General features: G+C 70.6%; 51 protein-coding genes (2 of these 51 only partly in view). 18 read left to right on the top strand and 33 right to left on the bottom strand.

All coding sequences use genetic code 11. The features are described from left to right. The 16 genes from SLW56_RS01855 to SLW56_RS01780 all read right to left on the bottom strand — a co-directional run. Window positions 1-760 carry the 5' portion of a DUF1295 domain-containing protein gene (locus SLW56_RS01855; protein ID WP_267085102.1) on the bottom strand. Its footprint begins 23 nt before the window's first position, so 760 of the gene's 783 nt are visible here — the first part of the coding sequence; its start codon is at window positions 758-760; its stop codon lies off the left edge, out of view. After that, on the bottom strand, window positions 757-1,302 hold the full coding sequence (locus SLW56_RS01850) for a DUF2878 domain-containing protein (RefSeq protein ID WP_267093747.1): 546 nt from the start codon (window positions 1,300-1,302) through the stop codon (window positions 757-759). Before SLW56_RS01850 ends, SLW56_RS01855 begins: the two co-directional genes overlap by 4 nt. After that, window positions 1,299-2,612, bottom strand: coding sequence for a cyclopropane-fatty-acyl-phospholipid synthase family protein (locus SLW56_RS01845; protein ID WP_267099112.1), 1,314 nt, complete (start codon window positions 2,610-2,612; stop codon window positions 1,299-1,301). Before SLW56_RS01845 ends, SLW56_RS01850 begins: the two co-directional genes overlap by 4 nt. Beyond that, window positions 2,609-3,478, bottom strand: coding sequence for a DUF1365 domain-containing protein (locus SLW56_RS01840; RefSeq protein ID WP_320694273.1), 870 nt, complete (start codon window positions 3,476-3,478; stop codon window positions 2,609-2,611). Before SLW56_RS01840 ends, SLW56_RS01845 begins: the two co-directional genes overlap by 4 nt. After that, window positions 3,475-4,728 carry an FAD-dependent oxidoreductase gene (locus tag SLW56_RS01835; RefSeq protein WP_148827578.1) on the bottom strand — a complete coding sequence of 418 codons (1,254 nt, stop codon included), beginning with the start codon at window positions 4,726-4,728 and terminating at the stop codon, window positions 3,475-3,477. Before SLW56_RS01835 ends, SLW56_RS01840 begins: the two co-directional genes overlap by 4 nt. Further along, window positions 4,725-5,666, bottom strand: a complete 942-nt coding sequence (locus SLW56_RS01830) for an acyl-CoA desaturase (RefSeq protein WP_320694272.1) — start codon at window positions 5,664-5,666, stop codon at window positions 4,725-4,727. Before SLW56_RS01830 ends, SLW56_RS01835 begins: the two co-directional genes overlap by 4 nt. Window positions 5,667-6,173: 507 nt before the next feature. Next, entirely contained in the window at window positions 6,174-6,965 is a 792-nt protein-coding gene (locus SLW56_RS01825) for an anti-sigma factor (protein ID WP_295943679.1), read from the bottom strand. Beyond that, window positions 6,962-7,519, bottom strand: a complete 558-nt coding sequence (locus SLW56_RS01820; protein WP_320694271.1) for a sigma-70 family RNA polymerase sigma factor — start codon at window positions 7,517-7,519, stop codon at window positions 6,962-6,964. The genes SLW56_RS01825 and SLW56_RS01820 overlap by 4 nt, the downstream gene beginning before the upstream one ends. Window positions 7,520-7,577: 58 nt before the next feature. Beyond that, window positions 7,578-7,949 (bottom strand): DUF4345 domain-containing protein, encoded by a 372-nt coding sequence (locus SLW56_RS01815; protein ID WP_267081743.1) that lies wholly within the window; start codon window positions 7,947-7,949, stop codon window positions 7,578-7,580. Between the two features lie 88 nt (window positions 7,950-8,037). Beyond that, window positions 8,038-8,826 carry a hypothetical protein gene (locus tag SLW56_RS01810; RefSeq protein WP_320694270.1) on the bottom strand — a complete coding sequence of 263 codons (789 nt, stop codon included), beginning with the start codon at window positions 8,824-8,826 and terminating at the stop codon, window positions 8,038-8,040. 91 nt (window positions 8,827-8,917) lie between these two features. Further along, entirely contained in the window at window positions 8,918-9,382 is a 465-nt protein-coding gene (rnfB, locus tag SLW56_RS01805) for an Rnf electron transport complex subunit RnfB (protein WP_081613384.1), read from the bottom strand. Window positions 9,383-9,458: 76 nt separating this feature from the next. Beyond that, complete coding sequence (locus SLW56_RS01800; protein ID WP_320694269.1) at window positions 9,459-10,049, bottom strand: HAD family hydrolase; 591 nt, start codon at window positions 10,047-10,049, stop codon at window positions 9,459-9,461. A gap of 95 nt (window positions 10,050-10,144) precedes the next feature. After that, window positions 10,145-12,205: a methionine--tRNA ligase gene (gene metG, locus SLW56_RS01795; RefSeq protein ID WP_320694268.1), complete on the bottom strand. Its 2,061-nt coding sequence runs from the start codon at window positions 12,203-12,205 to the stop codon at window positions 10,145-10,147. Between the two features lie 206 nt (window positions 12,206-12,411). Continuing rightward, on the bottom strand, window positions 12,412-12,864 hold the full coding sequence (locus SLW56_RS01790; RefSeq protein WP_017910211.1) for a DUF2147 domain-containing protein: 453 nt from the start codon (window positions 12,862-12,864) through the stop codon (window positions 12,412-12,414). 126 nt (window positions 12,865-12,990) lie between these two features. Next, complete coding sequence (locus SLW56_RS01785; protein ID WP_198526537.1) at window positions 12,991-13,380, bottom strand: VOC family protein; 390 nt, start codon at window positions 13,378-13,380, stop codon at window positions 12,991-12,993. A 2-nt stretch (window positions 13,381-13,382) separates the two neighbouring features. Further along, entirely contained in the window at window positions 13,383-13,871 is a 489-nt protein-coding gene (locus SLW56_RS01780; RefSeq protein ID WP_226977723.1) for a VOC family protein, read from the bottom strand. Between SLW56_RS01780 and mmuM the strand changes: the two genes are divergently transcribed. Beyond that, window positions 13,870-14,808, top strand: coding sequence for a homocysteine S-methyltransferase (mmuM, locus tag SLW56_RS01775; RefSeq protein WP_152238284.1), 939 nt, complete (start codon window positions 13,870-13,872; stop codon window positions 14,806-14,808). The two genes, SLW56_RS01780 and mmuM, sit on opposite strands and share 2 nt — an antisense overlap. Before the next feature lie 347 nt (window positions 14,809-15,155). On the opposite strand, the gene SLW56_RS01770 is transcribed toward mmuM, so the two are convergent. The 7 genes from SLW56_RS01770 to trxA form a co-directional block, all read right to left on the bottom strand. After that, complete coding sequence (locus SLW56_RS01770) at window positions 15,156-17,033, bottom strand: DUF885 family protein (RefSeq protein ID WP_150410298.1); 1,878 nt, start codon at window positions 17,031-17,033, stop codon at window positions 15,156-15,158. 199 nt (window positions 17,034-17,232) lie between these two features. Continuing rightward, window positions 17,233-18,015, bottom strand: coding sequence for a queuosine precursor transporter (locus SLW56_RS01765; RefSeq protein ID WP_320694392.1), 783 nt, complete (start codon window positions 18,013-18,015; stop codon window positions 17,233-17,235). After that, window positions 18,012-18,689, bottom strand: a complete 678-nt coding sequence (locus SLW56_RS01760) for a DUF502 domain-containing protein (protein ID WP_017910205.1) — start codon at window positions 18,687-18,689, stop codon at window positions 18,012-18,014. Before SLW56_RS01760 ends, SLW56_RS01765 begins: the two co-directional genes overlap by 4 nt. 214 nt (window positions 18,690-18,903) lie before the next feature. Next, window positions 18,904-19,353, bottom strand: a complete 450-nt coding sequence (locus SLW56_RS01755; RefSeq protein ID WP_152238282.1) for a DUF4442 domain-containing protein — start codon at window positions 19,351-19,353, stop codon at window positions 18,904-18,906. Then, entirely contained in the window at window positions 19,350-21,020 is a 1,671-nt protein-coding gene (locus tag SLW56_RS01750; RefSeq protein WP_320694267.1) for a CHASE2 domain-containing protein, read from the bottom strand. The genes SLW56_RS01755 and SLW56_RS01750 overlap by 4 nt, the downstream gene beginning before the upstream one ends. Further along, window positions 21,017-22,693: a FecR domain-containing protein gene (locus SLW56_RS01745; RefSeq protein WP_320694266.1), complete on the bottom strand. Its 1,677-nt coding sequence runs from the start codon at window positions 22,691-22,693 to the stop codon at window positions 21,017-21,019. The genes SLW56_RS01750 and SLW56_RS01745 overlap by 4 nt, the downstream gene beginning before the upstream one ends. Window positions 22,694-22,849: 156 nt before the next feature. After that, window positions 22,850-23,710, bottom strand: coding sequence for a thioredoxin (gene trxA, locus SLW56_RS01740; protein WP_267096834.1), 861 nt, complete (start codon window positions 23,708-23,710; stop codon window positions 22,850-22,852). Between the two features lie 154 nt (window positions 23,711-23,864). On the opposite strand from trxA, the gene SLW56_RS01735 reads away from it, so the two are divergent. From SLW56_RS01735 to rlmH, 8 genes are all read left to right on the top strand, one after another. Further along, window positions 23,865-24,488 carry a DUF998 domain-containing protein gene (locus SLW56_RS01735; protein WP_320694265.1) on the top strand — a complete coding sequence of 208 codons (624 nt, stop codon included), beginning with the start codon at window positions 23,865-23,867 and terminating at the stop codon, window positions 24,486-24,488. 221 nt (window positions 24,489-24,709) lie between these two features. Continuing rightward, the gene (leuS, locus tag SLW56_RS01730) at window positions 24,710-27,352 is read left to right on the top strand and encodes a leucine--tRNA ligase (protein WP_152238278.1); all 2,643 of its coding nucleotides are present in this window, start codon (window positions 24,710-24,712) and stop codon (window positions 27,350-27,352) included. A gap of 124 nt (window positions 27,353-27,476) precedes the next feature. Then, window positions 27,477-28,091: an LPS assembly lipoprotein LptE gene (lptE, locus tag SLW56_RS01725; protein ID WP_295908629.1), complete on the top strand. Its 615-nt coding sequence runs from the start codon at window positions 27,477-27,479 to the stop codon at window positions 28,089-28,091. A gap of 101 nt (window positions 28,092-28,192) precedes the next feature. Continuing rightward, a complete protein-coding gene (holA, locus tag SLW56_RS01720; protein ID WP_017917515.1) occupies window positions 28,193-29,227 on the top strand; it encodes a DNA polymerase III subunit delta in 1,035 nt (344 codons plus the stop codon). Window positions 29,228-29,250: 23 nt separating this feature from the next. Continuing rightward, window positions 29,251-30,015, top strand: a complete 765-nt coding sequence (nadD, locus tag SLW56_RS01715) for a nicotinate-nucleotide adenylyltransferase (RefSeq protein WP_320694391.1) — start codon at window positions 29,251-29,253, stop codon at window positions 30,013-30,015. A gap of 56 nt (window positions 30,016-30,071) precedes the next feature. Beyond that, on the top strand, window positions 30,072-30,485 hold the full coding sequence (rsfS, locus tag SLW56_RS01710; protein ID WP_017907284.1) for a ribosome silencing factor: 414 nt from the start codon (window positions 30,072-30,074) through the stop codon (window positions 30,483-30,485). Further along, entirely contained in the window at window positions 30,478-31,635 is a 1,158-nt protein-coding gene (locus tag SLW56_RS01705; RefSeq protein ID WP_320694264.1) for a J domain-containing protein, read from the top strand. Before rsfS ends, SLW56_RS01705 begins: the two co-directional genes overlap by 8 nt. 22 nt (window positions 31,636-31,657) lie before the next feature. After that, window positions 31,658-32,128, top strand: a complete 471-nt coding sequence (rlmH, locus tag SLW56_RS01700) for a 23S rRNA (pseudouridine(1915)-N(3))-methyltransferase RlmH (RefSeq protein ID WP_010340439.1) — start codon at window positions 31,658-31,660, stop codon at window positions 32,126-32,128. Window positions 32,129-32,272: 144 nt separating this feature from the next. Here rlmH and SLW56_RS01695 read toward each other — a convergent pair whose 3' ends face one another. The 3 genes from SLW56_RS01695 to SLW56_RS01685 all read right to left on the bottom strand — a co-directional run bounded on the left by SLW56_RS01695 (window position 32,273) and on the right by SLW56_RS01685 (window position 36,843). Continuing rightward, on the bottom strand, window positions 32,273-35,035 hold the full coding sequence (locus SLW56_RS01695) for a TonB-dependent receptor (protein ID WP_320694263.1): 2,763 nt from the start codon (window positions 35,033-35,035) through the stop codon (window positions 32,273-32,275). 163 nt (window positions 35,036-35,198) lie between these two features. Further along, the gene (locus tag SLW56_RS01690) at window positions 35,199-35,870 is read right to left on the bottom strand and encodes an energy transducer TonB (protein WP_267121154.1); all 672 of its coding nucleotides are present in this window, start codon (window positions 35,868-35,870) and stop codon (window positions 35,199-35,201) included. Between the two features lie 232 nt (window positions 35,871-36,102). Next, the gene (locus SLW56_RS01685; RefSeq protein ID WP_017907288.1) at window positions 36,103-36,843 is read right to left on the bottom strand and encodes an SIMPL domain-containing protein; all 741 of its coding nucleotides are present in this window, start codon (window positions 36,841-36,843) and stop codon (window positions 36,103-36,105) included. A 133-nt stretch (window positions 36,844-36,976) separates the two neighbouring features. On the opposite strand from SLW56_RS01685, the gene SLW56_RS01680 reads away from it, so the two are divergent. From SLW56_RS01680 to tldD, 4 genes are all read left to right on the top strand, one after another. Continuing rightward, window positions 36,977-37,543, top strand: coding sequence for a Maf family nucleotide pyrophosphatase (locus SLW56_RS01680; RefSeq protein ID WP_267085084.1), 567 nt, complete (start codon window positions 36,977-36,979; stop codon window positions 37,541-37,543). Continuing rightward, entirely contained in the window at window positions 37,543-39,033 is a 1,491-nt protein-coding gene (gene rng / locus SLW56_RS01675) for a ribonuclease G (RefSeq protein ID WP_010340444.1), read from the top strand. Before SLW56_RS01680 ends, rng begins: the two co-directional genes overlap by 1 nt. Before the next feature lie 157 nt (window positions 39,034-39,190). Further along, window positions 39,191-43,108 (top strand): YhdP family protein, encoded by a 3,918-nt coding sequence (locus tag SLW56_RS01670; RefSeq protein WP_320694262.1) that lies wholly within the window; start codon window positions 39,191-39,193, stop codon window positions 43,106-43,108. A 228-nt stretch (window positions 43,109-43,336) separates the two neighbouring features. After that, window positions 43,337-44,779, top strand: a complete 1,443-nt coding sequence (gene tldD, locus SLW56_RS01665) for a metalloprotease TldD (protein WP_152237656.1) — start codon at window positions 43,337-43,339, stop codon at window positions 44,777-44,779. Window positions 44,780-44,935: 156 nt separating this feature from the next. On the opposite strand, the gene yjgA is transcribed toward tldD, so the two are convergent. Continuing rightward, entirely contained in the window at window positions 44,936-45,532 is a 597-nt protein-coding gene (gene yjgA / locus SLW56_RS01660) for a ribosome biogenesis factor YjgA (RefSeq protein WP_017910610.1), read from the bottom strand. A 95-nt stretch (window positions 45,533-45,627) separates the two neighbouring features. On the opposite strand from yjgA, the gene pmbA reads away from it, so the two are divergent. From pmbA to SLW56_RS01635, 5 genes are all read left to right on the top strand, one after another. Next, entirely contained in the window at window positions 45,628-46,992 is a 1,365-nt protein-coding gene (gene pmbA, locus SLW56_RS01655; protein WP_320694261.1) for a metalloprotease PmbA, read from the top strand. Window positions 46,993-47,029: 37 nt separating this feature from the next. Next, window positions 47,030-47,428 carry a DUF4870 domain-containing protein gene (locus SLW56_RS01650; protein WP_295936177.1) on the top strand — a complete coding sequence of 133 codons (399 nt, stop codon included), beginning with the start codon at window positions 47,030-47,032 and terminating at the stop codon, window positions 47,426-47,428. A gap of 176 nt (window positions 47,429-47,604) precedes the next feature. Beyond that, window positions 47,605-47,982: a DUF4870 domain-containing protein gene (locus tag SLW56_RS01645; RefSeq protein WP_017910613.1), complete on the top strand. Its 378-nt coding sequence runs from the start codon at window positions 47,605-47,607 to the stop codon at window positions 47,980-47,982. 172 nt (window positions 47,983-48,154) lie between these two features. Beyond that, entirely contained in the window at window positions 48,155-49,582 is a 1,428-nt protein-coding gene (locus tag SLW56_RS01640; protein WP_320694260.1) for a DUF1800 domain-containing protein, read from the top strand. Between the two features lie 37 nt (window positions 49,583-49,619). Next, window positions 49,620-50,753: a DUF1501 domain-containing protein gene (locus SLW56_RS01635; protein ID WP_295972546.1), complete on the top strand. Its 1,134-nt coding sequence runs from the start codon at window positions 49,620-49,622 to the stop codon at window positions 50,751-50,753. 95 nt (window positions 50,754-50,848) lie between these two features. On the opposite strand, the gene SLW56_RS01630 is transcribed toward SLW56_RS01635, so the two are convergent. The 6 genes from SLW56_RS01630 to SLW56_RS01605 all read right to left on the bottom strand — a co-directional run. Next, on the bottom strand, window positions 50,849-51,943 hold the full coding sequence (locus SLW56_RS01630; protein WP_320694259.1) for a M35 family metallo-endopeptidase: 1,095 nt from the start codon (window positions 51,941-51,943) through the stop codon (window positions 50,849-50,851). A 750-nt stretch (window positions 51,944-52,693) separates the two neighbouring features. After that, a complete protein-coding gene (locus tag SLW56_RS01625; RefSeq protein WP_043092624.1) occupies window positions 52,694-53,575 on the bottom strand; it encodes a polyprenyl synthetase family protein in 882 nt (293 codons plus the stop codon). Continuing rightward, entirely contained in the window at window positions 53,565-53,828 is a 264-nt protein-coding gene (locus SLW56_RS01620) for an exodeoxyribonuclease VII small subunit (RefSeq protein ID WP_152182836.1), read from the bottom strand. Before SLW56_RS01620 ends, SLW56_RS01625 begins: the two co-directional genes overlap by 11 nt. 31 nt (window positions 53,829-53,859) lie before the next feature. Beyond that, window positions 53,860-55,176 (bottom strand): tRNA lysidine(34) synthetase TilS, encoded by a 1,317-nt coding sequence (gene tilS / locus SLW56_RS01615; protein ID WP_320694258.1) that lies wholly within the window; start codon window positions 55,174-55,176, stop codon window positions 53,860-53,862. A gap of 607 nt (window positions 55,177-55,783) precedes the next feature. Beyond that, complete coding sequence (locus tag SLW56_RS01610; protein ID WP_295841345.1) at window positions 55,784-56,353, bottom strand: WG repeat-containing protein; 570 nt, start codon at window positions 56,351-56,353, stop codon at window positions 55,784-55,786. Next, window positions 56,350-56,788, bottom strand: the final stretch of a protein-coding gene (locus SLW56_RS01605; protein WP_267093773.1) for an alkaline phosphatase. It continues 1,268 nt past the right edge of the window; the window shows 439 of its 1,707 coding nt (coding positions 1,269-1,707); the start codon falls outside the window, past its right edge; it ends in the stop codon at window positions 56,350-56,352. Before SLW56_RS01605 ends, SLW56_RS01610 begins: the two co-directional genes overlap by 4 nt.

The raw sequence follows: 56,788 nt of genomic DNA, 5'->3' as shown, positions 1-56,788 counted from the left end.
AGAAGGCGCTGGTGCTGCGCTGGTAGTCGGCGTAATCGCGGCCGCGCGAGCGCAGCGCTTGCTGTTCGGTATAGGGAATGCCGGTGACGCGATAGAGGAAGGCGAACATCAGCAACGGGCCCAGCGCGGCCACGCCGACCCACAGCGCGCCGCTGCCCACCGCCAGGAACACGTAGGCGAACCAGTGCACGAATTCGAAGAAGTAGTTCGGATGCCGCGAATAGCGCCACAGGCCTTGGCGGCAGGTCTTGCCCTTGTTCGCCGGGTCGGTGCGGAACGCGGCCAGTTGCCGGTCGGCCAGGCTTTCCCCGCCGACCGCGATCAGCCAGGTCGCGACCGCCAACGTGGTCCACACGCTCCACTGCGGCTGCGGATTGCGCGCGGCCACCGACAGCGGCACCGCGAACGCCAGCACCACCAGCGCCTGGCCGAGGAAGAACGCCAGGAACTTGCGCTGGTCGCCGTGCCAGTGCTCGCGCAGGGCACGATAGCGGCCGTCTTCGTGCGCATCGCCGAACACGCGTACGCCCAGATGCCAGGCCAGGCGCGCGCCCCACAGCCCGCCCAGCACCGCGGTCAGCACCCGCGGCAGCAGCGCGCCATCGGCGCGCCAGGCGCAGTACACCGCGGTCAGCGCCATGCAGGCCGACCACAGCACATCGACCACGCCGGCATTGCGGGTATGTCGCTGCCAGGCCCAGCCGGCGAGCATGACCAGCACGGTGAAGATGCCTACATGCAGGAGCGGCCATGCGTTCATCGCGCCGCTCCGGTGGCCGGCAGCGCCGGCGTGGCGACCATCAGGCGGCGCGTCGCCAGGCTCAGCAAGGTCAGCGCCGCGGCCCAGCCCACAGCAAGCGCCAGCAGCGCCTGCGGCGTGGGCGCCACCAGCGTCACCGCCTGCCAGCCGCGCGCGGCCAGCACATAGCCCAGCGGGCCGCCAATGGCGCCGAACAGCGCCGCGCGCCAGGGATGGCGCATCACCCAGGCCAGCGAGTGCTGGAAGGTCAGCGCGAAGCCGGCCCACAGCGCCAGGATCCACAGCGGCGGCCACGGTGCCGGCGGCGCGGCGGCGTAGCGCACCCAATCGCCGGCGCGCATGGCCGCATCGACACCGGCGCCCAACGGCAACGCCAGGGCGATCAGCGCGGCGTCGCCACGCGCGCGGCGGCGCGGCTGCAACTGGTACAGCGCGAACAGCGCCAGCGCCGCCGGGCCGGCCCAGGCCAAGCCGTGCGCGGCGCCGACGACGGCGGCCAGCCACAGCCCCTGCAGGGCGAGGTAGTTGATCAGGTTGCTCATGCGTCGCCCGCCAGCGCCGGCGCGAACTGCGCCGGCCGTGCGCGCGGCTTGCTCAGCCACAGGTGCACGTCGCCGATCGAGCGCTCCAGGAAGCCGCCTTCGCAGTAGGCCAGGTAGAACTCCCACATGCGGATGAAGCGTTCGTCGTAGCCGAGCGCGCGCACCTGCGGCAGCCTGGCCATGAAGCGCTCGCGCCAGGCGCGCAGGGTCAGCGCGTAGCTGGGGCCGATGTCTTCCAGGTTGAACAGGCGCAGGTCGCTGGCGCGGCCGATCGCGCCGGTCATCGCCGCCACCGAGGGAATGAAGCTGCCCGGGAAGATATGGCGCTTGATGAAGTCCACCGACTTCAACGCCTGCGCGTAGCGATGATCCTCGATGGTGATGGCCTGGATCAGCGCCTGGCCGTCGTCCTTGAGCAGGCTGCCGACCTTGCCGAAGTAGGTATCCAGGTATTGATGGCCGATCGCCTCGATCATCTCGATCGAGACCAGGCGATCGTAGCGGCCGTCGAGATCGCGGTAGTCGCGCAGCAGCACCTCGACCCGGTCCGACAGCCCGGCGGCCGCGATGCGCTGCCGGGCCAGTTCGTACTGCTCGCGCGAGATGGTGGTGGTGGTGACGCGGCAGCCGTGGTGCTTGGCCGCATGCAGCGCGAAGCCGCCCCAGCCGGTGCCGATCTCGACCAGGTGGTGGTGCGGCTGCAGATCGAGCTTGGCGCAGATGCGCTGCAGCTTGCGCTCGGCGGCGCGTTCCAGCGCGGCCTCGCCCAAGGCGGCGTCGGCGTCGCGGAAGATTGCCGAGGAGTACATCAGGTTGCGATCCAGGAACAGCTCGAACAACGGATTGCCCAGGTCGTAGTGCGCGGCGATGTTGCGGCGGCTGCCGGCGCGGGTATTGCGCGCGAACGCGTGCAGGCCGCGCATCGCCAGGCCGCCGAGCCGGGCCAGGCCGGTCTCCATCGCGTCCAGGCGGTCGCGATTGCGCACCAGCAGGCGCACCAGTGCGACCAAGTCGTCGCAATCCCACAGCCCGTCCATGTACGCCTCGCCGACGCCGACGCTGCCGTTGAGCGCGGCCTGCCGGTAGAAGCGCGGGTCATGGATGCGCAGATGCGCCTGCAGCGCGTCGGCGCCAGCGGTGGAATCGCCCAGCGTGGTCAGCGTGCCGGCTTCCTCGATGCGCAACTGGCCTTCGCGCAGGCCGTCCAGGGTGGCGAGCAGGCGTTGCCGCAGCAGGCGGTCGAGCCCGCGCAGCGGCGGTGCGGCAGGGGCCAGCGCGGCGGCGGAAGAGGGCGCGTGCGGAGCGTTCATCGGCGTTCTCGCGGAAGGGAGTGGTCGGGGTGGTCGTGCACCGGGTTGCCGCGCAGCCACAGCCGCAGCGCCTGCCAGTGGATCTTGGCCATGACCTGCAGGGTCATCGCCGGATAGCGCAGCAGTGCCTGCGCCAGGCTGGCGCCATCGAGGGCCCGGCGCTCGAGCACCAGGGTGGCGTCGAAGCGTCGCCGCGTCGCCGCCGGCGTGGGATCGAGCACGTCCATGTGCACGCGCAGTTGCGCGCCGGGTTCGCTGAAGCGCCAGGCGTAGGTGTGCGCCATCGCCATGAACGGCGAGACGTGGAAGCGCTTGGCGAAGCGCCAGGCGTGCGTGGTGCCGTGATTGCGCGCCTCGGCCATCGGCAGCACATAGGCGTGGCGCTGCCGCCACGGCGTGTTGGTGATCTCGGCGACGATGCTGTGCAGGCGCTGCTGCGCGTCGTGGCAGTAGTAGAACGTGACCGGATTGAAGCAGTGGCCGAAGTAGCGCAGGTGGGTGAGCATGCGCACCGGGCCCAGCGGACGCTCGCCGGTGTGCTGCTGCACGCGGTCGCGCACCGCCTCGTCCAGCGGCTGCGCGGGGTCGCCCAGGTAGTCGCTGCGGCGGAACTCGGCCAGGTTGCGCCGGTTCACCGACCACAGCCAGCGCCGCGCGAACACCTGCTCCAGTTCGTCCAGGTCCAGGTACAGCAGGAACAGCGGATAGCGGAACGCCAGCGCTTTCGGCGCGTAACGGCGATGCCGCACCCAGCCGGTGTATACCGCGCTGTGCAGGCCATGCAGGGTCGTGCCCGCCGCCGCCGACGTTGTCGAGACGGCGCCAGTCGGCGGGGCGGGCACGGCAGCACGGCGCATCAGCGTCATGACCAGGGTACCCCCAGCGCGGCGGCAACGTCGACCGCGCTGCGCAGGCCGTCCTCATGGAAGCCGAAGCCCCAGCCGGCGCCGGCGAACCAGGTATTGCGCTGGCCCTGGATCTCGCCCTTGCGCGCCTGCGCCGCCACCGATGCCTGGGTCTGCAGCGGATGCCGGTAGCGCATGCGCCGCAGCACCTTGGCCGGATCGATCGCATCCGTGCGGTTGAGGCTGACGATGAACGGCTGCGGCGCCTGCAGCGACTGCAGCGCGTTCATCCAGTAGCTGACCGTGCACGGTGCGTCCGGATCGGCCGGTACATGCGCGTTCCAGGCGGCCCAGGCGCGGCGGTCGCGCGGCAGCACGCGCGCATCGGTGTGCAGCACGGTCTCGTTGTCCTGGTAGCCGATCGCGCCGAGGATCGCGGTTTCCGCGTCGCTGGGGTCGGTCAGCAGGCGCAGCGCGTCGTCGGCGTGGCAGGCCAATACCGCGTGGTCGTATTGCTGGGTGTCGGCATCGCAGGCGATCGCGACGCTGCCGTGGGCCGTGCGCTGCAGCGCGCGCACCGGCGTGCCGAGCCGCTCGCGCACGCGCCAGCGGCTGCGCAGCGCACGCACGTAGCTGTTGGAGCCGCCGCGCACCACCCGCCACTGCGGGCGGCCGCTGACCTGCAGCATGTGGTGATTGGCCATGAAGCCGATCAGCTGGCGCATCGGGAAATCGAGGATCTGCCGCGACGGCGAGGACCACAGCGCCGAGGCCATCGGCACCAGGTGCGCGTCGCGAAACACCTCGGAGTAGCGGTGGCGCTGCAGGAAGTCGCCGAGGGTGAGCTGCGCCAGCGTGGCGTCGTGCAGGACCTGCGGCGCCTCACGGTAGAACCGCCGCAGATCGCGCAGCATGCGCCAGAAGCGCGGCGACAGCAGATTGCGGCGCTGACAGAACAGCCCATCGAGCGTGCCGGCGTTGTACTCCAGCCCGGTGCGCTCCTCGTGTACCGAGAAACTCATCGTGGTCGGCTGCGACTCGACCCCGAGCCGCGCGAACAGCGCGCTCAGCAGCGGGTAGTGCTCCGGATTGAACACGATGAAGCCGCTGTCCACCGCGTATTCCGCACCGTCCAGTTCGATCGCATGGGTATGGGTATGGCCGCCGAGATAGTCTGCCGCCTCGTACAGCGTCACCTCGTGGCGCTGCGACAGCAACCACGCCGCGCCGAGGCCGGCGATCCCCGAGCCCACCACCGCGATCCGGCTCATCGGGCACGCGCCTGTGCGCGCACCAGCCCGGCCGGCACCGGCTTGAGCTCGCGGATCACGCGCGTCCACGACAGCGCCTTCAGGCCGTACCAGGTCAGGTCCAGTTCCCACCAGCGGAAGCCCTGGCGCGCGGCGCCGGGGAAGAAATGGTGGTTGTTGTGCCAGCCTTCGCCGAAGGTCAGCAGCGCCAGCCACAAGTTGTTGCGGCTGTCGTCGCGGGTGTCGAAGCGGCGGCTGCCGAAGCGGTGCGCCAGCGAGTTGATGGTGAAGGTGGCATGGAACAGCGCCACGGTGGAGACGAAGAAGCCCCACACCAGCAACTGCGGGCCGTTGGTGCCGAGCTGCGGCACGTGCTGCTGCAGCCACTCGCCGAGCAGGAACAGCGCCAGCGCAAGCAGCACCGGCAGCAGCAGGTCGAAGCGGTCGAGGAAGCGCAGTTCCGGGAAGCGGCGCAGGTCCGGGATCGCCTCCCAGTCGGTGCGGAAGCCGCGCGGGGTCAGGAACCAGCCGCTATGGCTCCACCAGAAGCCGTGTTGGCGCGGCGAATGCGGATCGGCCGGAGTATCGGTATGGCGATGGTGGTTGCGGTGGTGGGCGGCCCACCACAGCGGTCCGCGCTGCACGCAGGTGGCGCCGATCGCGGCGAACAGGAACTGCACCGGACGCGAGGTCTTGAACGCGCGGTGCGCGAAGTAGCGGTGGTAGAAGCCGGTGAGCGCGAACATGCGCACCGCGTACATCGCCACGGCCATGCCGACGGCGAACCACGACACGCCGACCCAGAACACGCCCAGGCACGCCAGGTGCAGGCCGATGTAGGGCGCGGCACGCAGCCAGTCGATGCGGTCTGCCCGCGCCGGATCCAGCTCGATCTCGGCACTGGTGTCGAACCAGCGCCGCAAGGTGCGCAGGATGCGGCCACGCGGCGCTGGTGGCATTGTGGAATGGCTGGGTTCCGGAACGGGACTCGGCACAAGCGCGTCTCATTGGGGGACTTGGGAGCGATACGGGCGAAACCGGAAGACGGATGCACCGCGTCGCATTTCCCCTGCACGGCTGCGAACGCGGCATGGCGGCCACGACGGCGCAGCGCAGGCGTCGCACGAATCGGAAGATCTGGCTGTCGTGCGGATGCGCGATGGCGGCGGGGATGTTGCCTGCGCACGAGTGGTGGGCGGGTGAATGCGCGACCGGTTCTTGTAGACGAGCGCGGCATAGCCTGACCGCGGCCCGATCTCTCCGCGGCGCGTGCAAGGTACGTGGTGCACTGCCCCTCTCCCATCGGGAGAGGGGTTGGGGTGAGGGTACGGAGCGAAGCCCTCCGCGTATCCAACTTGCGCTAGCGGACGCTGTACGAGGCTTCGCCCGTACCCTCATCCGCCCCTTCGGGGCACCTTCTCCCGACGGGAGAAGGGCATCCATGGTCCCGATGGGAGAAGGGGTGTCTACGGCGCCAGCTGCAGTGTGCTGATGCCGCCCTTGGCCACGACCGGGCCGGTGGCGACGCCGCCGGGCGCGCCGCCGGGCGGTTCCATGGTCACCGCCAGCACCGCGCCGTCGCTGAGCAAGGGCATCAGCGCATCGGGAATGCGCGCCACGCGCGCCTTGGCCTCGTCGAACACACCCATCGAGCGCGCCTTGCCGTCGGCCGGGATCAGCCACAGTTCCGGCACGCGGCCGGCGTCGCGGGCGCCGGCCAGCGGGGTGAGGGTGATGCTGCGCTTGTCGGCGTCCATCAGCGCCACGTAGCCGGGCTTGCCGTCGTCCTGCATCAGCGTGGAGGTCATCGCGATGCCGCTGGGCTTGGGCGTGGTGGTGGTGGCGACCGGCGGCGGCTGCGCGGCCGGCGGCGGCACCGGCGCACGCGCCAGCAGCAGCGCCATCAGACAGGCCGTGGCGGTGGCGAAGCCGCCGGCGCTGAGCCAACGCCAGGTCCGCACGCTGTCCCAGAACCCGGGTGCGGCGGGGCGCGGGCGCGGCGCCGGCGCATCCAGACCCAGCGAGGCGCGGATGCGCACCCACACGCGCTCGGGCACCGCCACCGGGGCGATCTCGTCGGCCAGCGGCATCAGGTGCTGCTGCCATTGCAGCACGGCCGCGGCGAATTCGCGGTCGCTGTCGATGCGTGCTTCGGCGGCGCGGCGCTCCTGCGCGTCGAGCACGCCGAGCACGTACTCGCCGGCCAGCACGTCGCGCGGCGGCGGGGTTTCCTGTGGATCGGGCACGGAGGCGTTCATCGTTCCAGGCACGCTTTCAGTTTGGCCAGGCCGCGGCGGATCCAGCTCTTGACCGTGCCCAACGGCGTGCCGCTGCGCTGGGCCAGTTCTTCGTAGGTGATGCCTTCGAAGAACGCGGTGCGGATCAAGTCGCCGCGCGGCGGCTCCAGTTCGCCCATGCACACGTCCAGGCGCCGACCCGCCACCCGCCACTCGGTGTCGGCGAGCGGATCGCGGCCTTCGTCCTGCAGTTCACCGGCGTCGTCCAGCGCCACCGACTGCCGCGCAGGTGCGCGTGCGCGCAAATGGTCGATGGCCTTGTTGCGGGCGATCATGGTCAGCCAGGTCAGGCCGCGCGCGCGCTGCGGGTCGAACTGCGCCGCCTTGCGCCAGACCGAGGAAAACACTTCCTGCAGCACGTCCTCGGCTTCGCCGCGCTGCGGCACGATGCGCAGGCACACGCCGAACAGGCGCGAGGAGGTGGTGCGGTACAGGCGTTCGAATGCGGCGCTGTCGCCGGTGGCGGTGGCCACCAGCAATTGTCCTGCTTCGTCGTGATCGGGCGAATCGGTCATGCCGGGAGACGGTGGCGAAGGTCGGCGCGATGCTACAGGCTTTCGCCGCGCCCGTCGCTCAGGCGCGCTGGCGCCACCACAGTACGCACGCGGTGAGCAGCAGGACGATCTCGAACGCGGCCAGGCCGGTCGTGGTCGGGCCGACCGGCCACAGCCGCAGCAGGCTGGCGCTGCGGTAGAGCACGATGGGCACGTAGAACGCCAGCGCCAGGAGCAGGCCGGTGCGCAACTGCCCGGTGCGGGCGAAGTAGCCGAACAGGAAGGCCATGCCCAACTGCAGGCCGCCGTAGATGACCAGGTATTCGGACTGGCCGGAGCGGTCCAGGCCGACATAGCCCACCGCCGCGGCGGTCTGCGCCGGCAACAGCGTGCACCAGACGGCCAGGAGCGCGTACAGCGCGGCGTTGAACCACAGGTAGGCCTTGGCCATGAGGTGTCCTCGTCGATGCGCGGGCGATGCGCAGGCATGGTTGTAGCGGGTGCGGCGGGGGCCGACGTGAATGCGCTGGCGGCGCGGCTCAGCGCGCGCTGCATTGCGCGACCAGGGGTTGCTGCAGCGCCTGCTGCCAGGCGCCATCGTCGGCCTGGCCGCGCAGGCGTTCGGGAAAGTCGATGCGCACGCTCGGGTAGCGGCCGCGCGCGTCGCGGATGTTGCCGACACCGCGGAATTCGAGCAGACGCCGGTCCTTGCGCGTGTAGGCGACGCTGAGGTCGGGCAGCAGCGTGCCATACCAGGCGGCCAGGCTCAGGGTGTAGCGCTGCATCTCGGCATCGGCAGGGCCGGGGGTGATGCGGAAGTCGAGCGTGCGCAGTTCGCTGGGCAGCACGAAGGCGATGCGCTGCGGTCCGCCGCTGCCCAGGCTGTCCCAGCGCTGGCGCAGGTAGGCGTCGAAACCGGCGTCGATCACCTGCGCCTCGGTGCTCTTGGGCAACGGCGCGCGGCGTTCGGCCTGGCCCTTGGCCTGACTGAACATCTCGCGCCCGCTGCCGCTGCGGCGCACGCCCTCGCGGTAGCCGCTGCGCGCATCGACCAGTTCGAAGTCCGGCGCGGCGCTGCCATCGTCCACGCGCTTGCGCGCGAACGCGGCGCCGTCGGTGCACTGGTACAGCACCAGGCGCGCGCCATCCTCGCGGACCCAGTGGCTTTCGCGGTACAGCACCTGCTTGCCGTCGGCGGCATAGGCGATGCCCTCGTAGTGCAGCATCGCCCGCGCAGGCGCGGCGGCGACCAGGGCGGCGGCGCCGAGGGCCAGGGCCAGCGGCAGGTGCGCTCGGATGAGCGGGAAGGCGGCGGTCGACGTCGGCATGCACGGCGCTCCGGTGGGATGACACCAGGACATACGCGGCGGGTGCCGATCCGGATGCGCCCGCCGTGGCGCTCGCGCTGCAGCGGCTGTCTCAGCGCAGGACGATGCAGTCCACCGGACAGGCCGGCAGGCACAGCGCGCAGCCGGTGCACAAGGGCGCCAGCACCGTGTGCATGTGCTTGGCGCCGCCGACGATGGCGTCCACCGGGCAGGCCTGGATGCACTTGGTGCAGCCGATGCAGTCGGCCTCGACCACCCACGCCACCTGCGGCGGCGTGTGCGTGCCGCGGCTGCGGTCATAGGGCAGGGCGGGGACGCCGAGCACCCGCGCCAGGGCGCGCGCGCCGGCGTCGCCGCCGGGCGGGCAGCGGTCCACCTGCGCCGTGCCGGCGGCCATCGCCTCTGCATAGGGACGACAGCCGTCGAACCCACACTGGCCGCATTGGGTCTGCGGCAGCAGGCGATCGAGACGTTCGAGCAGCGGGGCGTGGGCGGGCGTCATGGCGGAGGCGGCGCGCGGCAGCGCCGCGGGGACTACAGAGCGAAGAAGATGCATCGGCGTGGTCAGCCCGCACAGTGTAACGCGGTGCCCATGTTCGCCCGACGGCGCCGCATCGGGCAGTGTCGTCGGCTCAGGCGATCCGGCGCCCGCAGTACCAGCGCTCGTGCGCCAGCGCCAGCATCGGCCGATCCTCGCGACTGTCGCCGTACGCATGGATGCGCCGATAGGCGTTCAGGTCGTACTGCATGCGGATCAGCGCGGCCTTGCGGGGGCCGCAGTCGCCGTGGCGATAGCGGCCGGTCAGGCGCCCATCCTGCACTTCCAGATGGTTGCAGATCAGGTCCAGCCCATGTTGCGTGCACCAGGGCCGCAGATACAGATCCAGCGAACCGGAGACCAGCGCCACGGTGTGCCCCTGGGCCTGGTGCCAGGCGATCCGCTGCATCATGTCCGGTCGCAGCAGCGGCGGCAGCGCCTGCTGCGCATAGTGCTCGGCCTCGCGGGCGATCTCGTCTGCATCGCGGCCGGCGAACACCAGCCGGGTGACCCGCGTGCGCAACGTCGCCGCCGACACCAGGCCCAGCCGATAGCCGGCCAGCCACGGCCCGACCGCCCAGCGCGCCCGCGCCTGCTGCGCCGGCGTGGCCACACGGCGCAGGAATCCCGAATAGGTATCGGCGGTGGTGACCGTGTGGTCGAAGTCGAAAAGGGCCAGGTCCATGGGAATGGGGAATGGGGAAACGGGAATCGTAAAAGCGGGTCTGGCGGTGGGCTGCAGCTCTGCGATTCCCGATTCCCGATTCTCCTTTCCCGGCCTTACCGCACCGGCATGCCCGGCTGCGCGCCGCTATCGGCGTCGAGCAGGGCCAGGGCGCCGCCGTCGAAGCCTGCCGACAGGATCATGCCTTCGCTGAGGCCGAAGCGCATCTTGCGCGGGGCCAGGTTGGCGATGAACACCACGTTGCGGCCGACCAGCTTTTCCGGTTCGCCGTAGCTGCCGCGGATGCCGGAGAAGATCTGCCGCTTGCCCAGCTCGCCGGCGTCCAGTTCGAAGCGCAGCAGCTTGTCCGAGCCTTCGACGAACTCGCAGGCCAGCACCTTGCCGATGCGCAGGTCGAGCTTGGCGAAGTCGTCGATGCCGATGTGGCCGGGATTGGGGATTGGGGATTGAGGATTGGTGGCGGCCTTCGCTTCCTGCTTGGCGGGGGGCGCGGCAGTTGGAGTGGGGGCGAGGGTGTCCTTGGAGGCGTCGGTCATGGCGTCGAGCAGCTTGGGGTCGATACGGGTGAACAGGGGGGCGTAGGGCTGGATGGCGTGCGCCAGCAGCGGGGCGTCGAGGTCTTCCCAGGCGGTGAGCGGGGCCGACAGGAACGCCTCGGCCTCGGCGCAGGTGCGCGGCAGCACCGGCTTGAGCGCGGCGGCCAGCACCCGGAACAGGTTCAGGCCCTGCGTGCACACGGCCTGCAGTTGCGCTTCGGCGCCGTCCTGCTTGGCCAGCACCCAGGGCTTGTGTTCGTCGATGTACTTGTTGGCCTCGTCGGCCAGGGCCATGGTCTGGCGGATCGCGCTGGCCGGGTCGTTGCGCTCGTAAGCCTCGCGGATCGGCGCCAGCGCGGCGACGAAGCGCGCGTACTGCGCCGCATCCGGCAGCGCGTCGGCGAGCGTCCCGCCGAAGCGCTTGTCGATGAAGCCTGCGCAGCGGCTGGCCAGGTTGACGAACTTGCCGACCAGGTCCGCGTTGACCCGCACCACGAAGTCGCCCAGGTTCAGGTCGAGATCGTCGACGCCGCCGGAGGACTTGGCCGCGAAGTAGTAGCGCAGCGCTTCCGGCTCCAGGCCCACGTCCAGGTAGGTGCGGGCCATGACGAAGGTGCCGCGCGACTTGGACATCTTGGCGCCGTCGACGGTCAGGTAGCCGTTGACGTGCAGCCGGGTCGGCGCGCGGTGCCCGGTGCCGTGCAGCACCGCCGGCCAGAACAGGCCGTGGAAGTTGACGATGTCCTTGCCGATGAAGTGGTGCAGTTCGGTGGCGGTGCCGGCGGCCAGGTGCGGCTCGAACGCTTCGCCCAGGCTCGCGCACAGGGTCTGGAAGCTGCTCAGGTAGCCGATCGGCGCGTCCAGCCACACGTAGAAATACTTGCCCGGCTGGCCGGGAATCTGGAAGCCGAAGTACGGCGCATCGCGGGAGATGTCCCAGGCGCGCAGGCCGCCTTCGCTGTCCAGCCATTCCATCAGCTTGGCCTTGACCCCGGGCAGGGCGACGTCGCCGGCAAGCCACTGCCGCAGGAAGCCGTCGAAGCGGCCGACCTCGAAGAAGAAGTGCTCCGAATCGCGCAGCTCCGGCGTGGCGCCGGAGATCACCGACTTGGGCTCCTTCAGTTCGGTCGGGGAATAGGTGGCGCCGCAGACCTCGCAGTTGTCGCCGTACTGGTCGGCGCTGCCGCAGTTCGGGCAGATGCCCTTGATGTAGCGGTCGGGCAGGAACATGCCCTTGGCCGGGTCGTAGAACTGCGCCACCGAGCGCCGCGCGATGTGGCCGCCGGCGTCGAGCTTGGCGTAGAACGCCTCGGTCAGGGCGCGGTTGGCGTCCGAGTTGGTCGAGTCGTAATGGTCGAAGGCCACACCGAACGCGGCGAAATCGCGCTCGTGGCTGGCCTGGATGGCGGCGATGAAGCTCTCCGGGGTGACCCCGGCCTTCTCGGCGGCCAGCATGATCGGCGTGCCGTGGGTGTCGTCGGCGCACACGAACCAGGTGCGGTCGCCGCGCAGCCGCCGCGCGCGCACCCAGATGTCGGCCTGGATATAGCCGACCAGATGCCCCAGATGCAGCGGTCCGTTGGCATAGGGCAGGGCGGTGGTGACGAGAGCGGTGGTCATGGCGGCCGGCGTTTCTGGGGGCCGGGGATTATTGCATGGAGCTGGGAATGGGGAGTCGGGAATGGGGAATGGCAAGAGCGGTGGCCTGCGAACTGATGGGCCACGAAAAAGGCGCCTTTGCAGGCGCCTTGTCGGAATGGGGTGGTCTCAGGCCGGCAGATGCCGCTCTTTACGATTCCCGATTCTCCACTCCCGATTCCCAGCTTCTACTCCCTGATCCAGGTCTGCGTCCGCCCCAGCGCCTCGATACCGATGTAGCCGCGCATCTGCAGCTTCTTGCCGCCGTCGGTCAGGGTGACCTTGGCCTTGTAGGTCTTGCCCTTGGCCGGGTCCAGCACCGAGCCGCCGTCCCATACCGCGGTGCCGTCGGGCTTGAGGCCCCACAGGATGGTCATGCCCTTGATCGGCTTGCCCTTGCGCTCGCCGTCGCACTTGTCGCACATCGGGTTGGGGCCGTGGTTGGACTGCAGGATCTCGACCACCTTGCCGCTCAGTGTGCCGTTGGCGGCCTGTTCGATCTGCACGATCGACTTGGGCTTGCCGGTTTCGTCGTCGATGGTCTGCCAGCGGCCGACCGGCGAGGTGTCGGCGGCGTGCGCCATGAATGCCGCCGCGCTCAGCGGCAGGGCCAGCATCAGGGTCTTGAAGGTCGTGCGCATGTTCCCCTCCCGAGGGATGTCCGGTGCGGCCGGCGCGATGCCGGCCTGATCCGACTGTATACCCAAGCGTATGGTGCTGGGAATCCGCACTGCGGCATGCGGTTCAGCGTGGCCGGCGGTGGGCGTTCAGCCGCTTTCGTACAGTTCCAGCGGCAGGTCGTCGGGATCGGCGAAGAAGGTGAAGCGGCGGCCGGTGTACTCGTCCACACGGATCGGTTCGACCTCCACGCCGTGCGCCTGCAGGTGCGCGACGGCGGCGTCCAGGTCGCGCACGCGCAGCGCCAGGTGGCGCAGCCCACAGGCTTCCGGGCGGCTCGGTCGCGGCGGTGGGGTCGGGAACGAGAACAGTTCGAGCTGGCTGCCGTCGGGCAGGGCCAGGTCCAGCTTCCAGGAGTCGCGGGTTTCGCGATACACCTCGGCGATCACCGGCAGGCCGAGGAGGCGGCAATAGAAGTCCTTGGAGCGCGCGTAGTCGGAGGCGATGATCGCCACGTGGTGCAGGCCATCGAGGGTCAGGCTCATCGGCACAGCGTCTGTCCGAATTGCAGCAGATGGCCGTCCGCATCGTGGATCGCGAACTCGCGCATGCCGTAGTCGAAGTCTTGCAACGGATAGACGATGCGCCCATGCGGATGCAGCCGCTGCCACCAGGCATCGACCTCGTCGGTGCGGAAGTACAGCGAGCAGGCGACATCGGAGACGGTTGCATCGTCCTCCGACAGTCGCGTGGCCAGCATCAGTGCCAGCGGGCCGTGCCGCAGCGACACCCAGCCCGCCGCCACCGTGCCGCTGTCGAGGCGAAACGCCAGCGTTTCGGTGTAGAACGCCAATGCCCTGGTCAGGTTGGCACAGCGCAGCATCGGTGTCAGCGTAGTGAAGGTCATGCGCTGAGTCGGGGCGAGCGAAACGGGGCAATCCATGGGAGAAGCATAGCGCAGCGGTGCGGCCGCACCGGTGCGCGTGCCGTCTGCGACACTGCGCATTCCATCGCTGCGAGGCCGTGCCATGCCGCACAACCCGCTTGCCGCGCTGCTGGCCGAGGACCGGTGCCTGGTGCTCGACGGCGCGCTGGCCACCGAACTGGAGCGTCGCGGCTGCGATCTGCGCGATCCGCTGTGGTCGGCGAAGATCCTGCTGGAACAACCGGACCTGATCCGCGAGGTGCACCAGGACTATTTCGCCGCCGGTGCGCAGTGCGCGATCACCGCCAGCTACCAGGCCACGCCGCAGGGGTATGCCGCACGCGGGATCGACCTCGTGCAAGCGCATCGCTTGATCGCACGCAGCGTCGAACTGGCGCAGCAGGCACGGCAGGCGCATCTCGCGCGGCATCCGCAGGCGGATGCCTTGCTGGTCGCCGGCTCGGTCGGTCCGTATGGCGCCTACTTGGCCGACGGGTCCGAATACCGTGGCGACTACACGTTGCCGCAGGCGGCATTGCGGGACTTCCACCGCCCGCGCATCGCCGCGTTGATGGAAGCCGGCGTGGATCTGCTGGCCTGCGAGACGCAGCCGTCATTGGCGGAAATGGTGGCATTGCTGCAGGTGCTGGAGGAGTTTCCTGGGGTTGTCGCCTGGTTCGCCTGCACCCTGCGCGATGCCACGCATCTCAGCGACGGCACGCCGTTGCGCGAGGTGGTGGCGTTGCTCGACGGCCATCCGCAGGTGGTCGCGCTCGGCGTCAACTGCGTCGCGCCGTCGCTGGCCACTGCGGCGTTGCGTCATCTGGCGACGCTGACGCGGTTGCCGCTGGTGGTGTATCCGAACGCGGGCGAGCGCTACGACGCCGAGCGCAAATGCTGGCAGGCCGACAGCGCCGATGCCGGCGCCCTGGTCGACCACCTCGCCGCCTGGCGTGCGGCCGGCGCCCGCCTGATCGGCGGCTGCTGCCGCACCACCCCGCAGGACATCGCGCAGCTGGCGCGGCGTCTGGCATCGTCTTAGAGAGGGCGGGTCGCCTTGCACGCGACGGCGCGATGCCTTCGCCGTCGGTTTTCAGTGGGTGTCGGCGCTGATCGATCGCCTTGGCCGTTTGTGGGAGGGACTTCAGTCCCGACGCCCTTCACTACAACGCGTCGGGACTGAAGTCCCTCCCACAATGGGTTCGTGCGCGCTCATGTCCTGGTGGAACTGGCGTGCTATCTGCCTCCGTGCGGCGGCTGCTTTCCCGTAGGGGCGGCTTCAGCCGCGACCGGGCTTCACCAGCAAGGCACCATCGCGGCTGAAGCCGCTCCTGCGACGATCCCGCGACGCCTCAGGTCGCATGTTCCGCCGAAGGAGCGGCTTCCCGCTCACCCCTTCTTCTTGCTCGCCACCCAGCGCTCGATCTTTTCCTGCAGCACGTTCAGCGGTACCGAGCCATCCTTCAGCACTTCGGCGTGGAACTCGCGGATATCGAACTTGTCGCCGAGTTGCGCGCGCGCGTAGTCGCGCAGTTGCATGATCTTCATCTCGCCGATCTTGTAGGACAGCGCCTGGCCGGGGATGGCCATGTAGCGCTCGGCCTCGGCTTCGGCGTCGGTGCGGCTGGTGGCCGAGTTCTGCAGCATGTAGTCGATCACCTGCTCGCGGGTCCAGCCCTTGCTGTGCAGGCCGGTGTCCACCACCAGGCGGATCGCGCGCCACAGCTCGTTCTGCAGGTAGCCGAAATAGTTGTAGGGATCCTGGTACAGGCCCAGGTCCTTGCCCAGCGATTCGGCGTACAGGCCCCAGCCTTCGATGAAGGCGGTCTCGCCGCCGAAGCGGCGGAACTTGGGCAGGTTGGTCAGCTCCTGCTGCAGGCCGAGCTGGAAGTGGTGGCCGGGAATGGCCTCGTGCAGGTACAGGTCTTCCGCATCCCAGGTCTTGCGGCTGGGCAGGTCGTAGGTGTTGACGTAGAAGATGCCGGGGCGGCCGTCCTCGCTGGGGCGCATGTACGAGCCGCTGGCCGCCGACTGCGCGCGGTACGGCTCCACCGGGCGGATTTCGAACGCGGCCTTGGGCTTGAGCGAGAACATGCGCGGCACCGCCGCGTCGACCCGGCCTTCCAGGCCGCGGTAGTAGCTCAGCAGCTCGTCCTCGCTCTTGAAGGTGAAGCGCTTGTCGGTCTGCATGAACTTGAAGAACTTCTGCATCGAGCCGCGGAAGCGCACCTGCTTCATCACCGCCTGGATCTGGCCCTGGATGCGCGCCACCTCGTCCAGGCCGATCTGGTGGATCTGGGCGGGGGTCAGGTCGGTGGTGGTGCTCTGGCGCACGTTCCAGGCGTACCAGGCATCGCCGCCGGGCAGGGCGCCGATGCCGGCGGTATTGCGCGTGGCCGGCAGATATTCGGTGGCGATGAAGCCGCGCAGCGCGCGGTAGGCGGGCATGATCCGGTACTCGATCATGCGCTTGTATTCGGCGGTGATGCGCTGCTTCTCGGCCTCCGGAATGTCCGCCGGCAGGTTGCGCACCGGGCCCCAGAACAGGCTCTCCTCGGCGGTGGGCTTGATGATCGCATCGAGCTGCGGCAGCACCTTCTCCATCAGCGCGCGCGGCTGCACCACGCCGGCCTTCATGCCTTCGCGCATGTTGGCGATGGCCTGGTCGAACAGCGCCGGGATGCCGAGCGCGCGCCGCGACCAGTTGTCGTAATCCTTGACCGTGCGGAACGGCTGCGCGCCGGTGCCGGAGCCGAGCATCACCATGATGCTGCCGACGTTGTAGAACTGGTTCACCGGCTGCATCCAGCTCGGGTACTTCTCCGCCTCCAGCGCGTTGCGCGCGTCGCCGACGAAGATCTCGTAGCTGAGCAGGTCCTGGCCGCTGAGGCCGTCCTTGCCGATCGCCTCGGCCTTGCCCAGCCACTCCACGGTGAAGTCGTGCGACTGCTGGCGGAACGCAGCCGAGAGGAAGTTCGGCAACTGGTCGTTGTAGCGGCTGTCGCCCTGGAAGGTCGCCTGCAGCGGATTGAGCTTGAGCGAGGCTTCCCAGTAGTCGTCGTACAGCCGGTTCAGCTGTTGCGCCTTGGTCAGCACCACCGGGGCCGGCGCCGGCCGCGCCTTGCGGGCCTTGCTCGCCTTGGCGCGGGTCTGCGCGGTGGTCTGCTTGGTGGTCTTCTTCTTGGCCGCGTCCGCCGGGGCCGCCAGCGACAGGCTCAGGGCGGTGGCGATGGCCAGGGACAGCAGGCGGGAAAAGCGGGGCGGCATTGCGGGCTCCAACGACAAGCGAGCGGGGAGCTTGCCCGATCCGCACCGCCGAGGCCACCCATGGCCGCTGCCTGCGGGCGCCCACCGCCCTGTCGCGGGCGGGCGCCGTGTCGCGACGGGCCAGGCGGCAGCGGCCTCTGCGGCGCTGCACGATGGCCGCGCGCAAGCGCGTGCGGTGCGCTCGCGCGTGTGCCGGCGTTCAGTTGGCGGCGGCTTCCTCGCGCAATTGTTCGGCGCGTTCGGGGGTCAGATAGTCGGTGATCAGCCGCCGCATCAGGTACAGCAGCGGGATCAGCAGCACCGCCAGCAGCATCTTGCAGATGTAGTTCAGCGTGCTCACCGCCAGGAACAGCTGCATCGACCAGTGCTGCGGGCCGAGCACGAAGGCGATGTAGATCACCACGAAGCTGTCGATCAGCTGCGAGACCGCGGTGGAGCCGGTGGCGCGCAGCCACACGTGCTTCTCCCCGGTCACGCTGCGGATGCGGTGGAACACCGCCACGTCGATCAGCTGGCCGGCCATGAATGCGACCAGCGAGCCGGCGATGGTCCACATGCCCTGGCCGAACACCGCGGCGAACGCGGCCTGGTAGTCGGGCACGCCCTGGTGTTGCGCGGCGGTGACCCAGAAGCCGGCTGGGGCCAGCGCGATCGCGGCGAACGCGAACAGGAAGCCATAGCCGATCAGCCCCACCGCCAGCCAGGAGATGAAGCGCACGCCGCGGCGGCCGAAGAACTCGTTGATGGTGTCGGTGAGGATGAACACCAGCGGCCACAGCAGGGTGCCGGCGGTGAAGTTCATCGAGCCCGTCTGCCCGAACAGGTTCCAGTTCAGCGGCGCGATGCCCAGGGTGTCTTCCAGGGCGAAGATCTTGACCCCGATGAACTCGGCCAGCGCGGCGTTGACGCAGAAGAACGCCGCCAGGGCGATGAACAGCCGGACCGCGCGATCGTCGAGCGTGCCGCGGCGCATCGGCGTCAGCGGTCCACGGTGCGGGTGAAGGGCACGCTCTCCGGCGACACCGCGCCGCCGGAGATGATGAAGCTCATGGCCTGGTCCACGCTCCAGTCGGTGGGCGTGAGCAGTTCCACCGGCACGATTTCCAGGTAGCCGGAGGTCGGGTTGGGCGTGGTCGGCACGTACACCGCGGCCAGCTCGCGGCCGGTGCCGTGTTCCTTGATCACCCGCGTGACCAGGCCCACCGACTTCATGTCCCGGTGCGGGAAGTCGATCAGCACCACGCGCTGGGTGCTGCCGGGCTGGGTCTGCAGGATGTCCACCAGCTTGCGCACGCTGTCGTAGACAACGCTGGCCAGCGGGATGCGGCGCATCACGGCCTCGAACCAGCGCAGCAGGCGCTGGCCGATCATGCGCCGGCTGAGGATGCCGACCAGCAGGATCACCGCCAGGGTGGCGATCAGGGCGATGGTGTTCTGCACCCATTGCGCGGTGGCCCAGCCCAGCTCGCGCGGGAACGAGGCGGCGATGCGCACCGACAGCGGCACCACCCAGGGGCTGCTGATGCCCGAGAGCAGCACGAACACGAACTTGACCACCACCCAGGTCAGCCAGATCGGCAACAGGGTCAGCAGGCCGGTGAAGAACAGCCGTTGCAGGGACGGGCGGGGGGCGGGAGCGGAGAGATCGGGCGACATCCGCGTAGTGTAGCGGTGCGTGATGGCCGTTGGTGCGGCGCCGCATGGTCTCGCGGCGCGGCCGTGCAGCTGCGATTGGGCCGGGGCCCGCCCATGCGGCCCGCCTCGCGACGCCGCGCACGCTGACGGCGCGGTCGGTATCGCATGCGATGTGTACCCGCCTGCATGCGCAGAGGCGGCGCCGGCCTTGGCGAACCCGCGGGCGGCAGGCGCGCTAACGCGGCGGCTTGCGCTTGACGTACAGCTGCTTGCGCGTCCGCGCCACCACCTCGCCCTGGGCGTCGACGACGTCGGTCTCGAACCAGCGCAGATGCTTGTCGCCGCTGGCGGTGGCCGCGCGCAGTTCGTCCAGCAGCGCCTGGTCCAGATCGAACCGCGCGCTGACCGTGCCGCGCCCCGGGCGCACGAACTCGATGCTGCCGGCCTTGTCCCAGACGTAGTAGTCGCGCCCCAGGTTCTGCATGGTCAGCAGCATCCAGAACGGATCGGTCATGGCGAACAGGCTGCCGCCGAAATGGGTGCCCACGTAGTTGCGGTTCCACGGACGCATGCGCAGTTCGACGCGGGCGTGGCGGTAGTCCGCGCTCAGTTCGGTCACATGGATGCCGGCGCACAGGAACGGCGGCCACAGGTTCAGGCCCAGGCGGAACAGCGATGGCTTCATTGCGCGGCAGTGGGTGGATCGGAGTGCGGCAGGTTACCAGACGCATGCGTATGGTGTGCTGGTGTCGCGTCGCTGAGCGCGTAGCCGTCGCGTCCGTCGCGCTTGACCCGGTACAGCGCCGCGTCGGCGGATTCGAAGAACGCGCGCTCCGACGTGAGCGCTGTCGCGGTGGCGCTGTGCACGCCCAGGCTGGCGGTGATGGCGACGCTGCCGTTCGGCGCGCGCAGCGACAGCCCGCGGATCTCCTCGACCAGCGCCGCGGCGATGCGGCTGGCATCGGCGGCATCGGTGGCGGGCAGGATCATGGCGAACTCGTCGCCGCCAAAGCGCGCGGCGACCTCGCGCGGATGTCGCGCATGCCGCGCCACCGCGGCGGCCACCAGCTTCAGCGCGCGGTCGCCGGTGCGATGGCCCAGGGTGTCGTTGTAGCGCTTGAAATGATCCACATCGACGATGATCAGCGTCAGCGGCCGGCCGCTGCGCCGCGCCTCGTCCAGCGCCTGGGCGAACGCCTGTTCGAAGCCGTGGCGGTTCACCAGACCGGTCAGAGCGTCGCGATGCGCCTGGCGGCGCCAGCGTGCCGCGTGCAGGTACAACTGACCGGCGGCGACGATGGCCAGGGCGAGCAGGGCCGCTCCTGGCGCGAACCAGCGGCTGCCGAGCAGCAGCCACAGCAGGCTGCCGCCGGCGACCACCGCCATGCTCGCCAGCGGCACCAGCCAGCGCCGTCGGCGCCCACCGGCGCACTGCGTGCCCAGGCAGGCCAGCAGCACCAGCAGCGTGGACCCGGCCACCTGGGCAGTGCGCGACGACGGCAGGATCGGGTCGCCGCGCAACAGCATCGCCGCGACGTTGGCCTGGTATTCGGGCGCGCTCATCCAGCGCGCATCGGACATCGGCGTCATCACCCGCTGCCCCAGACCGGTGGCGGTGACGCCGACGATCGCCAGGCGTCCGCGCAGCGACTGCGGCGGAATCCGGCCCTGCACGACGTCGACGTAGGACACCTGCGCGAACGGTGCCGACGGCGCGGCGAAACGCAGGCCGACGTAGTCCGCGCGATGCCAGGCATAGGGTGCGTCGGTGGTGGCCGGCGCCGGCGGCAGCGCGCGGCCGGTGAGGGCCGCGGCCAGCGCCGGCCAGTGCGCACTGCCGAGCCCGGCGCGCAGGTAGACGCCGCGCGCGATGCCGTCGGCATCGACGGCGAGGTCGGTGTGCGCCAGCGCCGCCGCGGCGGTGGCGATGGCGGGGATCGGCAGCAGCTCCTGCGGCATGTCCGCACCGCTGGCGCTGCCGATCACCGGCAGCACGGTGCGGCCATTGCGCCGCAGCGCCGCGGCCAGGCGCGCATCGTCGTCGGCGTGTTGCAGGTCGGGTTCGCTGAACAGCAGATCCAGCGCCACCCGCTCGGTGCCCGCTGCGCTGAGCCGGTCGAGCAGGCGCGCGTGCAGGTCGCGTCGCCATGGCCACTGGCCCAGTGCCTGCAGGCTGCGGTCGTCGATGGCGATCAGCAGCATGCGCGGATCGGCCGGACGCGGCGCCTGCGCGATTGCCGCGTCGTACAGCGCGTTGTCCAGTCGCCCGGTGACATCGCCCAGGCTCAGTGCCGCGGCCAGTGCGGCTGCGACGAGCGCCACCAGCACGTGTCGCAGCAGCGTGGCGTTCACAACGCCAGCCACAGCAGCAGCGCGCCGCCGGCCATGCCGAGTTTGCAGTAGCGGCAGGGCAGGTCCAGCGTCTGCGGCGTCGAGAACGGCGCGGCCTCGCCGTCGGCGTCCAGGGTCTGGATGCGCACGTACCAGGTGCCGCGGCGCGGCCGCGGCAGCGCGACCTGCGGCTGGGTCACGGTGCGTTCGAGCAGGCCGCGGCGGAACGCGGGATCGCGCGCCAGCTGCACCCGGTAATGGTGCGCGTCCGGATCCGGCTGCCAGCGCAGGGTCAGCGTGCTGCGCTCGGCCTGCGCCGGCGCCAGGCCGGGATCGACCGGCGTATCGCTGAGATGCAGCGTCAGCGCCTGCCCGAACGGGCCTTGCCGGCCTTGCGCATCGCGCGAGGCGAGGCGCCAGAAGTAGGTGCCGGGCGGCAGGGGCTGCGGCGCGCGCAGACGGGTCGCGTCGGTCTCCTGCTCCAGCAGCAGGTCCTGGAACTGCGCATCGCGCGCCACTTGCAGCACGCTGCTGGTCGCCTCCGGGTTGCGGGTCCAGGCGAAGCGCGGCCGCGCGATGCGCAGTTGCTGCTCGTGCAGCGGCTGCACGGTCAGCGGCGGCAGCGGCGTGGCCGAGACCTGCAGCGGCTGCTCGGCGTCCTCGCCTTCCACGCCAGTGGCGGTGACGCCACGCAGCAGCAGTCGCAGGTCGCCGGCCGGCAGCGCGTCCAGCGCCAGTGCGGTGGTCTCGGTTTCCTGGGCGAAGCGCAGCACCTCGCGTTGCTGCGCGTCCACCGCCTCGAGGCGGTAGTGGCTGGCGCCGGCCAGCGGCGCCCAGGCGAGCAGGTAGGGCGGACGCTGCAGGCGACTGTGCGCCAGGTCCAGGATCGGCGCCGGCAGCAGCGCTTCCTGCCGCGGCGCCGACCCGGTGGCGACCCGCGCCGCCTCGCCTGGCTGCAGCAGGCGCTGGCCGCCCTGGCCGGCGACGCGCACCGCGCCCTGCAGCACCTCGGTGCTGGCGAACGCGCTGTCGCTGCCGGCGCCGACCCGGAAGCGGGTGCCGCGCACACTGCTGGTGCTGGACGGGGTCTGGATGATGTAGCGCGAGGCGGGGCCGGTGGTGGGGATGACGTCGTTGCTGGTGCGACCCTTCTCCAGCCGCACCCGGGTATCGACCATGCCGGTGGCGCCGTAGCGGACGAGCTGGTCGAAGCGCACCAGGCTGTTCTCGCGCACCTGCATGCGCGAGCCGTCGGCGAACTGCACGGTCGCGCTGGCATCGGCACCGGTCTGCAGGGCGCTGCCGATCGGCAGCGGCATGCCTTGCTGCGCCGAGAGCGTCGCCCGGTCGGCGGTCTGCACGCTGATCTGTCCACGCAGGGCGACCAGCCGCGCCGGCGCCGGTTGCACGCGCAGCCAGGCGATCGGAAACCGCAGGCGCGATCCCGGCACCAGCCGCTGCGGATCGGCGACCTGGTTGTGCTGGCCCAACCGCGCCCAGTCCATGCCCGGGCGCAGATACAGCCGGCCGAGATCCCAGAGCGTATCGCCGGGGCGCACCCGGTAGTGCCAGTCCTGCGCCATCGCAGTGGGGGCGAGCAGCAGGCCAATCCAGCACAGCAGGCCGGCCAGTCTGCGTGTGCCTGCCCACGAGGTGCGGGTGGGCGAGGCCATGCGGCGATCGAACTGGTTCACGGCATACATCCGGCAAAAGACCAGGCCGGCGCTGCCTGCGGGGCTGCAGGCGGCGTTCGTCCCTGATCGCGGCATCCTGGGGTCAGGCCGGGTCGCGTCCGTCCGTCGCAGCGGCTGGAGACGCCGTAGTCAGCCGCTGGACCTGAGATTGTAATCTCAGAACAACAGGGCGGACATCTTCCGACGGTACTGCCCGACCAGATCCTCGTCCTCGATCACCCGGAACGCATCGATCAGCGCCTTCTTCGGCAGGCCGTCCTCGAACGCGCGGTCCTGGCGCAGCATCTCCAGGAACTGTTCCAGCGCGGCCGCGTCGTCGCCGCCGACCAGGTGGCGCACGCCCAGCAGGTAGCGCGCCTTGAGATCGGCCGGATCCTGCGCCAGCGTGGCCTGCAGGGTCTCCAGCGGCGGGGCGGCCTGCAGCGCGCCGACGAAGCCCAGTCGCGCCCGTGCCCGCACCGCGCGCTCGTCGGTGGCGAGATTGGCCGGCAATGCGTCGATCAGGGTCTCGGCCTCGGCGGCGGCGCCGACCTTGACCAGGGCCAGGGCCAGATCCAGCTTCAGTTCGTCCTTGTCCGGCTCGGCCGCCACCGCCTCGCGCAGGCGCTGCACCTCGGCCTGCGGATCCAGCGGCGCCGCCGGGACGTCCTCGGCCGGTTCCTGCGCGGCCAGCGGCACGATCCCGTGCTGGGTCAGGAACTCGCGCAACTGGCCCTCCGGCAGGGCGCCGGGGAAGCCGTCGACCAGTTGCCCGCCCTTGACCAGGAACACGGTCGGCACCGAGCGGATCTGGAACGCCGCCGCGATCTGCTGCTCCTGGTCCACGTCGACCTTGGCCAGCACGAAGCCGCCGTTGTACTCGGCCGCCAGCTTTTCCAGGATCGGGCTCAGGGTCTTGCACGGGCCGCACCAGGGCGCCCAGAAGTCCACCAGCACCGGGGTCTGCAGCGAGCGCTGCAGCACGTCGGCTTCGAAGGTCTCGGTCTTGGCGTCGAAAACGTGGGGCGTGTCGGACATGGGCAGTGTCATCGCAGGCGAGAGGACGCTCTGTATGGAGGCGTCGCGGCGCCGATGCAAGGGCGGCGCCGCCACGCCGCGCGTGCCGGCCGCGGCCGCAGCGGCGACAATGCCGGGCTGGAGGCGCCATGGCGGCGCGAAAGGACGGGAACGGATGGGCGAGGTGAGCGAACGGGTGCTGCGCTGGATCGGGCCGCTGCTGGCGGTGGCCTCGGTGGCGGCGATGCTGGGCTTCGGCGCGGTGCTGCCCGGCTATCTGCCGTGGTCGCATCCGCTGGCCCTGCTCGGCGCGCGCGGCATCCCGCACGCCTGGGCGTTCAACCTGTTGGCATTCGTGCTGCCCGGGTGCCTGGCGATGGCGCTGGCGCTGCGGCTGCTGCGCCGCGCCGGCCGCCACGCGCCCTGGTCGCTGCGGGTCGGTGGGCAGTTGCTGCTGTTGGCCGGCCTGGCCTTCGCCGGCATGGGCCTGCTGCCGCTGGACCCGACCGACCTGGAGGCGCGCGCGACCGAGTTGCATGCCAGCGCGTGGTTGCTGTGGGTGGTGGCGCTGGTGGCGGCCGCGGCCCTGCTGGGGCTGGGCGCGCGCCGCGATCCGACCGCGCGCGGCTGGGCCGCGCTGGCGTTGGCGATGGCGCTGCTGGTGACGCTGGGCGCGTTCGCGCTGGATCGGCTGCTGTCGCCGGCGCTGGCGCAGCGGCTGGTGTTCCTGCTGTGGTGGGGCTGGCTGGCGTTGCTGGCCTGGTGGCCGGGGCCAACGAGGGTCCCGCACCGCGGCTGACCCGGTCGGGCTTGCGCAGTCGGCCTTCGAGGCGGGCTGCCGCAGGACCGACGCCGGCGTGCGGCCCGGCGTCGCCAATCGCGTTGCAGCCGCGGTTCCGGCGCCTGCCAGGCGCCGCCGCGGCGTCCCGCGCCGCTGCCGCCCGTCGCCGGGATTGGAGCGGCTTGCCGCGCTACGGTACCCTTGGCCGCTTTGTTGCCGCCTGGCCCTTGCCCGTTTCCATGTCCGCCGTCGAGCCCACCGCCTACGACCCGCAGCAGGTCGAATCCTCCGCCCAGCAGTTCTGGGACGCCACCCGCGCCTTCGAGGTCGACGAGACCTCCGACAAGCCCAAGTTCTACTGCCTGTCGATGCTGCCGTACCCGTCCGGGGCGCTGCACATGGGCCACGTGCGCAACTACACCATCGGCGACGTGATCAGCCGCTACCAGCGCATGATCGGCAAGAACGTGCTGCAGCCGATGGGCTGGGACGCGTTCGGCCTGCCGGCCGAGAACGCGGCGATCAAAAACAAGACCGCGCCGGCGAAGTGGACCTACGCCAACATCGACCACATGCGCAGCCAGCTCAAGTCGCTGGGCTACGCCATCGACTGGTCGCGCGAGTTCGCCACCTGCCGGCCGGAGTACTACGTACACGAGCAGCGCATGTTCACCCGGCTGATGCGCAAGGGCCTGGCCTACCGCCGCAACGCGGTGGTCAACTGGGACCCGATCGACCAGACCGTGCTGGCCAACGAGCAGGTCATCGACGGCCGCGGCTGGCGCTCCGGCGCGCTGGTGGAAAAGCGCGAGATCCCGCAGTGGTTCCTGCGCATCACCGACTACGCGCAGGAACTGCTGGACGGCCTGGACCAGTTGCCGGGCTGGCCGGAGTCGGTCAAGACCATGCAGCGCAACTGGATCGGCCGCTCCGAGGGCCTGGAGATCCAGTTCGACGTGCGCGACGCCGACGGCAGCGCGCTGGACCCGCTGCGCGTGTTCACCACGCGCCCGGACACGCTGATGGGCGTGACCTTCGTGTCCATCGCCAGCGAGCATCCGCTGGCGTTGCACGCGGCCAAGTCCAATCCCGAGCTGGCCGCGCTGCTGGCCGAGCTGAAGCAGGGCGGCGTCTCCGAGGCCGAACTGGAAACCCAGGAAAAGCGCGGCATGGCCACCGGCCTGACCGCGGTGCACCCGATCAGCGGCGAGCAGGTGCCGGTGTGGGTCGCCAACTTCGTGCTGATGGGCTACGGCACCGGCGCGGTGATGGCGGTGCCCGGCCACGACCAGCGCGATTTCGAATTCGCCAGCAAGTACGCCCTGCCGATCCGCCAGGTGATCGCGCTGAAGGCGCCGAAGAACGACGACGAGCGCAGCTACGACCCGAGCCGCTGGCAGGACTGGTACGGCGACAAGACCCGCGAGCTGGAACTGGTCAATTCCGCCGAGTTCGACGGGCTGGACTTCCAGGGCGCGTTCGAGGCGCTGGCCGAGCGCTTCGAGCGCAAGGGCCAGGGCCAGCGCCGGGTCAACTACCGCCTGCGCGACTGGGGCGTCAGCCGCCAGCGCTACTGGGGCTGCCCGATCCCGGTGATCTATTGCCAGAGCTGTGGCGCGGTGCCGGTGCCGGAAGACCAGCTGCCGGTGCTGCTGCCGGAGAACGTCGCCCTGAGCGGTACCGGCTCGCCGCTGAAGACCGACCCGGAATGGCGCAAGACCACCTGCCCGCAGTGCGGCGCGGCGGCCGAGCGCGAGACCGACACCTTCGACACCTTCATGGAGTCGAGCTGGTACTACGCGCGCTACACCTCGCCCGGCGCCAAGGACATGGTCGACAAGCGCGGCAACTACTGGCTGCCGGTGGACCAGTACATCGGCGGCATCGAGCACGCGATCCTGCACCTGATGTACTTCCGCTTCTTCCACAAGCTGCTGCGCGACGCGCGCCTGGTGGACAGCGACGAGCCGGCGACCAACCTGCTGACCCAGGGCATGGTGATCGCCGAGACCTTCTACCGGCAGAACCCGGACGGTTCCAAGGACTGGATCAACCCGGCCGACGTGGACGTGCAGCGCGACGACAAGGCGCGGGTGATCGGCGCGGTGCACCGCGGCGACGGCCAGCCGGTGCTGATCGGCGGCACCGAGAAGATGTCCAAGTCCAAGAACAACGGCGTGGATCCGCAGGCGATGGTCGGCAAGTACGGCGCCGACACGGTGCGCCTGTTCTCGATGTTCGCCGCGCCGCCGGAGCAGTCGCTGGAGTGGAACGAGGCCGGCGTGGACGGCATGGCGCGGTTCCTGCGCCGGTTGTGGGCGCAGGTGCACAAGCATGTCGCCGACGGCGCCGCGCCGGCGCTGGACCCGGCCGCGCTGAATGCCGAGCACAAGGCGCTGCGGCGCAAGACCCACGAGACCATCGGCAAGGTCGCCGACGACTACGGCCGCCGCCACAGCTTCAACACCGCCATCGCCGCGGTGATGGAGCTGACCAACGCGCTGGCCAAGTTCGACGACGCCGGCGATCAGGGTCGTGCGGTGCGCCAGGAAGCGCTGGAAGCGGCGGTGCTGCTGCTCAACCCGATCACCCCGCACGCCAGCCACGCGCTGTGGCAGGCGCTGGGCCATCCGGCGACGCTGCTGGAGGACGTGCCGTTCCCGCAGCCGGACCCGGCCGCGCTGGTACGCGACGCGGTGACTCTGGCGGTGCAGGTCAACGGCAAGCTGCGCGGCACCATCGAGGTCGGCGCCGACACCCCGCGCGAGCAGATCGAGGCGCTGGCCCAGGCCGAGCCGAATGCGGCCAAGTTCTTGGAAGGGCTGAGCATCCGCAAGATCATCATCGTCCCCGGCAAGATCGTGAATCTGGTGGCGGCGTGAGCCGGCGCGCCGCTGCGGCCGCGTCGCGGCCGTGCGGCGCGGCAGGTCTCAACCCGCGTTCACGCGACGTACGGCAGGCTAGCCGCCTGTTGCCGCGCCCAGCCGGCTCCTCCAGACTGTGTCCATGACCCGACTCCTGCTCGCTCTCGTCTTCGCGGCGTCCCTGACCGCCTGCGGTTTCCACCTGCGCAACAAGCTGACCCTGCCGGCCGATACGCCGTCGGTGAAGGTGGTGTCCTCGGCGCCGTACAGCGAGCTGGCCAAGCTGCTCGAACGCGGCCTGCGCGCGGCCGGCGCGCAGATCGCGCCCAAGGACGTCAACGCCGGCGTGGCCCGTCTGGAGGTGCTGTCCGAGCGCTGGGGCGACCTGCCGATCGCGCTCGATGCCGAAGGCCGCGCCCAGGAATACAGCCTGCGCTACGCGGCGATCTTCGTGTTCCGCCGCGCCGATGGCAGCGTGCTGGTGCCGCAGCAGGTGATCGAGCTGTCGCGCGACTACGTCTCCCCGCCGACCGACGCCACCGGTACCTCCACCGAGCGCGAGATCCTGGCCGACGAACTGCGCCGCGAGATGTCGGCCTCGATGCTGCGCCGGATCGACAGCGTGGTGCGCGCGCAGGTGCGCGACGGCAAGGACGTTAACGCCGCGCCGCCGTCGACCGATGGCACGCCGGTGGAGGGCAAGCCGGCCGACGGTACCCCGGCCGCAGGCAAGCCGGCGACTACGCCGCAGCCTTGAGCTTGGCCCTGCTGCCTTCGCCGCCGCGCACGGCGGCCACGCCGTTCGCTGCCGGCGCATGGCGTTCGCCGTATGTGCTTGCAGCAGCGTAGGCTGTCGTCATGGAACTGCGCCCCGAACAACTCGCCACCCAACCGGCGTCGCAGCCGCTGCAGCCGGTCTATTTGATCGCCGGTCCGGAAACCCTGCGTGTGCTGGAAGCCGCCGATGCGGTGCGCGCCCGCGCGCGCGCCGCCGGTATCGGCGAGCGCGAGGTGTTCGATGCCGATGGTCGCGATTTCGACTGGGGCCAGCTGTATTCCAGCTTCAATGCGCCCAGCCTGTTCAGCGCGCAACGCCTGATCGAGCTGCGCCTGCCCAGCGGCAAGCCCGGCAAGGAGGGCGGCGAGGTCATCAGTGCGTTCTGCGCCGATCCGCCGCCGGACGTGGTGCTGCTGATCACCTGCAACGAATGGAGCAAGGCGCACCAGGGTAAGTGGGCCGACGCGGTCGCGCGCATCGGCACCATCGCCGTGGCCTGGGCGATCAAGCCGCACGAACTGGGCGACTGGATCGAGCGGCGCCTGCGCAGCAAGGGCCTGCGCGCCGACGCCGGCGCGGTGCAGCGCCTGGCCGAACGGGTGGAAGGCAACCTGCTGGCGGCGGCGCAGGAGATCGACAAGCTGGCGCTGCTGGCCGACGGCCAGGGCCTGGACGTGGCGGCGATGGAGTCGCTGGTCGCCGATGCCGCCCGCTACGACGTGTTCCGCCTGGCCGAGGCCACGCTCGGCGGGCAGGCGCCGGCGGTGCGGCGCATGCTCGCCGGCCTGCGCGCCGAGGGCGAGGCGGTGGCCGCGCTGCTGCCGATCCTGATCAAGGAATTGCTGCGTACCGCGGCGCTGGCCAAGGTGCAGGCCGCCGGCGGCAACCTGGCGGCGGAAATGAAGGGGCAGGGCATCTGGGAGTCGCGGCAGGCGCCGTTCAAGCGCGCGCTGCAGCGCCACGCCGAACCGCGCCGCTGGGAACGTTTCGCCGCCGAGGCCGGCCGCATCGACCGCATCGCCAAGGGCCGCGCCGACGGCGATGCCTGGATCGCCCTGGAACGACTGCTGCTGGCGATCGCCGAGGCGCGGGCGGTGCGGTTGTTGGTGGTATGAGCGCCGGGAGTCGGGAATCGGGAATCGGGAATGGGAACAGCGGCGCTGTGGTCCCGCCAGAGACCTCGCAGCCTGCGGCTGTTGCTTCTTCCCCATTCCCCATTCCCGATTCCCCGCCGCTGCACCTCATCTACGGCGGCACCTTCGATCCCATCCACAACGGCCACCTGGCGATCGCGCGGGCGGCGCGGGAGGCGTTCGGGGTGCCGGTGCGGCTGATGCCGGCGGCCGATCCGCCGCATCGGCCGGCCCCCGGGGCCGATGCGCAGCAGCGCTGCGCGATGCTGGCGCTGGCCATCGCCGATACGCCGGGGCTGGTCCTGGACCTGCACGAAGTGCGCCGTGCGCAGGCCCGGCCGGGCGTGGCGTCCTACAGTATCGACACGGTGCGCGAGCTGCGCGCCGAGCTCGGCGCCGACGCGCCGCTGGCGCTGCTGATCGGCAGCGACAGCTTCGTCGGCTTCAACGGCTGGCGCGAGTGGCGGGCGCTGCTCGAGGCCGCGCACCTGATCGTCGCCGACCGCGCCGGCAGCGGCTGGGAGCGGGCGGTGCCGGCGGAACTGGCGCAGGCGGTGGCCGGACGCTGGGCCGACACGCCGCAGGCGCTGGCCCGTACGCCGGGCGGCCGCCTGTGGTGCCTGCGGCAACCGCTGCGCAGCGAATCGGCCAGCCTGGTGCGCGCGCGCATCGCCGCCGGCGAGGACTGGGCGGCCTTGCTGCCGGCACCAGTGGCGGCCTATATCCGCGACCATGCTCTGTATGCGTCCGGTGCCGCCGCCGCTGGCTGAATACGCGCCCTGCCGGGGTCGCCTATAATTCGCCCCATTCCATCGAGTTCGCCGCTTTGTCCAGTCAAGCCCACGTCATCAAGACCCAAGTCCCCAATCCGCCGCCGCCGCTGCCGGTCCTGCTCGCCCACGTCCGCGAGGCAGTCGAGGAACTCAAGGCCAAGGACGTGGCGGAAATCGACGTGCGCGGCAAGTCCAGCGTCACCGACTACCTGGTCATCGTTTCGGGCACCTCCACCCGCCACGTCAAGTCGATCGCCGACGAAGTCATCAAGTACGCCAAGCGCCTGGATGTCATGCCGCTGGGCGTGGAAGGCGAGCGCGAGGCCGAGTGGGTACTGGTCGATCTCGGCGACGTGGTGGTGCACGTGATGCTGCCGCGGGTGCGCGAGTTCTATGCGCTGGAGCGGCTGTGGACGGTCGGCGACCAGCCGCCGGGCGACGACGACGACTCGGCACGCGATGCCTAAGCGGCGCAATCCCGCGCGCAGCGTCGGCAGCGAGGCGTTGCCGGTCAGCAAGCGTGTCGGCGCGACCGAATCGACACCCGCGACGCCGGCACGCAAGCGCTTCGACTCCCTGGTCAAGCGTCTGGAGCGCGCCCGTGCGCAGTTGCATGCGTGGCAGGACGCGCTGCCGCGCTGGGAGCAGCGTTTCCACGAGCAGGTCGATCCCTTGCTGCAGGAGCGCGATGCGGCGCAGGTACAGTTGTTGCGGGAACTGGACGCAGCGCATGCCACCTACAAGTTGAGCAAGCGCGATCGCGCCGATCTGTCCGAGCTCATTTGCGAGTTGGCTGCGCTGTTGATCCGGGACGGCGACAACGATGGCCTGAAGGACATCTACGACCGGCATAGCCCCCTCGGATTCGACCAGGATCTGGCCGAATCCGAGGCATTGCTGACGTCGGTCATCGGTGAGGAATTCGGCCTGACCGAAGAGGAAATGGCGCATATCCACTCCCCCGAAGCGCTGTATGCGCAGATCCAGGAGCGGCTGCACGCGCAGCAGGCGCATGCGGCCGGGCGCGCCCAGCAGCGCGACAAGCGCCGCCGTGCCGGTGCAGGCAAGGCCGCGCAGGTCGCCGCCGATCCGCAACAGACGCGTCGCGCGCTGTACCGCAATCTAGTCGCCGCATTGCATCCGGACCGCGAGCCCGATCCGCAGCAGCGCGAGCGCAAGACCGCCTTGATGCAGCGGCTCAACCAGGCGTATCAAAACGACGACCTGCTGGCAATGCTGGAACTGCAACTGGAAATCGGCCAGTTGGATCAGGCCGGCATCGCGGCGATGGCCGAGGAGCGCATCCGTGACTACAACGACCTGTTCGCCGCGCAACTGCGGCAGGTCGAGCAGACATTGGCCGGACTGGTCGATGACTTCATGGGGCGTTACGGTCTTCAAGACGAGCGCGCGCCGCAGCCGCAGCGCCTGGATGCGCTGTTGGCGCAGATCAAGCGGCAGGTACAGGAGGAGATCCGCTCCTGTGCCGACGATCGCGCTGCGGCGCGGCAGGCCGACACGCTGAAGCAATGGTTGAAGCGGGAGCGTGCCCGGCTGGCCGAGCAGGAACTGGACGACGCGATGTACGACGCCCTGCTGCTGGGCGAGCGTTGGTGAAGCGCGCCTGCCGCGCGCAGCGATGAAGGCGCGCCTCATCGCCACCGGCGAGCGCGCCCCGGCCTGGGTGGCGCAAGGCTTCGCCGAGTACCGCAAGCGGCTCTCGCACTGGTTGCCGCTGGATCTGGTCGAGATCGAACCCGGCCTGCGCGGCAAGGGCCGCGATGCGCAGCGCGCGATCGAGGACGAAGGCCGCCGGGTCCTGGCGGCGCTGCCGAAGAATGCACTGGTGGTGGCGCTGGACGTGCCCGGCAAGCAACACAGTTCCGAGCAACTGGCGCAGCGCATGGAGCACTGGCGTGGACAGGGGCGCGATCTGGCGTTCCTGATCGGCGGCCCCGAGGGCCATTCGCCGGAGGTGCTGGCGGTGGCCAGCGAATCCTGGTCGCTGGGGCCGCTGACCCTGCCGCACATGCTGGTGCGGCTGGTGGTGGCCGAGCAGTTGTACCGTGCGGCGGCGATGCTGGCCAATCATCCTTACCATCGCGCCTGATCGCGGATCGCGGATCGCGGATCGCGGATCGCGTGCGCGTGGCGGCAATGCGTGCGTGATGCCGATGCTGGCGCACCGCTCAGGCAACAAAAAAAGCCCGGGCTTTCGCCCGGGCTTTTCGTTACGGCCTTGCGACGTTCGCGATCAATTGAACGTGTACTTCGCACCCACCGTGAAGTAGCGGCCGATCGCACCGCTGAAGTGCAGCGGGTTGTAGTTGACCGCACCGTAGGTGGTCGGATCCAGCGGGGCGATCCGGTCGAACACGTTCTGCACCGATGCGTTCAGTTCGAAGGCAGGCGTGATGTTCCAGCGGCCCGACAGATCGAAAGTGGTGAACGAGGCGATCTTCTTGACCGGCGTACCGTCGGCGTAGAACGCCTGGTAGTCGCCGCCGCGGCGATCCTTGTTCTCGATGCTGTCGATGTAGTTGACCACGCCGCTCACGCTCCAACTGCCCTGCTTCCAGGTGGTGCCGAAGTTGATGCGGTCCTGCGGCGTGCCGATGCAGTTGGTCACGTCGCAGTTGCCGTGCGTGCCCACGTAGTCGACGGTGGTGTCGCCTTCGGTGCGCTCGAACTTGAGCAGGTGGCTCCACTGCGCGTCCAGCTCCAACTGGCCGGGACCGATCTCGAAGGTCTGGCGGATGTCGGTGTCGATGCCGCGCACGCGCGAGGAGTTCGCGTTCACGTAGCCGGTGTTGACGGCCAGGATGGTGCCGCTGTTGGCGACGCCGCCGATGTTGTTGCTGTCGCGCAGGACGTTGCCGGCGGCGATCGCATCGGCGGTACTGCCCTGGGCGATCTCGTTGGTGCGCTTGATCTCCCAGCCGTCCACGGTCAGCGAGGTCGTCGAGGTCGGCTGCAGCACGAAGCCCACCGAATAGCTCTTGGACTCCTCGGGCTTCAGCGCCGGGTTCGGACGGGTGATGATCGCCACCGAGCGCGCGGTGCACTCGTTGGCCGGATCGATCGCGCAGCGCACCGGATCGCGGGCGTTGGAGAACGCGGCCAGGCCGCCGTCGCCGTTCTCGGCCGGGTTCGGCGCACGGAAGCCCTCGGCGTAGCTGGCGCGCAGCGCGATCCAGTTGGCCGGGGTCCACTTAACGCCCAGCTTCGGCGTGGCCTTACCGTCGCCGCCGTCGTACTTGTCGTAGCGCAGCGCCGCCGACAGTTCCAGTTGCTCCAGCACCGGTGCCGACAGTTCGACGTGCGCGGCGTAGACGTTCTGGGTGCCGTCGTAGGCCGAGTAGCCCAGGCCGATGATGTCGCCGATATCGGTGTAGGTCTGCGGGGTCAGGCTGTTGCTGGTCTTGCGCCATTCCGCGCCCAGCGCCAGGCCCAGCGGCCCGCCCTTGAGGTCCATCAGGCTGCGCGAGACGGTGAAGTCGAACATGTCCAGTTCGGACTTGGCACGTGCGCTGATGGTCGGCGAGATGTAGTCGTAGAGCGCCTGCGAGTTGAGGTTGGCGTTGTCGCCGATCCGCCAGGTGCCGGCCGGGCAGGCCGGGTTGCCGAGCACGCAGCGCACGGCGCTGTAGCGCAGGAAGCCGGTGCGCTTGTTGACCAGGTTGGTACCCGAGTGCAGGTAGCCGGTGTCGTAGCTCCAGTCGCCCCAGTTGCCCTTGACGCCGACCAGGAAGCGGTTGAACTCGTTGGTGTTGTCGGTGACGCGCGGGCCCACGTCCCAGGCGCTGTAGCGCAGGCGCGCGGCGTAGGGCAGGGGATTGTCGGGATGGCCGGCGTAGAGCACGGTGGCGCCGGCGCCGCTGTTGGCGTTGACCGGGCCACCCGGGTAGCCCCAGCCGCCGGATACGCCGGAAGGGGTATTGGAGAACACGGTGTTCTTCTTCGAGTAGCCGATCTCGGTGTAGATCTCGCCGCCCTCGCCGAAGGCGAAGCTGGCGCGGCCGAACACGTTGACGTACTTCTCCTCGGGGGTCAGATCGCGGAACTGCTGTGCCGGATCCCACAGGCAGCCCTGCGCCTGCGCGGTGGCGTCGCTCTGGCCGGGGATGGTGGTCAGGCCGGCGCAGCCGGGCAGTGCCACCAAGCGGCCGGCGGTGTTGAACACCGAGCCATTGGGACCCGTGCCGCCGGCGGTGCCGCCGCTGAGATAGGCGCCGCCGAGGAACTGCGCATCCTGTGCCGCATAGCCCCAGCGGCGGATGTCGCCGGTGCCGATCCACTTGCGGTCCTTGCGGTCGCTGATCTTGATCGCGTCGGTCTTGCCCACGTCCAGGCTGAAGAACGCGTTCCAGCCGTCGCTGGCGAGGTCGCCGGTGCCGGCGGTCAGGGTGGCCTTGCGCGCATCGCCGTCGCCGTCGCCGGAGAGGCCGTAGGAACCGCGCAGGATCGCGCCCTGGAAATCGCTACGCAGGATGATGTTGACCACGCCGGCGATGGCGTCGGAGCCGTAGATCGCCGAGGCGCCGTCCTTCAGCACTTCGACCCGCTCGACCGCGTCCAGCGGGATGGTGCTCAGGTCGGTGAAGACCTTCTGGCCGTCGTCGGCCAGGCCGTAGGTGGCCATGCGCCGGCCGTTCAACAGCACCAGCGTGGAACCGGCGCCCAGACCGCGCAGCGAGATGCCGGCGCCGCCGCCGGCAAAGCCGTTGCCGAATGTCTTCGGGATCGAGCCGGCGCCGTCGGCTGTCAGGGTCTGCAGGTACTCGGCCAGCGAGGTCTTGCCGGTGCGGTCGATTTCCTGGCGGGTCACCACCTGCACCGGCGACGGGGTCTCGGTGTCGGTGCGCGGGATGTTGGAGCCGGTGACGGTGATGCGGTCGAGATTGGTGGCCGCTTCCTGGGCGAAGGCGGCGGGCCCTGCGAGGGTGGCGAGAACGCCGGCGACGGAGGCACACAGCAGCGTACGGCGGGTTACACGCCGTTGGGTCGGGATGTTCACAGTTTCTCTCCTAACTGGAAACGCAGGTTGTGACTTTCTGACGAAAGCGCCGACGTCTTGGTGGCCGGCTGTCTCTCATCTAGGTGTATCTATCGTGAATAAATCGTGAATTTTAGATTAACACGGCCGGCCGGCGAATGCCGGCCGGCCGCGCCGGGGTGATTCAGCGGTCCATCGAAAAATCGACCGGTACCAGCCCGTACGCCTGCACCGGCGTGCCGTTCTGCAGCGCCGGCTTGAACGCCCAGCGCTTGAGCACCTGGTCGCGTGCGGCCTGGTCCAGCACCCGGTGGCCGCTGCTCTTCTCGACAGTGACCTGCAGCGGCTGCCCGTCGGTGCCGACCAGCACCCGCAGCAGCACGCTGCCCTGCAGGCGATCGCGCAGCGCGTCGCGCGGATACGGCGGGGCCGGCGCGCGCAGGTACTGCAACTGCATGCCGTCCACCGGCGCGCTCGCGCTGGCCGGCGGCAGGCTGGGCGCGGCGATGCTGGGCGTGGGGTCGACATTGGGCGCGGTGTCCAAGGCCACCGGGCTGCTGTCGACCAGCGGCGCCGGCGTCGGGGTCGGCACCGGTACTGCGGTCGGCGTGCGCGGCTGTGTCGGCAGCTGTTTCTCGACGGTGGGGATGGTGGGCGGCGTCGGCGTGACCGGAATCACCACGGGTTGCTGCCAGGGCGGCTGCACCTGCGCCGGTTCCGGTGGCGCGGTCACGTGCGAGAGCGGAAGCAGCAGCAACAGGGCGGCCAGCACGTGCAGGGCGATCGCGGTGCTGTAGGCCAGGACCCGGGACAGGTCGATGCGGAAGGACGGGGCGGGGAGTTGCGTGCGAACCATGGATCCACCTCTGCGATAGGAGTGTCGTGGACTGCGGTACCGGAAAACGCACGGGGGCGACGGATGGGGTCATCGCGCCCGTCCGCGTTTCGACAGTGCGCCGGTCGCGGGCACTTTGGCAAGAGGCGGCGGCGATCGAGGCCGGGTGCCGTATTGGCGAGGGGCGCTGCGGCGGACTGGAAACGACGACGGCGCCCGCAGGCGCCGTCGCGAAGGAGGGGGCGGACCGGGCTTACTTGCCCAGTTCGAACACCACATCCAGGTTGACCGAGACGCTGCTCTCGCCCGGGGCGACCGGGGTGCTGTCCATCTCCGCCTTCATCGCCATCGCGCGCATCATCGGCATCGGCGGGCGCACGCCGCCGCTGCTGCCTTCGGAGATGCTGACGATGCGCCGCACGTGCAGGCCCAGCGCCTTGGCGTAGGTCTGCGCGCGTGCCTGCGCCTTCTTCAGCGCATCGACCCGCGCCTGGTCGTACAGCGGCTCCGGGTCGTCGATCTCGAAGGTGGGGCCGTTGATCTGGTTGGCGCCCTGCGCGGCCAGCGCGTCGAGCACCTTGCCGAGCTTGGCGATGTCGCGCACCTTGAGGTTCACCGAGTTGTTGGCCTGGTAGCCGATGATCTGCGGCGCCTGGTTCTCGGCGTACTTGTACTGCGGGTTGAGGCTGACCCCGCTGGTCTGCACGTCCTTGTCGGCGATGCCGGCGGCGCGGATCGCGGCCAGTACCTTGGTCATCTGCTCGGCGTTCTGGCGCATCGCCGCGGCGCTGTCGGTGGCCTGGGTGACCACGCCGGCGGAGATGGCGGCGACGTCGGGCGCGCGCTTGGCCTCCGCCTGCGCGGCGATGTTGAGCAGGGTGCCGTCGGCGGGCACGGCGTAGCCGGGCGCGGCGGATTGGGCGTGGGCGGTCATCGTGCCTCCTAGGGCGAGGGACAGGGCCAGCAGCAGCGGGCGGACGGACAATGCGCGCATCGATGTTCTCCTTGTGACGATTGGGCGAGGGTGTTGCCGCGACGATGAACGCGTCGTGATCTTCGCCGGGGTCGAAGCGATCGTCCCGCAATTAGCGATCGTTCAGTCAGTCCGGTCGGGTTATCCTTCGGCCATGCTGTATCTCGCGTCCCGTTCCCCTCGCAGAAACGAACTGCTGACCCGCCTCGGCGTGCCGTTCCGGATCCTCGACCTCGAGGTGCCGGAAGTGCGCGCGGCCGACGAGTCGGCGCAGGCCTATGTGCGCCGGGTGGCGCTGGACAAGGCCCGCGCCGGCTTGGCGCAACTGGCCGACGCCGCCGACGCGGTGGTGCTCGGCGCCGACACCGAGGTGGTGCTGGACGATCGCGTGTTCGGCAAGCCGGCCGACGCCGAGGATGCGGCGGCGATGCTGGCGGCCCTGGCCGGGCGCACCCACCAGGCGATGACCGCGGTGGCGCTGGTCGCCGCCGGCCGCGAAGAGCTGGTGCTGGTGCCCACGGCGGTGACCTTCGCCGCGTTGTCCGCGCGCGACATCGCCGACTACGTGGCCAGCGGCGAGCCGATGGGGCGGGCCGGCGCGTATGCGATCCAGGGCGGCGCCGAACGTTTCGTCAGCCGTCTCGACGGCAGTTATTCCGGGGTGATGGGCCTGCCCCTGCACCAGACCCACCACCTGCTGCGCACCTTCGGAGTGCTGTGATGTCGCAAGAGATCCTGGTCAACGTCACACCACGCGAGACCCGGGTGGCCGTCATCGAGAACGGCATGCTGCAGGAGCTGCACATCGAGCGCGGCTGGCGCCGCGGCGTGGTCGGCAACATCTACAAGGGTCGGGTGCAGCGGGTGATGCCCGGCATGCAGGCGGCCTTCGTCGAGGTCGGGCTGGAGCGCGCGGCGTTCCTGCACGCCAACGACGTGGTGCGGCCGGCGCCGGTCGGCAATGGCGACACCGAGGAGGCGACGCCACTGCCGGTCTCGGCCGCGGTGCCGATCGTGGAGCTGCTGCGCGACGGCCAGGACATCGTGGTGCAGGTGGTCAAGGACCCGATCGGCAGCAAGGGCGCACGGCTGACCACGCAGATCAGCATCCCCTCGCGCTACCTGGTGCTGCTGCCGCAGTCGCGGGTGATCGGGGTGTCGGCGCGGATCGAGGACGAGGCCGAACGGCAGCGCCTGAAGACCCTGGTCGCCGACCTGGCCGCCAGCCACGGCGGCTTCGGCTACATCATCCGCACCAATGCCGAGGGCCAGCCGGCCGAGGCACTGGCCGAGGACATCGCCTACCTGTCGCGGGTCTGGAACGTGGTCGAGCGGCGCGGCCGCGACGGCGCCCCGGCCAGCATCATCTACGAGGACCTGAGCCTGCCGCTGCGCGCGGTGCGCGACCTGATCCGCAAGGACGTGGAGAAGGTCAAGGTCGATTCGCACGAGACCTTCGAACGGCTGCAGGCCTTCGTCGCCAAGTACATGCCGGTGCTGGCCGAGCGCCTGGAGCTGTACACCGGCGACCGTCCGATCTTCGACCTGTACGGGGTCGAGGACGAGATCGCCCGCGCGCTGGACAAGCAGGTGCCGCTGAAGTCCGGCGGCTACCTGGTCATCGACCAGACCGAGGCGATGACCACCATCGACGTCAACACCGGCTCGTTCCTGGGCCAGCGCAATCTCGAGGAGACGGTGTTCCGCACCAACCTGGAGGCGGCGCAGGCGGTGGCGCGGCAACTGCGCCTGCGCAACCTCGGCGGCATCATCATCATCGACTTCATCGACATGGACGATGCCGAGCACCGCCGCCAGGTGCTGCGCACGCTGGAGAAGGCGCTTTCGCGCGACCACGCCAAGACCACGGTGTACGAGTTCTCGCCGCTGGGCCTGGTGGAGATGACCCGCAAGCGCACCGTGGAGAGCCTGGAGCGGCAGCTGTCCGAACCGTGCCCGGAATGCAGCGGGCGCGGCTCGATCAAGACCGCCGAGACTGTGACCTACGAGATCTTCCGCGAGATCACCCGCGCGGTGCGCCAGTTCGACGCGGCGCGGCTGCTGGTGATCGCCTCGACCAAGGTGGTGGCGCGCATCACCGACGAGGAATCGGCGGCGGTGGCCGAGCTGGAGGAATTCCTCGGCAAGACCATCCGCTTCCAGGCCGACGAACAATACCTGCAGGAGCAGTTCGACGTGGTGTTGTTGTGAGGCTGGGATTCGGGAGTCGGGAATGGGGAATGGGGGAAGAGCGCGCTGTTTGCGCTGACGCGTCCCTGGATTCCTCGGCCGAATTTCACACGGCAATGAGCAGTTCGCGTGCTGCTTTTGCGATTCCCCATTCCCGATTCCCCATTCCCCGCACCTGATGCACACCCCGCTGCGCCGCCGCCTGCGCCTGGCTCGCCGTTTCGCGTTCTACGCGGTGGCGATCGGGCTGGTGTGCGTGGCCCTGGCGGTGGGCGCGCTGAGCCAGGCGCTGCCGTTCGTGGAGCGGCATCCGCAGCAGGTGGCGGCGTGGCTGAGCGAGCGCGCCGGGCGGCCGATCCGCTTCGACCGGCTGGAGACGGCCTGGACCCGGCGCGGTCCGTTGCTGCGCCTGGACGGGCTGCGCATCGGTGCCGGCGACGGCGTGCGCATCGGCCAGGCCGAGGTGCTGGTGTCGATGTATGCGGGGCTGCTGCCGGGGCGCTCTTTCACCGAACTGCGCCTGCGCGGCCTGGCGCTGACCCTGCTGCGCGCCGACGACGGCAACTGGAGCGTGCAGGGCCTGCCGACCTCGGGGCAGGGCGGCGATCCGCTGGATGCGCTGGAAGGGCTGGGCGAGTTGCAGGTCATCGATGGACGCCTGCGTGTACACGCCCCGTCGCTGGGCCTGGAAGCGCAGGTGCCGAAGATCGACCTGCGGATGCGCGTGAACGGCGAGCGTCTGCAGGTGGGCGTGCACGGCTGGAGCGATCTGCAACAGGCGCCGCTGACCGCGGTGCTGGACCTGGACCGTCGCAGTGGCGACGGCCAGGCCTACCTGGCGGTGCGCCCGGCGGAACTGGCGGGCTGGGCCGGCCTGCTGCATGCGGCCGGCATCGAACTGCAGGGCGGGGTCGGCGACGTCCAGGCCTGGCTGGACCTGCAGCAGCGGCGGGTCGCCGGGGTGACCGTGGACGCCACGCTGCGCGCGCTGCGCCTGCGCGGCGCGCCGCTGGCCGACGGGCGCACCCGGCCGCAGCTCGCCTTCACCACCTTCCGCGCGAAGGCGCGCTGGCGCCAGATCGACGGCGGCTGGCGGCTGGATGCACCGCAACTGCAGTTCGGGCAGGCCGGACAGGCACTGCAACGCCTGGACGGGCTGACCGTGGCCGGCGGGCGCCATTTCGCTCTGTACGGCGATCGGCTCGACCTGGCGCCGCTGATCGCAGTGGCCGGGCTCAGCGACCGGCTTTCGCCCAGCCTGCGCAGTTGGTTGGCGGTGGCACGGCCGCGCGTGCAACTGACCCAGGTGGCGGTGAGCGGGGTTCCCGGCGGTCCGTTGTACGGCCAGGGGCGGCTGGCGGACCTGGCGTTCGCGCCGGCGGGCGGTGCGCCGGGTGTGAGCGGGCTGCGCGGCCGCTTCGACGGCGATGCCCAGGCCGGCGAACTGGCGCTGGAGTCCGGCAGCCCGGTCCGCGTCGACTGGCCCAGCGGCTTCGGCGTGGTCCACCAAGTCCAGTTGGCCGGGCGCATCGTCGCCTTCCGCGATGGCGACGGCCTGCGCGTAGCGACCCCGGGGCTGCGCGTGCAGGGCAGCGACTACGGCGCCGACGTGCGCGGCGGGCTGCGCTTCCAGGACGACGGCTCGCGGCCGTGGATCGACCTGGCCGCCGACCTGCAGGACGCGCCGGTGGTGGCGGCGAAGAAGTTCTGGGTCCATTCCAAGATGAGCAAGGCCGCCACCGACTGGCTCGACGCCGCGCTGCAGGGCGGGCGCCTGCGCGACGGCCATGCGCTGGTCTCCGGCGACCTGGACGACTGGCCGTTCGCCGACCACAACGGCCGCTTCGAGGCGACCGCGCGGCTGGAGGACGCCAAGGTGCGCTTCCAGCACGACTGGCCGGCGGTGGAGAACGTGGACGCCAGCGTCGCCTTCATCGGCAATGGCTTCGAGGTGCACGGCCGCGGCAGCATGGGCGGGGTGCCGGTGGAGCAGCTGTCGGCGGCGCTGCCCGACTACAAGGAAGGCCAGCTCAGCGTGCTGGCCAGCACCCGCGCCGAGACCGGCAAGCTGCTGGCGATGCTGCGGCAGAGTCCGCTGCATGCCCATTACGGCGACACCCTGGATGCGCTCAGCGCGTCGGGGCCGGCCGATGTCACCTTCGACCTGCTGCAGCCGCTGCGCGCCGACATCGGCACCCACCACCTGCGCGGCACGGTCGACCTGCTCGGCGCGCATATCGCCGACAAGCGCTGGGACCTGGCCTTCGACGACATGCGCGGCAGCGCCAACTACAGCGATACCGGATTCGCCGCGCAGAAGCTGAGCGTGGCCTACCAGGGCCACCAGGGCGAACTGGCGCTGCGCGCCGGCGACGGCGTGCAGGATCCGCAACAGGCCTTCGAGGCCGCGCTGAGCGCGTCGCTGGACGCGAACGAACTGCTCGACCGGGTGCCGGAAATGGCCTGGCTCAAGCCGTACGTGCAGGGCCGCTCGCGCTGGAACATCGGCGTCGGTCTGCCCAAGACCCCCGACGGCGGCGCGCAGCCGCCGACCCGGCTGCAGCTGCGCTCGGACCTGGTCGGCACCCAGCTGCTGATGCCGGCGCCGATGGACAAGGCGCCGGCCACGCCGCTGGCGACCTCGGTCAACGTGCCGCTGCCGGTCGGCAGCGGCCGCATCGAGGTGGCCTTCGGCAAGCTGATGGCGCTGGCCGCGCGCAGCCAGGGCGGCAAGACCGGCGTGCGCGTGGTGATGGGCAGCGACCATGTCGCCGACGAACCGCCGGCCAGCGGCCTGGTGGTCAGCGGGCGCACCGCGGCGCTGAACGCCATCGACTGGATCGGCGTGGTCAGCCGCCCCGATCCGAACGCCGCCGCGGCCAACGGCGGCGAAGACCCGATGCCGCTGCGGCGCATCGAGATCCTGGCCGACCATCTGCTGTTGCTGGGCGGCGTGTTCGACAACACCCGCCTGCGCCTGCTGCCGCAGGCCGACAGCATCGACGTGCACCTGGACGGCCCGGCCCTGGCCGGCGACCTCAGCGTGCCGACCAAGGACGGCGGCGTGCTCGGCGGACGCCTGGCGCGGGTGCACTGGCGCTCGGCCACGGCCACCTTGCCGGTGGCGAACGGCACGCCGACGGCGGTGGTCGCCACGCCCGCCGGCAGCGGGGTCGCCGGCAGCGCCGGCCCGGTCCCGGCCGGCCCGTTCGCCGACAGCCTGGACCCGGCCACGATCCCGGCGCTGGCGCTGGACGTGGACGACCTGCGCTTCGGCGCGATGACCCTCGGCGCGGCCTCGCTGCGCACGCGCAAGCTCGCCGACGGCATGCAGGTGGACCAATTGCACCTGCGTTCGGACAAGCAGAAGATCGACATCAGCGGCGACTGGCGCGGCAAGGGCGCCACCGCCCGGACCCAGCTCAACGCCAGCGTCGACAGCCGCGACCTGGGCGAGTTGATGCAGAACCTGGACTTCGGCGGGCAGGTGCGCGGCGGCGAAGGCCAGCTGACGCTCAGCGCCGCCTGGCCGGGCACGCCGTCCGGCCTGCAGCTGGCCACGGTGCAGGGGCAGCTCGACGTGGCCGCGCGCAATGGGCAGTTGCTGGAACTGAACCCGGGCGCCGGACGCGTGCTCGGCCTGCTCAGCGTGGCGCAACTGCCGCGGCGGCTGATGTTCGATTTCCGCGACTTCTTCTCCAAGGGCTTCGCCTTCAACCGCATCGACGGCCAGATCCGTTTCGGTGACGGCCTGGCGCGCAGCGACAACCTGGTCATCGATGGCCCGGCCGCGGAGATCAAGGTGCGCGGCGAGGCCGACCTGCGCGCCCAGCAGTTCGACCAGACCATCGACGTCAATCCCAAGTCCGGCAATCTGCTGACCGTGGTCGGCGCGGTGGCCGGCGGGCCGGTCGGCGCGGCGGTCGGCGCCGCCGCCAACGCGGTGCTCGGCAAGCCACTGGGCAACATCGGCGCGCGCACCTACCGGGTCACCGGGCCGTGGAAGGATCCCAAGGTGGACGTGATCGAGCGCGAGTCGGCGCGCCCGCCGGCGGCGCCTGCCGCGACGCCGCCGGCTGCGTCCGGGAAGCCCTGAAAAGCCGGAATTGGGGATGACCAGCCTGCGGCTGTTGAAAGCCGGGAGTGGGGATGGCGGCGGTTGCGCGCGATGCCGGTCCGCAAGGATGGCAGTGGCGCGGCGCCCTGCGCGTGCATGGGATGCGGTGCATTGCCTGGAGACCGCCGCGCTTCTCGCGCGCCTGCCGTGTTCACACTGTGCCGCCCGCCGCTTGCGCTGCGCGCCTTCGTCCCCCATGTTGAGCCCATGAACGATCACGCCCTGAGTCTCGCCGAAACCCGCCTGTTGCTTCCCGCCGGCCTGGATGCCACCAGCCTGGAGCGCGCCTTCGGCACGCTGCTCGGCCCCGGCATCGACTTCGGCGACCTGTATTTCCAGCATTCGCGGCGCGAGAGCTGGAGCGTGGAGGACGGCATCGTCAAGGACGGCGCCCACTCCATCGAGCAGGGCGTTGGGGTGCGCGCGATCTCCGGCGAGAAGACCGGTTTCGCCTATTCCGACGACATCCACCGCGACGCGCTGCTGGCCGCCGCGCAGTCGGCGCGGGCCATCTCCCGCGACGGCGGCGCGCAGCCGGCGCACGCGCTGCAGCGCGGCGGCGGCCGCGCGCTGTATCCGGCGCTGGACCCGGTGGACGCGATGGACAACGCGCACAAGGTCGAGCTGCTGCGGCGGCTGGACCAATACCTGCGCGCCGCCGACCCGCGCGTGCAGCAGGTGATGGTGAGCCTGTCCGGCGGCGTGGACACGGTGCTGGTGGCGCGCAGCGACGGCGTGCTCGCCGCCGACGTGCGCCCGCTGGTGCGGCTGAACGTACAGGTGATCGTCGAACAGCAGGGCCGCCGCGAATCCGGCTATGCCGGCGGCGGCGGCCGCTACGACTACGCCACGCTGTTCGCCGACGGCCGCCCGGAAGCCTTTGCCCGCGAGGCCTTGCGCCAGGCGCTGGTGAACCTGGAGGCGGTGCCGGCGCCGGCCGGGGTCATGCAGGTCGTGTTGGGCCCGGGTTGGCCCGGCGTGCTGCTGCACGAGGCGGTCGGCCATGGCCTCGAGGGCGACTTCAACCGCAAGGGCACCAGCGTCTACGCCGGCCGCATCGGTCAGCGCGTGGCTTCGCCCGGCGTCACCATCGTCGACGACGGCACCCTGGACGGACGCCGCGGTTCGCTCAACGTCGACGACGAGGGCACCGCGACCCACTGCACCACCCTGATCGAGGACGGCGTGCTGGTCGGCTACATGCAGGACACCCTCAATGCGCGATTGATGGGCGTGGCGCCGACCGGCAACGGCCGCCGCGAATCGTTCGCGCACCTGCCGATGCCGCGCATGACCAATACCTACATGCGCGCCGGCCAGCACGATCCCGAGGAAATGATCCGCTCGGTGAAGAAGGGCCTGTACGCGGTCAACTTCGGTGGCGGCCAGGTCGACATCACCAGCGGCAAGTACGTGTTCTCGGCCACCGAGGCCTACCTGATCGAGGACGGCAAGGTCACCGCGCCGGTGAAGGGCGCCACCCTGATCGGCAACGGCCCGGAGACCATGCAGAAGGTGCGCATGATCGGCCACGACCTGGCGCTGGACGAGGGCGTCGGCGTCTGCGGCAAGGACGGGCAGAGCGTGCCGGTGGGCGTGGGCCAGCCGTCGCTGCTGATCGACGGGCTGACCGTGGGCGGGACGGCCTAGGAGCCGGGAGTGGGGAATCGGGAAACGGGAATCGGCAAAGCGGGCGCCGCGGTGTGCTGCGGCGTTGCCGGCCTGCCGGATAGGTTCATCGTGCGCCGCGCTCGCTGGGCTGGGAGCGCGTCGTCCGTTGTGCGCGGCAGCCGACGTTGCCGCGCCTCAGTCGCGCGTGTCGTCGAACGCCGCGTCGTCGTCCGCTTCTTCGATTCCCGATTCTCCATTCCCCATTCCCGACGCACCACCCAGGATCATCTCGCGCAGCTCCCGGAACAATTCGCGGTAAGCGTGCGGCGGCTTGTTCTTCAACCGCTCGTCCTTGGCGTTGCGGACCAGTTGGCGCAGCCGCTGGCGGTCGGCGTCGGGATGCTCGGCCAGCAGTTCGGCCAGCGCGGTGTCGCCTTCGGCGAGCAGCCGTTCGCGCCAGTCCTCGACCCGGTGCATGGCCGCCACTTCGCGGCGCGCGCTGTCGCTGTTGACGTCCATCGCCTCGCGGATCGCTTCCAGCACCGCCTCGTCCTCGCGCCGCATCTGCTTGGCCAGGAACGCCAGCTGCCGCTTGTGCGCGATGTGCGAGGTGATGCGCTTGGTCTCGGCGATGTGCGGCAGCAGCGACTCGGGCACCGGCAGCTTGGCCAGCTGCGCCGGGGTCAGCGCCACCAGCTTCTCGCCCAGGCTCAGCACTTCCAGCGCCTCGCGGCGTTGCTGGCTGCGGCTTTCGCCGCGGAATTCACCGGTGTCTTCGTCGCGTCCGCGCATGCTCGTACTACTCGATCGGGCTGGAAATCAAATCAACACATCCGGCCAGGACGGCCGGACAGGGGCGAAGGGATTCGCACAACAAGGATAAAGCATTGAACGCGATCACCCCCGATTTGCACCGCGACGACAGCCAGCAGCGCCTGGAGCGCCTGTCCGACATCGCCGAACGGCTGCTGGCGCGCGCCCGCGCGCTTGGCGCCAGCCAGGCCGAGGTCAGCTGCAGCGAAGACCGCGGGCTGGACGTCAACGTGCGTCTGGGCGCTGTGGAGACCGTGGAATCCACCCGCGACCGTGGCATCGGCGTCACCGTCTACTTCGGCCAGCGCAAGGGCAGCGCCAGTACCGCCGATCTGCACGAGTCCAGCCTGGAGGCCACCGTGGCCCAGGCCTGCGCCATCGCCTGCTACACCGAGGACGATGTGGCCGCCGGCCTGGCCGAGGCGGCACTGATGGCGCGCGAGCAGCCGGATTACGACCGTTGGCATCCGTGGCCGCTGCAGGCCGAGGAGGCGATCGACCTGGCGCTGGCCTGCGAGGCCGCCGGCCGCGACGCCGATGCGCGGATCAGCAATTCCGACGGCGCCTCGGCCGGCAGCAGCGAGAGCCTGTCGGTCTATGCCAATTCGCACGGCTTCGTCGGCTGCGAGCGCAGCACCCACCATTCGATCGCCTGCACGCTGATCGCCGGGCAGGGCGACGGCATGCAGCGCGACGGCTGGTACAGCAGCGCGCTGGCGCGCGAGGACCTGGAACGCGCCTCGGCGATCGGCCGCCGTGCCGCCGAGCGCACCGTGGCGCGGCTCCAGCCGCGCTCGCTGCCGACCGGCGAGGTGCCGGTGCTGTTCGCGCCGGAGATGGCGCGCTCGCTGATCGGGCATCTGCTTGGCGCGGTGTCCGGCGGCGCGCTGTATCGCCGCGCCAGTTTCCTGCTCGACAGCGCCGGCACCCGCCTGTTCCCGGAGTGGTTCGCGATCGACGAACGGCCTCACCTGCGCCGCGGCCTGCGCTCGGCCGCCTTCGACGGCGAGGGCGTGGCCACCCGCGAGGCGCCGCTGGTGCGCGACGGCGTGCTGCAGCGCTACGTGCTGGGCAGCTACTCGGCGCGCAAGCTGGGCCTGCAGACCACCGCCAATGCCGGCGGCGTGCACAACCTGCAGGTGGCGGCCAACGCAGTGGATCTGCAGGCCATCCTCAAGGGCCTGCCGCGCGGCCTGCTGGTCACCGACCTGATGGGCAACGGCGTCAACCCGGTCACCGGCGACTACTCGCGCGGCGCTGGCGGGTTCTGGATCGAGAACGGCGAAATCGCCTATCCGGTGGACGAAATCACCATCGCCGGCAACCTGCGGCAGATGTTCCAGGACATCGAGGCGGTCGGCGCCGACATCGACGTGCGCTCGCACGTGCACATCGGTGCGGTGCTGGTCGGCCGGATGACGGTGGCCGGCAACGACTGAGCGCAGCGACGCAGGCAGCGCGCAAGGACGCACAGGCATGCAGGCAAGCGACACCGAGAACACGATCACCGACGGGCCCGCGCCCGCGTGGGAGCGCGCGCTGGCGGCATTTGCGCATCTGTCGATGTGGATCGGCTTGTTCGCCGCCTGCAATGTGCACCTGGGCTACGCGCTGTGGTGGCTGCTGTTGCTGTGGCTGTTGCCGGGCGCGCAATGGTGGGCGATGCGGGGCAGGCAGCCGTTCGTCGCCGAACACGCGCGCCAGGCCATGCGGATGGGCCTCGGCCTGTCCCTGCTGAGTGCGGTCTTGCTGGCGCCGAGCGTGCTGATCGTCGGTGCCGTGCTCGTGTTCGGGTGGCTGCTGGCCCTGATGCTGCTTGTGGCGATGGGCATCAGCCTATACGCGGCGGCCAAGGCCATGCTCGGTCGCCGCTAGCGCGATCCGCTGCCGTATGGGGCGTCGGATCAGCGCCGCGGTTGCCGAGCGGGCGATCCTTGAGCCCGTCGAGGCGTCTTCCCGCCTTGCCGGCTTGGCTTGACAGCGCTGCGCCAGCCGCCGAGAGTGACGCGCCAAACGTCTTGTCCCCTCACCACCAAAGGAACGGAATACCGATGAGCGAATTCGACAACGTCACTGCCCCGCCGCCGCCGCCGGCCTCGGCAGGCCCTCAGGAAGATCGCACTGTCGCGCTGATCACCCATCTGTCCGGGATCATCGCCGGCTTCATCGTGCCGCTGATCATCTGGCTGGTGAACAAGGACAACCCGGCCAAGTCCTTCCTCAACGACCAGGCCAAGGAAGCGCTGAATTTCCAGATCACCGTCGCCATCGCGTACGTGATCTGCGTGGTGCTCAGCGTGATCGTCATCGGCGGATTGCTGATGCCGGTGGTGTGGGTGGTGAACCTGGTGTTCTGCATCCTGGCCGGCATCAAGGCCAACGACGGCGTCGCCTACCGCTACCCGTTCGCGCTGCGCCTGATCAAGTAAGCGCGCCTGCGGCGCGTCCCCGAAGGCCCGGCCGCTGCGCCGGGCCTTTTTTGTGCCCGCGCCGCGCTCCGGCGGGAGGTCGCAGGGCGGCCAGGCGCAACGCCGCCACCGGCCGGTCAACCGCGGCCCGTGCTGCGCGTTTGCAAGGCTGTCGCCATCACCGGAGCGCCGCATGATCCGCCGCGAGAGCTTGAGCGCCGCCAACCGCTTCGGCCTGGGCGCCCGTCCCGGGGACCTGGCTGCCATGGGCGAACCGCGCGCCTGGCTGGCCGCGCAACTGCAGTCGCCGCCGCTGGCGCCGGCGTTGCAGGGCCTGCCCGACAGCCTGGCCTACCTGCGCCGCGAGGCCGACTACCAGCGCGAACGACGCCAGGCGCGGCAGCAGGCGGCCGGCGATCCGCAGCAGGCCGCCCAGCAGGCGCAGCAGGCCGCGCGCGGGCTGTACCGGCAGGCACAGGCGCAGGAACTGGCGGCGCGCTACCGGGTCGCGGTGTCCACCCCGGCCGGATTCGCCGAGCGCCTGGTGCAGTTCTGGTCCAATCATTTCGCGGTCTCGGTCGACAAGCGCGCAGCCGCGCTGTACGCGGCGCCGATGGAACGCGAGGCGATCCGCCCGCACTGCATGGGCCGCTTCGCCGACCTGCTGCTGGCGGTGGAGCGGCACCCGGCGATGCTGCGCTACCTGGACAACGCCAATTCGGTCGGCCCCGACTCGCTGCTGGCGCAACGCGCGCAGCGCCGGGCCCTGCGCCTGGATCCCGAACGTCCCGTACGCCGCCTGGGGCTCAACGAGAATCTGGCGCGCGAGATCCTGGAACTGCACACGCTGGGCGTGGACGGCGGCTATACCCAGGCCGACGTCACCGAACTGGCGCGTGCGATCACCGGCTGGGGCGTGCCGGCGCCACGCGATTTCGAGCAGGGCGCGCCCGGGGCCGCCTTCGTGTTCCGCGCGCCGGCGCATGCCGCCGGCAGCTGCCTGGTGCTGGGCCGGCGCTACGCCGAGGACGGCGTGGCGCAGGGTGAGGCGATCCTGGCGGCGCTGGCGCGGCACCCGGCCACGGCGCAGCACGTGTCGTTCAAGCTGGCCCGGCATTTCGTCCGCGACGATCCGCCGCCGGCCTTGGTACAGCGCATGGCCGACGCGTGGCGGCGCAGCGATGGCGACCTGCGCCACGTCTACCGCGCCCTGATCGACAGCCCCGAGGCGTGGGACGCGCAGGCGCGCAAGTTCAAGCCGCCGCAGGATTTCGTGGTGTCCGCACTGCGCGCCGGAGGTGCCTGGCCCGAGGCGCCACCGCAGCAGAAGACTGTGCTGACCCTGCTGGCACGGATGGGGCAGCCGCCGTTCACGCCGCGCTCGCCGGCCGGCTATGCCGACGTGGCGGCGGAATGGAGCGGCGCCGACGCACTGTGGAAGCGCGTGCAGGCGGCCGAGGCGCTGGCGGGGATGACCCCGGGCGAGTCGCTGGCATTGGCCGCGACCGCGTTCGGCGACGGTCCGGATGCGGACACGCTGACCGCGGTGCGGCGCGCCGAATCGCCACGCGAAGGCGTGGCGGTGCTGCTGGCCAGCCCGGCCTTCCAATGGCGCGCCTGAGCGGCGCGCGGTCCGATCCGCGATGGGAGAAGCTCCGATGCAACTGACACGCCGTCGTTTCCTTGCCGCCAGCGGTGCGGCCACCGTGTTGAGCCTGTGGTCGGGCAGCGGCCTGGCCGCGCCGGGCGCCGATACGCGCCTGCTGGTGGTGCTGCTGCGCGGCGCGCTGGACGGGCTGCACGCACTGGTGCCGACCGCCGACCCCGACTACGCACGCCTGCGCGGCGCGCTGGCGCCGCCGCAGACCCTGGCCCTGGATGGCAGCTTCGCGCTGCATCCGGCGCTGGCGTTCGCGCACGCGCTGTACGCGCGCAAGCAATGGCTGCCGGTGGTGGCGGTGGCGCCGCCGTACCGCGAGCGCTCGCACTTCGAGGCGCAGGATTGCCTGGAGAACGGCACCGCGCGGCCCAGTGGCGCCTCCAGCGGCTGGCTCAACCGCTGCGCATTGGCCCTGCACGGCGCCGAGGCGGTGTCGGTGAGCGCGGTGACGCCGCTGATCATGCGCGGCCCGGGCGCGGTGAACAGCTGGTCGCCGCCGCTGCCGAGCGCGGTCAATCCGATCCTGCTGCAGCGTCTGCAGCCGCTGTATGCCGCCGATCCGCAGCTGGCCGGCGATTTCGCGCGCGCGCTGCGCGAGCAGGACATGCAGGTGGACAGCGTCAAGGGTGGGCAATTGCCGCAGGCGATGAGTGCGGCGGCCAGCTTCATGGCCAAGCCCGACGGGCCGCGGATCGGCTTCGTCGAGGATGCCGGCTGGGATACCCATGGCAACCAGGCCGCGGTGCTGCAGCGCAAGCTGGGCGAGCTGGATGCGGGGCTGCGCGCGTTCCACGATGGCGCGCAGGCCTGCTGGTCGCGCAGCGTGGTCGCGGTGGTGACCGAGTTCGGCCGCACCGCGGCGGTGAACGGCACCGGCGGGACCGACCATGGCACCGGCGGGGTGGCGTTCCTGGCCGGCGGCGCGGTGCGCGGCGGGCGCATCGCCGGAGACTGGCCCGGCCTGTCGCCGCGGGCCTTGAACGAGGGCCGCGACCTGCGCGCCACCAGCGACCTGCGCAGCCTGTTCCGGCACGTGCTCGGCGCGCATCTGGGCGTGTCCGAGCGCGCGCTGGACACCCAGGTGTTTCCCGGCAGCGCGGGGCTGCCCAGATTGGAGGGCCTGGTGGCCTAGGACACCACGCGGGCACAGAGGGTGCGGCCTGGGCCGCACGCGAACCGGGCGCCGACGCGAGGTCGGCGCCCGGGGACATCACCGGCGTGCCGGACTCAGTTCTGCGACGGATTGTTCTCGGCGAAGTACTCGTGGCTGTCGGCGTTCTTCACCGCGCGCGCCGGATCGCTCTTGGCCAGGCTCTTGGCCGCGCTCTGGCCGTACGCGGTGTCCTGCGTGCCGGCGACCACGCTGAAGTGGCTCATTTCGTGGATCAGGGTGCCGGCCTTGGAGTCGGTGCCGGTCAGCGGCGCGCTCCAGAACGCATTGCACACGTAGATCTGGTACGGCTGGTTCGGATACACGTAGGCGTAGGAACTGTCGCTGCAGCCGCAATTGATGGTGATCTGGCCGTTGTTCTGGTCGATCGCCGAATCGATGTTGACGAAGTTGGACGTGGCGGTGCTGTAGCGGCTGGCGTTGTAGGCGCCGAACCAGGTGGTGTAGCGCGCGCCGGTGCTGCCGCCGTTGAGGTAGGTCTTGGCGTTCTGCGAGTAGGTGCGCGCCGCGTTCACCGCGCTGCCGATGGTGCTGATCTGGCTGGTGCTGCACGAGGCGTAGTTGACGCCGTTGACCACCGCCTGCGGGCCGATCATCAGGTCGTTGCGCACCGCATGGCCGCGGCCGCCATCCAGCCATACCGTCAGCGGCGCGCTGGACAGGGTCTGCGGCTCGCCGTCGGCGCGCAGCATGCGCGCGCCATCGGCGAACGCGGCGCCCTGCAGCGGCGCGTCGAGGCGGATGCTGTAGGTGCCGCTGCGGGTCAGGTCGTAGGCCTGGCCGAGATCGATCTGCGCCTGACGCGTTTCGCCCGGCTGCAGCACCACCATGTCCTCGGCACGCGGCGCGGCGCGCTTGACCAGGCGCCCGACGTAATCCACCGGCTTGCCGTCGCGCTGGACCTGGAACAGCGCGTTGTCGAGATCGCCCAGCGGCAGTTCCCACTTGGGCACGCGCGCGACCTGCGCGCCGGTGTTGCGGACGGTCACCGCCATCTGGCCGCGCTGCTGGCCGTCGGCGTCGGCGACCGGGGTCAGTTCGACCTGCAGCGGTGCGGGCGTGCGCGTGAGTTGCGATTGCGCGGTGGCTGCCGAGATGATGCCGACCAGGCTGAAGCCGATCGCTGCCGAGATCCGGGATGCGTGTTTCATGCAGTCTCTCTCCGTCGAAAGTGGGCGCCCCGTGACAGGGGCCGAAGCAAACTAGCCCGGTGATGCGCGCGTGCGCGTCGCAGGTGCGTTTGTCTTCGATTTCGTCCAGCGAAGCGCGCGCCAGGTCTCAGTATCGGCATCGCGGACAGACATCGCCGCATGTGAGTGTCGCGCTGCAGCGGCCTTGCCGCAGCGGCATGCACTGGATCGAGCGCAGCGTCGCGATAGGCCATGTGGCGATCACGCTCGCACTGTGCGTGTGCGTGCGTGCAGATCGTGCTGGTGGCAGCGTTTGCCGGAGGCGATGAGGACGTCCGGGATCTCCATTCGCCGCAGCCGGCGTCATCGCGATCTGCAGCGGTATGCGCGGCGTCGGCATTTTTGCGGCAACGCGGGTTGCCGTGGCGTGAGATGCGCCTGGTCGCCTGGTGTGGGAGTCAACGGTCATGCACACGCGACGAGCGGCGTGGCGGACGATCGGACCGCGAAAGCAGTCGGGACTGACGTCCCTCCCACATTGCCCCAGACACTCACCGCAAGCCCATGTAGCAGCGGCTTCAGCCGCGACAGGCATGACCGATGCCGTCTGTCGCGACTGAAGCCGCTCCTGCAACAGCGCCTCTGGTCATCACGGGCTGCGCGCGGCCAGCGCCAGCATCCATCCCTGGTTTCGCGGATGCGGTGCAGCGCCTGCGCGGCTAATGACGCGTGCGGCCCAGCCGCAACGATCGCACGCGTCGAGCGTGGCGATCAGTGCGCGCGATCGACCGCGAGCCGCGCCAGCGCCGCCAGTGCATCGGCGGCAGCGCCATAGCCGTGCAGGCTGTCCTGCATCGCCTGCGCCAGCTCGGCCAGCTTGGCCTTGGCGCCATCCATGCCCAGCAGGGCAGGGTAGGTGGACTTGGCCTGCGCGACGTCCTTGCCGGCGGTCTTGCCGAGCTGTTCGGAGCTGGCTTCCACGTCGAGGATGTCGTCGCGCACCTGGAAAGCCAGGCCCAGCGCGGTGGCGAAGCTGTCCAATTGCGCGAGCGCGGCGGCGTCGGCGCCACCGCCGAGCGCGCCCAGGCGCACGCTGGCGCGGATCAGCGCGCCGGTCTTCAGCGCATGCATGCGTTGCAGGTCCGGCAGCGCCTGCACGCGGCCGGTGGCGTCGATGTCCAATGCCTGCCCGCCGCACATGCCGGCCGCACCGGCGGCCTCGGCCAGGGTCTGCAGCCATTGCACGCGCAGCGGTGCCGCCGCGTCCTCGGCATTGGCCAGCAACGCGAACGCCAGGCTCTGCAGCGCGTCGCCGGCGAGGATCGCGGTGGCTTCGTCGAAGGCGATGTGCACGGTCGGCTGGCCGCGGCGCAGGGCATCGTCGTCCATCGCCGGCAGGTCGTCGTGGACCAGCGAATAGGCGTGGATCAGTTCCACCGCCAGCGCCGGTGCATCCAGGCGCGCGGCGTCGGCGCCGAACAGCGCGCCGCTGGCGTAGACCAGCAGTGGGCGCATGCGCTTGCCGCCGCCGAGCGTGGCGTGGCGCATCGCCGCGTGCAGGCGCTGCGGCGCCAGCGTGGCGGCCGGCAACTGCGCCTGCAGCCCGGCTTCCACCCGCTCGCGCCAGTGCGCGAACGCCGCCTCAGCCGCCATGGGGCGGCACGGGATCGAAGGGTTCGGCGCTCTCGGGCTGTTCGGGATCGCTGAGCAGGCGCACGCGCAATTCGGCCTGCTCCAGCGCCTGCTGGCATTGCCGGTACAGGCCCACGCCGCGCTCGTAGGCGCTGAGCGACTGTTCCAGGCTCAGGTCGCCGGCTTCCATCTTTTCCACCAGCACTTCCAGTTCTTCGAGCGACTGCTCGAAGCGGGCGACCGGGGAGGCATCGTCTTGGGACTTCTTGGGCATGGCGAAAGTGTGCGCGGCGACGGCGGCAGGGTCAATGCGAGGCGGGCGCCGCCACGGCCGGCGGATCCAGCGTCAGGTGCGCGGCGCGCGCCTGCAGCCAATCGTGCAGCGGCGCGGCCAGCAGGTCCGGGCCGGCAGCCAGCAGTTGTGTGGCGTCGAACAGCAGCGGCAGTCGCATGCGCTGCCACGGCGGCAACGCCTGCGTCTGCAGCAGGTGCTTCAGTGCCTGCGACTGCGTCCGACCTGGCAGAAGCAGACGTTCGCCGCCGCGGCGCGCGCGCACCAGCAGCGGCGTATCGAAGGCCAGCGTGGTGTCGGCGCGCAGGTGCAGGCGGCGGCCATCGGGCAACGCCAGCGGCGCGCGGCCGTCCCACTGCGCCTGCCAGTCCGCAGGCCAGGGCGCGAGGTCGCGCTCGGCGTACAGCATGTCGCGCCAACTGCGCACGCAGGCGCCGTGCCAGGCGAACTGCGCCGAAGCATCTGCGCGCGGCTGCAGCAGGTCGCGTTCGATCGCGGCCAGGCCGGCCGCCGGCAATGGCGGCAGGCCGGCCTGTGCGACCCAGCGTCGCAGCACGCGCGCGCGCCGCGCCGCAGGCAGGGCGCGCAGCGGGGCAAGCGGCAGCGGGGCACCGGGGGCGTCCTGCAGCGCGTCGAGCGCCGCGCCGTCGTCCACCTCCAGCAGCGCACTGGCGTCGGCGCATAGCTGCGCGCTGCGGGCGAGGGCGGCGTCGGCGTGCGGCCAGCGCTGGCGCAGCAGCGGCAGCACCTGCAGGCGCAGGAAATTGCGGTCGAAACCGGGATCGGCATTGCTGGGGTCGTCGATCCACTGCAGGCCGTGCTGCTGCGCATAGGCGTGCAGCACGCTGCGCGGTTGCGCCAGCAGCGGCCGCCACAGGCGGCTGCCGGCGAAGTCGGACAGCGCCTGCATCGCCGCCAGGCCATCCGGGCCGGCGGCGCGCAGCGCGCGCAGCAGGAAGGTTTCGGCCTGGTCGTCGCGGTGCTGCGCCAGCGCCAGCCATTCGCCGGGCTGCAGCGCCTGCGCGAAGGCCTGGCGCCGTGCCTGCCGCGCCGCCGCCTCCAGGCCATCGCCGCTGTCGCGCGGCACCTGCACCCGCACCACCTGCAGCGGCACCGCCAGCGCGGCGCACAGCTGCGCGCACTGCGCGGCCCAGGCGTCGGCGTCGGCATGCAGGCCGTGGTGCACATGCAGCGCGCGCAGGCCGGCGTGGCGGTACGACGGCCGCTGCGCGAGCAGGTGCAGCAGCACGGTCGAATCCAGTCCGCCGCTGAGGCCGAGCAGCAGCGGCGCCGGTGCCGGATCGGGCAGCGCGGCGGCGAGTGCGGACAACGGGGGCGTAGAGGCGTGCGGCGGCATCGCGTCACTGTAGACGCAAGCGCACGTCAGCGCGAAGCGTGGCATGGCGACGTCTTTGCGCCTGAGCAGCGTTGTGGGAGGAACTTCAGTTCCGATGCCTTTCAGCTAATCGCGTCGGGACTGAAGTCCCTCCCACAAGAGCAGGTGTCGGCGCTCGGGACTATCCAGACTGCTTGCTCAGCCGTTGCCTGCTCGATGTCGGCCGCCAGTGCGCGACGACTGGCTTGCGGCCAGAGTTCCGACGCCTTTCAGTTCAACGCGTCGGGACTGAAGTCCCTCCCACAAGAGCAATTGTCGGCATTCGTGGCTGGCCCAAATGCTTGCTCAGCCCGGTGCCCGCTCGATGTTGGTCGCCAGCACGCGACGACTGGCCCGCCGCCAGCGCGCGACGGCGCTTGAAGCCGCGCAACGTGAGGTAGCCCCATGTGGGAGGGACTTCAGTCCCGACGCGGGGATGTCTCACCTCGCGGACGATGCGCTTCCCGCGACATCGCGGGAGATTCAAAGAGACGCGTTGCAGAGAACCAGCCTTGGCGACCCTCTCCGCGACAACGCGGCCATGCCGCACACGATCATCGGCTCAGTGCTTGGGCGCCGGCACTTCGCGGTTGTGGCGGTCGATGGAGTACCAGCGGCCACCCTGCATCGGCGTATGACCGTCGGTGTCGGGCGTGCCCGCGCTGCAGCCGTCGCAGACCGCGGCGACGCCGTGCTCGAACGGCCAGGCGAAGTCGTGGATCGGCGCGATCACCTCGCGCAGTTGCCGGTCGTAGAAACCGATGCGGCCGTGAAAGATGCCGCGGGTCAGCCCTTCGGTGAAACCATCCGGACCGTTGTCCCAGGTGATCACCGGCAGGCTGCGGCCGTCGGCGCGTACGTAGTAGAAGCGTGCGCCGACGCTCAGCAGCGCCAGCCCGTCGCGATCGAAGGGCAGGCGTCGCAGCGCCTGTGGCGTCAGTACCAGGCGTTCGTCGGCGCCCAGCTTGCAGCCCGGCACGATGTCGCGGTCGGTGGTCGGATCGCCGAGCCGGCAGGCGTCGTCGGGCTGCGCCTGCGCCTGCACAGCGGCTGCGGTTGTCGCCAGTGCGAGCAACGCCGCTGCCGCACGCAGGCTGCCACGGCGCCACGGCCGGGACAGGAGGCGGTTCACTGCGCGGTCGCAGCGCTGGTCATGAACGCCGCCGGCTTGGGCAGTTCCACCGGCACCCCGTCGCCGTTGCAGGTGCCTGCCTGGCACAGCCGCGCGCGCAGGGTCGGGGTGGCCTGCACGATCACGTGGTAGATCACGTTCTCTTCCAGGCTGCCGCGGAAGGCGTTGCTGCCGGGGCCGCGCGCCCAGATGCCGACGTCGTCGCCGCCATGGGTCTCGGCCTTGGTCGGCACCAGCGCTTCCTGCATGAAATCCGGGCTTTCGGTGTCGACGTGGGTCAAATCCGGACGGCCGTTGGCCGGCTCGAAATTGCTCGGCGCATGCGGGAAGGTCTTGATGCCGGCCGGCTGCTGGTTGCTGGCGCCGGTGTAGCCGGGACCGTTGGCGTAGCTGAGCGTGGCGTAGGGCTGGCCGTTGCCGTCCAGCGCCAGGTCG

Source organism: Xanthomonas sp. LF07-6, from assembly GCF_034105445.1.
Lineage (GTDB): Bacteria > Pseudomonadota > Gammaproteobacteria > Xanthomonadales > Xanthomonadaceae > Xanthomonas_A > Xanthomonas_A sontii.
This window is presented reverse-complemented; position numbering and strand designations above follow the sequence as displayed.

Bases quoted from the DNA above. Each gene is read 5' to 3' on its own strand.
- SLW56_RS01850 (WP_267093747.1), bottom strand. From the start codon at position 1,302: ATGAGCAACCTGATCAACTACCTCGCCCTGCAGGGGCTGTGGCTGGCC.
- SLW56_RS01845 (WP_267099112.1), bottom strand. From the start codon at position 2,612: ATGAACGCTCCGCACGCGCCCTCTTCCGCCGCCGCGCTGGCCCCTGCC.
- SLW56_RS01840 (WP_320694273.1), bottom strand. From the start codon at position 3,478: ATGACGCTGATGCGCCGTGCTGCCGTGCCCGCCCCGCCGACTGGCGCC.
- SLW56_RS01835 (WP_148827578.1), bottom strand. From the start codon at position 4,728: ATGAGCCGGATCGCGGTGGTGGGCTCGGGGATCGCCGGCCTCGGCGCG.
- SLW56_RS01830 (WP_320694272.1), bottom strand. From the start codon at position 5,666: ATGCCACCAGCGCCGCGTGGCCGCATCCTGCGCACCTTGCGGCGCTGG.
- SLW56_RS01825 (WP_295943679.1), bottom strand. From the start codon at position 6,965: ATGAACGCCTCCGTGCCCGATCCACAGGAAACCCCGCCGCCGCGCGAC.
- SLW56_RS01820 (WP_320694271.1), bottom strand. From the start codon at position 7,519: ATGACCGATTCGCCCGATCACGACGAAGCAGGACAATTGCTGGTGGCC.
- SLW56_RS01815 (WP_267081743.1), bottom strand. From the start codon at position 7,949: ATGGCCAAGGCCTACCTGTGGTTCAACGCCGCGCTGTACGCGCTCCTG.
- SLW56_RS01810 (WP_320694270.1), bottom strand. From the start codon at position 8,826: ATGCCGACGTCGACCGCCGCCTTCCCGCTCATCCGAGCGCACCTGCCG.
- rnfB (WP_081613384.1), bottom strand. From the start codon at position 9,382: ATGCATCTTCTTCGCTCTGTAGTCCCCGCGGCGCTGCCGCGCGCCGCC.
- SLW56_RS01800 (WP_320694269.1), bottom strand. From the start codon at position 10,049: ATGGACCTGGCCCTTTTCGACTTCGACCACACGGTCACCACCGCCGAT.
- metG (WP_320694268.1), bottom strand. From the start codon at position 12,205: ATGACCACCGCTCTCGTCACCACCGCCCTGCCCTATGCCAACGGACCG.
- SLW56_RS01790 (WP_017910211.1), bottom strand. From the start codon at position 12,864: ATGCGCACGACCTTCAAGACCCTGATGCTGGCCCTGCCGCTGAGCGCG.
- mmuM (WP_152238284.1), top strand. From the start codon at position 13,870: ATGCCGCACAACCCGCTTGCCGCGCTGCTGGCCGAGGACCGGTGCCTG.
- SLW56_RS01780 (WP_226977723.1), bottom strand. From the start codon at position 13,871: ATGGCACGGCCTCGCAGCGATGGAATGCGCAGTGTCGCAGACGGCACG.
- SLW56_RS01770 (WP_150410298.1), bottom strand. From the start codon at position 17,033: ATGCCGCCCCGCTTTTCCCGCCTGCTGTCCCTGGCCATCGCCACCGCC.
- SLW56_RS01760 (WP_017910205.1), bottom strand. From the start codon at position 18,689: ATGTCGCCCGATCTCTCCGCTCCCGCCCCCCGCCCGTCCCTGCAACGG.
- SLW56_RS01755 (WP_152238282.1), bottom strand. From the start codon at position 19,353: ATGAAGCCATCGCTGTTCCGCCTGGGCCTGAACCTGTGGCCGCCGTTC.
- trxA (WP_267096834.1), bottom strand. From the start codon at position 23,710: ATGTCCGACACGCCCCACGTTTTCGACGCCAAGACCGAGACCTTCGAA.
- SLW56_RS01735 (WP_320694265.1), top strand. From the start codon at position 23,865: ATGGGCGAGGTGAGCGAACGGGTGCTGCGCTGGATCGGGCCGCTGCTG.
- leuS (WP_152238278.1), top strand. From the start codon at position 24,710: ATGTCCGCCGTCGAGCCCACCGCCTACGACCCGCAGCAGGTCGAATCC.
- lptE (WP_295908629.1), top strand. From the start codon at position 27,477: ATGACCCGACTCCTGCTCGCTCTCGTCTTCGCGGCGTCCCTGACCGCC.
- holA (WP_017917515.1), top strand. From the start codon at position 28,193: ATGGAACTGCGCCCCGAACAACTCGCCACCCAACCGGCGTCGCAGCCG.
- SLW56_RS01705 (WP_320694264.1), top strand. From the start codon at position 30,478: ATGCCTAAGCGGCGCAATCCCGCGCGCAGCGTCGGCAGCGAGGCGTTG.
- rlmH (WP_010340439.1), top strand. From the start codon at position 31,658: ATGAAGGCGCGCCTCATCGCCACCGGCGAGCGCGCCCCGGCCTGGGTG.
- SLW56_RS01690 (WP_267121154.1), bottom strand. From the start codon at position 35,870: ATGGTTCGCACGCAACTCCCCGCCCCGTCCTTCCGCATCGACCTGTCC.
- SLW56_RS01685 (WP_017907288.1), bottom strand. From the start codon at position 36,843: ATGCGCGCATTGTCCGTCCGCCCGCTGCTGCTGGCCCTGTCCCTCGCC.
- SLW56_RS01680 (WP_267085084.1), top strand. From the start codon at position 36,977: ATGCTGTATCTCGCGTCCCGTTCCCCTCGCAGAAACGAACTGCTGACC.
- rng (WP_010340444.1), top strand. From the start codon at position 37,543: ATGTCGCAAGAGATCCTGGTCAACGTCACACCACGCGAGACCCGGGTG.
- SLW56_RS01670 (WP_320694262.1), top strand. From the start codon at position 39,191: ATGCACACCCCGCTGCGCCGCCGCCTGCGCCTGGCTCGCCGTTTCGCG.
- tldD (WP_152237656.1), top strand. From the start codon at position 43,337: ATGAACGATCACGCCCTGAGTCTCGCCGAAACCCGCCTGTTGCTTCCC.
- yjgA (WP_017910610.1), bottom strand. From the start codon at position 45,532: ATGCGCGGACGCGACGAAGACACCGGTGAATTCCGCGGCGAAAGCCGC.
- SLW56_RS01650 (WP_295936177.1), top strand. From the start codon at position 47,030: ATGCAGGCAAGCGACACCGAGAACACGATCACCGACGGGCCCGCGCCC.
- SLW56_RS01645 (WP_017910613.1), top strand. From the start codon at position 47,605: ATGAGCGAATTCGACAACGTCACTGCCCCGCCGCCGCCGCCGGCCTCG.
- SLW56_RS01640 (WP_320694260.1), top strand. From the start codon at position 48,155: ATGATCCGCCGCGAGAGCTTGAGCGCCGCCAACCGCTTCGGCCTGGGC.
- SLW56_RS01635 (WP_295972546.1), top strand. From the start codon at position 49,620: ATGCAACTGACACGCCGTCGTTTCCTTGCCGCCAGCGGTGCGGCCACC.
- SLW56_RS01630 (WP_320694259.1), bottom strand. From the start codon at position 51,943: ATGAAACACGCATCCCGGATCTCGGCAGCGATCGGCTTCAGCCTGGTC.
- SLW56_RS01625 (WP_043092624.1), bottom strand. From the start codon at position 53,575: ATGGCGGCTGAGGCGGCGTTCGCGCACTGGCGCGAGCGGGTGGAAGCC.
- SLW56_RS01620 (WP_152182836.1), bottom strand. From the start codon at position 53,828: ATGCCCAAGAAGTCCCAAGACGATGCCTCCCCGGTCGCCCGCTTCGAG.